The organism is Bartonella sp. CL71SXKL (assembly GCF_042194935.1).
Classification (GTDB): domain Bacteria; phylum Pseudomonadota; class Alphaproteobacteria; order Rhizobiales; family Rhizobiaceae; genus Bartonella.
The window spans coordinates 128,331-178,583 of record NZ_JBHINI010000004.1 but is presented as its reverse complement, the minus strand read 5'-3'; the positions used below and the strand labels follow the sequence as shown (position 1 = coordinate 178,583).

Genomic DNA, 50,253 nt, shown 5'->3' with positions numbered 1-50,253 from the left:
GATCAACTTTATTGAAAAGTTGCGCGAAAACTGTAAATTTCATGAAATTCCTCTTTAACGAATTTTCAATTTTTTATATGATTTTTAAGCACTTTTCGTTGATTTTTTTAGGATGGAATTAAATTTCGTAGACCTTTTCAGTTTATGAGAGATAACTGAATATTATGCATTAACTTTTGCTTTTTACGAGCATACAAGAAAAATAATATACAAAATATTGTTACAAAAAGCTTTATCTAATAAATCTTATGGTAGGCATTTTCGTGTTTTTACTATTTAAAATTTTTATGTTATGTTTGTCCTTCTGCTGTTTGATAAGTGCATGTTCAGCGTTGCGTAAATGTGCGACCATTTGTAGTTTTGCTGTTTCATTTTGTAGCTTAGCGAGCATTCCAATTATATATGCTTGTAACTCAGCAATACTTTTTAGATCTGTTGTTGTCTTGATTTCATTTAATAGTTCTTCAATTTGCTGAAAACGATTATTTGCTTCTTCAAAAGTCTTTAAACTTACGGCTTTATCAGTGATAGCTGCATATTGGATACGATCGTTGATAAAACTGCTAGATTCATGGATAGAAATAGGAATTTCTTCTTCTTTTAAAATCTTTTTAAGTGATGTAGATAGCGCTGAAGATTCATTTCTATTGTAGAGCGTTTCTGGATTTTTGAGAAAAAAACTGCTGTGATCTGTTTGTGCACTTTTAAGTTTTTTAGTGTCGAATTTTTGGCTTCCCGTTATAGATTCGTGTATCTTTTTTGTTTCCTCAAGTTGTTTTTTTAGCATATCGAGAAGTGGGGCATCAGGTGGCACTTTCTTTTGTTGTGGAGGTGTTTTCTTTGATGTTTTTGAGCTCCCAAAAAAATTGGGCCACGTCGTTGGAATTGATGCTCCCAAATCCGCCGCTCCAGCGCCCCAAACCCAGGCCATTGCTGGGTTTGAAATCCCTAAAGTTATTACAACTGCTATTGAAATGACCTTTTTTTTCATGTTTCCCTCCTGTCATTTTTTGCGTGCTGTAAGAAAATTGGTAACCATATTGCTGGATCATCACCAACTTCCGCGATAATGCTTTCGGCTAATTCTGCGTTATCAGGTGTACCTGATAATACCAAGAGCTCGTCACTAAAGTCGTGTTCGATGGTTTTTCCATCGCGTGTCAGATGGAATTTACCAAGATTCAGTTCTGCAAGTGCAGATTGATCGCCCTGCTTAATGAGGAATTGGCGACTAAACTCACCAAGTCCTTTAACGAGTTCAAATTCGGTATCTGTTAGTTTAAAGCCTTTTGTATAATCTTCATAGTTTGCTTTGGGGTTGGCTAGAAAAATGTAAGTTGCACACTGTTGAATGAGTGTTTTAGCAATATTACTTTCCAAGGCATCGCTAGGCTCTTGTGTTGCATAAACAAAAATACCATTTTGTTTACGGATAGTCTTTTGTTTATTTTTCGCTAAATCTTCAAAGTACGGATCTTGCAAAGGCTTCCAAAACTCATCAAAGATATACATAAATCGCTGTCCGCTAATCATGCCTTCTGTGCGGTAAAGCAAATACATCATCACTGGAGTGCGAGTTTCAAAATTATCTAAAAATTCCGTGATATCAAAGCCGTAGATTTGATGTGTTGAGAGATCAAGAGCATCATGGGGATTATCAAATAACCATCCATAATCACCACCTTCACACCATTTTAGTAAGCGAGCATGAACAGAAGGATGAGCATTATAATCACTTAAACGCGGATTTGGTAAAAATTGTACCAGAAAGGACAAACGACGGAGTGATTGGTCAATGTTACTGCTCATAACAGACATAACCGCTTTGTTAATTTCTTCCTCGTCGTGATGCGTGACCTCACCACCAGCTTCTGCCAATTTTTTAACAAATTGTTTCAGAAAAATAAGATTTTCTTGTGTGGGTGGGAGTTGGAAAGGATTGAAACCACTTCTCCTGCCTGGCTTGAATGTTAAATATTTTCCACCCATAGCCCGAATGGCAATTTCCATGCCACGATCTTTATCAAAAACAACAGTTGTCGGCTTAAATTTTTGTGCTTGTGCTAACAAAAAGCCGAGTAACACGGTTTTACCGGAACCAGATTGTCCGATAAGTGCGGTATTACCAAGTAAACGTTTATCTGTCGAGTCCTCTTCAAGTTTGGAGGCATGAAAATTGAAATAAAGCGGTGTTTTACTGATTGTTTTAAGAATTGTGACGGCTGGTCCCCATGGGTTGCCAGTGGGTTTTCCTGACATAAAATTATGAAAAGATGAAAATGATAAAAAGTTCAATGATGTAATCGGAGCAGGACGTGGTCTCCATTTCCAATTGCCAGGAAGTTGTGCCCAATAGCCAGCTTCTATCGCTAAGTCTACAGGTTTGGGCAGTACCGCAACGTCTAGTAATGCTGCACTTGCTTTGGCCATATGGTCGCGAACTTGCTGAATTGTATCACCATAGATAGTCAATGTGCAGTGATGTTCTCCCATGACAAAATGCCCACTGATAAGCTGGTTTAGTGCTTCGTCAATTTGTTCAATTTGGCTCGTTGCCACATCTCGTGCATCAATAAGATTACGCTGATGCCGTTGTAAATAGTCTTTAGCAGCATGTCGGGAGAGCACCGAAAAGCTCTGCGTCAATACGAACTCGAAGTCACTTTCCAACAAAACATTTAATTGTCCTGGTTTGGTTGTTGCATCATATTCTTTAATTTCCAGCATTCCAAATCGACGCATTCCACTGGTTGTTCGCAGTTCACCAAGAGCACCCCATTTTGAGAAAAAAGGTCGATTGATAGACATATAGTCGGAAAAACGGTCATGGCAAATTGGCATAGGGCGATATTCGCCATTGACAAGCATTCCAAGGAACTCAAGTGCAGAAGAATAAGCATGCCCATTTTTTTCGTAAGCACCAAGAAGTTCTGCACCGTAACGATTTAAAGATTGCCCTAAAGTACGGTTGATGTCATTGAGTTCTTTGATACATGAATCTTGTCGCATCTTTTTTTGATCAAGCGTTTCACGTTCATGTTGAGAAAAGAACGACATAATTTTATCCGCTATCGGTTGAAAAATGATAGTCAGATATAAATCATTGACCATCAAATTATAACCAGTAAAGCTTTGCCGATATTTTTCATCAAGTTGATAGCAAAACATTTGATCAAATGTTGAATCAGGATATTCATAAACACGGCGGCGCACAATATGCGTCCAAAATGATAAATTAGCCGATGCAATACCCCGTAGAGTATTGTTAAGCTCTTTTATCCATTGAAAAATATCATCTTCTGAAGCACTTTGATGCGAGCGTCCGTCAATCTTCCAAATCGATAAATATTCCGCACTTTTAGTAGAGATAATCGTATCTGTAATGTGATGTGAATAAGGAAGGAACAGACTTACAGGTGTCTCTGATATAAGACGTTTGCTGCTTTCAACAGCTGTCATACTTATCTCCTTTTATTATAATTAGAGGGACTATAACTTGATGCACCCCAAAAACCTTTATTGCGATTACGAAATTTGGTATCAATCCATAACCACCAGATACGAAACGCTTTATCATCGTTTTTGGTAATTTGCGCCATAATAAACCATAATGGTGGCGCTATAATCCACAAAAAGATATTTATTGTCATAGCAATAACAGCAACCATCATAAGCATAACAATAAACGGCATCATGGGGACACCCCATATAGTTGGAACACGTGTTGCTCCCTTAAATAAGGGAAAATTTTTTTCTTGCGATTTCATGGGATGTTCTCGTCACTGGAGGTGAAATAATATGTGGCTAATATAGAAAGCTGCACCAGCAATAATGACACTAAATGCCCATCGGATAAATGTAGCTCTTGCGATGATGCGAAATATATAAATAAGCAAAAGTAATAAAAGAATGATAGCAGCAACGACAGGAATAATTATACTTAATCCATATTGCATCCCTATGAAAACATCTAAACTCTTTGTTTCCGTCTGAGCATATGCAGATTGAGTTATTAATAACATAACTGAAGTGATAACAATAGCACTAATCTTACATACTTTTGATTTGAGCGTATTTAATTGCTTCATATCTTTTATCCCCTTTTAATTAAAGTTGCTATAAATAATATTCCTTTTTTCGTAGTATGAGCGACATTATTACTGGTAAAAATCTATAATCGACGAATATTAAAAACATTACGTATTATACTAATTTATGGTTGACCTGTAAATAGCATTTTAGCAAGTTGGGTTGCTGAACCTGCGATGACAACACCGATTGCCCATCGTATAAATGTATCCCTTTCAATGTAGCGTCCTGCGTAACCAATTGCTAAACATAAAAGTATAACAGCAGCAGCAACAGGAATAATATTTTTAACAAGATCATCCTGCAGAGCATTTAAAGCGTTTTTAGCATTCTTTATTTCTGCATATGCGGGATGCGTTATAAAAAACGCAGTTATAGTTGCAGAAATTGTAATGATTCTGTTGTTATTTTTTGATTGAAGGTTGATTAGTTTTTGCATATTTTACTCTTATTATTAGATGAGTTTTTACATTAAAAACGTTTTGTATTATAACTACTTATGCATTACCTGTAAATAGCATTGTAGCAAGTTGGCTTGCTGAGCCAGCAATGACAACGCCGATTGCCCATCGTATAAATGTATCCCTTTCAATGTAGCGCCCTGCATAACCAATTGCTAAGCACAAAAGTATAACAGCAGCAGCAACAGGAATAATATCAATAAGGTCTTTTTTCAGAGCCTCTAAAGCTTTTCCAGCATGCTCTATTTTTGCATATGCAGGATGCGTTATAAAAAACGCAGTTATAGTTGCAGAAATTGCAATGATTCTGTTGTTATTTTTTGATTGGAGATTAATTAGTTTTTGCATACTGTACTCTTATTAAATTTTTATGAATGCTTTGTATTTCTATCATAGACGGAATAGAATTTTGCTATGTTAATAATTATTAGATGAGTTTTTACATTAAAAACGTTTTGTATTATAATTACTTATGGTTTACCTGTAAATAGCATTGTAGCAAGTTGGCTTGCTGAGCCAGCAATGATAACACCGACTGCCCATCGTATAAATGTATCCCTTTCAATGTAGCGTCCTGCATAACCAATTGCTAAGCACAAAAGTATAACAGCAGCAGCAACAGGAATAATATTGGTAGTAAGGTCTGTTTGCAGAGCCTGTAAAGCTTTACTAGCATTCTCTATTTTTGCATATGTAGGATGCGTTATAAAAAACGAAATTATAGTTGCAGAAATTGCAACAATTCTGTTATTACTATTTGATTTAAGGCTAATTAATTTTCGCATATTTCTCTCATTAAGATTATAAATAACATTTTGTATTATAGTTGTCATCTTTAATTTTAATTAACTGCACCTGTGAATAACAGCTTAGCAAGCTGGGTTGCTGATCCAGCGATGACAACGCCAATTGCCCACCGTATAAATGTATCTCTTCCGATGTAGCGCCCTGCGTAACCAATCGCTAAGCACAAAAGTATAACAGCAGCAGCAACAGGAATAATATTTTTAACAAGATCATCCTGCAGAGCATCTAAAGCAGTTTTTGCATTTTGTAATTTTACTTGAGCATACACAGGATTGCTAATAAAAAATGCAGTTATAGCCGCAGAAATTGTGATAATTTGATTATTATTTTTCTGGAAATTAGTTAATTTTCTCATATTTAGTTTCATTGATTTATCATAAATATTTTTCTACGAAATAAGAAACAATTTCATTGATGCGTAATGAAGGCATTGAAATCCAAAGTTTCTTTTACAAAAAATATTTCATATTCCAAAAGATTTATACAGGTTTAAATAATAAATTGGCAAGTTCAGCTGCTGAACCTGCGATAACAACACCGATTGCCCACCGTACGAATGTATCTTTTCCGATGTAGCGTCCTGCATAACCAATTGCTAAGCATAAAAGTATAACAGCAGCAGCGATAGGGATAATCACCTTCAAGTCTGTTTGGAGTGCCTCTAAAGCAGTTTTTGCAGGAGTTAAAACTACTGCTTGGGCTAACACAGGATTGGACATAAAAAATACAGTTAAGGCTGCAGAGGTTTTAGTAATTTTATTTCGAATTATTGTTTGAAGAATTTTTGATTGTTTCATACTGTTTATCTCAATTTAGATTTCTCTTTAGAATAAAAAGACATTTTATACTGCATGACTTTAATAGTCATTTTCATGGGCTTTGGAACAACATTTTAGCAAGTTCAGCTGCTGAACCAGCGATAACGACCCCGATTGCCCACCGTACAAATGTATCTTTTCCGATGTAGCGCCCTGCATAACCAATTGCTAAGCACAAAAGTATCACAGCAGCAGCAATAGGGATAAGTAGCTTTAAGTCATCTCGGAGTTTTTCTAAAGCACCTTTTGCAGTTGTTAATTGTTGAGCATATACAGGATTGGCCATAAAAAATACAGTTAAAGCTGCAGAGATTGCCGTAATTTTATTATTATCGTTCAATTGAAAATTGATTAATTTTTTCATATTGTTCAACCTTATCACATTGTATTAGGCGTAAGTAGTTTTCCCATAAAATTAAGGAATAATTTTATTGATGTGCAATAAAAGTATTAAAGTCTAAAATTCTTTTTTCACAAATAAACATTTCGTATTTAATATATTTATCAGTTCGGTTTAAATAATAAACCAGCAAGTTCAGCTGCTGAACCAGCGATAACGACACCAATTGCCCACCGTACAAATGTGTCTTTTCCGATGTAGCGCCCTGCATAACCAATTGCTAAGCACAAAAGTATAACGGCAGCAGCAATGGGGATAATATCTTTCAAGTCTTTTTGGAGCGCTTTTAAAGCGTTGTCTGCAGGAGTTAAAACTACTGCTTGGGCTAACACAGGATTGGCCATAAAAAATACAGTTAAAGCTGCAGAGACTTTAGTAGTTTTATTTCTAATTATTGTTTGAAGGGTATTTGATTGTTTCATATTGTTTATCTCAATTTAGATTACAGTTAGTATAAATAATTTCTTTTTTCGATATAGTTTTTATTGTGCTAAATAAAAACACAGAAATCTAATCTTCTTATTTCCTAAAAGAAATATTTTATGTCTAAAATATTTATCAGTTTGGTTTAAATAATAAATTGGCAAGTTCAGCTGCTGAACCAGCGATAACGACCCCGATTGCCCATCGTACGAATGTATCTTTTCCGATATAGCGCCCTGCATAAGCAATTGCTAAGCACAAAAGTATTACGGCAGCAGCAAGAGGGATAATCGCTTTTAAATCTTTTTGGAGTTCCTCTAAAGCTTTTTTTGCAGTACTTAAACCTGCTGCTTGGACACATGTAGGATTTGTCATAAAAAACACAGTTAAAGCTGCAGAAAATGCAGCAATTTTATTACGAGCTGTTGTGTGAAGAATATTTAATTGTTTCATGTTCTTTACCCTGATTAAGATTAAAACTCCCACAAATGACCCCTCGTTCATGAAGAAACTTAAAAAGATATTTTGGATCAGCCCAAGTTCTTAGTTTTCCTCTTTGTGTAAGTAACGTATATTTATTTGGCTTTCCGGTGATTGGATCGTCGGAAATAAACGTGAAATACCATTCTCTTTCTGAAAGCATCACGACTGTAATCTCACGTGCTGCTTTTTGACTAAATGCTATATCAACGCTGTTTTGTTCTATCATTTTCATTATCTTTGCCCTCAATTAGAAGAGATTTTGTTCAATCTTACTAATTAGAGCTTTAACATTTTCTTATCTACCTTTCATTATAATATCCTATCAAATTTCTGGAGTTTCGTGAAAATATCAGTCTTCACTCTGCGATCTTCTCGATGAAGAAAAATCTTCAGCTGAAAAAGCATCGCGGGCGCTACTTTCTTTATGTGTAAATGCATCTTCTTCTCCTTTTGAAGAGAGAGAAAGAGAATCTACTTTAGTTGTCTGTTCTGGTTCTTCTTTTTTAAGCTTTACAGGCTCCTGCAAGTCTTCATTTCCTCGTACAGCAGCTTTTACTCCAACATATGAAGTAATTTTTTGCATACGGGTGTGGCTTGAGTTTTCTGTATTGTAAAAATTCAGCACAGACTGCAAAGTCGCTTTTTCAAAGACGCACTTTGATGTTGTTTGTTCATAGCAGTAAGTTAAAGCGCTTTGTGCAGCTGTAAGATTTCTGCAAAAATCAAATGCATCAAAAAGAGAAAACAATTTCACATTTCCAACACCAATTTGCCCTAAAATTATGTTAAAATTATGTTCACTCTGTTCAGCTGTTGCGATTGTTTCCTTAAGCTGAGATGATTGATAGAAGAAGTTATCTTTATCATCTGTTACATAGACATTGTCCCGCTCTTCTTGTTTGGCGATAACTGAAAATGCTATGGGGGGCGTATTGGATATGTATGCAGCAGCAAAAAATGTGAAATCTGGAACAATCATTAGCAATACACCTTATTACGAAGAATTTTATTAATACAAATGCTAATTCTTTGTGGTGCTTTTTCTCGTTGTCTTTTGATTGTATAAATTTGCAGAATGAGATTGTTTAGCTTAGAATATTCTTTGTGATTATTGCTTTGTTTTCTTCTAAGAAGATTTCTAATATATGCGAATATCCAACCAACAAGATACAAGTGTTGAATAAAATAGAGCACATTACGCCAACCAATATTATTGGAATCACGAAAAAAGGCGCTGCTTTTAAAAAATAATAATCTTTGATACTGTATTGAAGCTGCTTGTTTTATATAATTCTCTAGTTGCAAAAATTTTTTCAAAAAAAATTTATACGAAGTAAAAAGCCGTTGTGTGTAAGGGGAGGTTTTACTGTTATAATGAACTACACTATCATTATACAGAGAGGGCTTGTTCTTTGTTGCGTATTGCCATAATTTATAGAGTGACGATTTATATTTACTTTTGACTACTGATTCATGAGAGTCAGAGAGGTGTGATGGTGTTTGAGCACTGCATTTAGTAGTTCCAGTAATTGAACTGAAAAAAGATGCAGTGGTGGTGGTTGATATACCAATAAACAGTTCTTTGTGGCTCAAAGCACATCTCCGTCAAAGTGATATATGTATCGTAATTTTAATTTCGATAATAAATGGACAAAAATTGTCTATAATTGTGTTTAAAATATGGCAAAAAGAAATTCTTTTTTGCAAGGGGAGTAATTAAGGTGAATGATCTCAAGAATATGAATTTTGATGAGCTACAAGAGATGCGTACACAAATCGATGTGGAATTAAAAAAACGGCAAGCAAAGGAAAAGCAAAATGCGCGACGAAAAATTCTTGAAATTGCTAATGCCCATGGAATTGATATCGCTGATCTTGTGAGCAAAGAGCGCCATTATAGAAATCCCAATAACCAATGGGAATTATGGAATGGGCGTGGACGTAGACCTAAGTGGATTAAAGAGTGGTTGGAGAATGGGTATACACTTGATGAACTCGAAGTAACGTAACACGTGTGCGATATTCACAAGATAAGGGAATACTAAGGAATGTAAATGCAAGAAGTATGCTCTTTTGGGTAATTTGATTGTATAAACATACTGAACAAATATATTGAAGTATTGAGTTACCAAATACAACAATAGGGAGCGTGAACAATTTATTTAAATGCAAAGGTCTTGTTGTCATAATCTGGCAAGCATAATGATGATGCCAGGTTGAAATATTGTAATTGCTTTTGGCATTTGAGAGAGGGGGGTATTTTACTTCTTTTTATCGTTTCATTAACGTTGCTCTTTTTAGTCTATGTAAATAAAGAGTTTTATTGATTATTTACAAAAATGGTCGAAATGAGAATAATTTATTGCATAGGGATTTTAACTCAATATGTAAAATGATAATTTTATCAATTAATATGTTAATAAATTAGCATACTTATATTTTTGAAATACTGTTCTGTAGAACAAGCCTGATGTTATAGATTTTGTTTGGGCTTTTTTCTGTAAGATTATATATGAGGCATTTACTTTATTTATCGTTAGTTGAGATGAGTGAGTGTGTAGAAAATGGAAAATTTCTATGGCTGTTATGGGTTTTATAGAATTTATGACATATTTCTGAGCGTTTGTGATTAAAATTCATTTATGGGCGTTTATGAATAATGAATAAAGAGTGTATTTGAAAATAAAAGGATTGGATCATTTCTATTGCGGTTTATTTTCTTTTATGGTGTGAAATAGGGGAGGTATGCAGGTTTACAATTGTGTGTGATGGTATAGAGTACAGAACACTTTGTTATATATCAGAATATTTTTTTCTAAAATCGTGTGGTATTCCACAATAAGTTGTTAGATGGTTAGTCTGAGAAACAGAATGCCCCAAATGGAATACATTTGTGTTTCCAATTTACGCGCTTTTTTAAAAGAAAAGTTTTTCAATGCAACTAAGCTTATTTTATGGTGCTTCTCGTGAATAGTATAACGTAAAAGCCCCTATGATCATATAAAATTCATTGTACACCACCATTTTTACTTCAATAAAAAGTATAAGCCGGCATCCTTATACACTTTACTCGCCTCCAATATTGCTAAAGTCCTTAGTTCTTGAGAGAGGGAGGCTTTTGTCGCTTTGTTTAATTGTTTTTATTTATACGACACTTTCGCTTGTGATGTGCAAGCGAATGATTTTGATTGCTTCAACATGTAGAGAGATTTGAAATAAGGGTATTTTATGATCTTTAGATTTCTCACTCAATATGAGAACAATGAACTTATTATTATAAATAAAAGTGTTGTGTGCTAAAAAATCTTGTTTATTTTATTATGCCGTGAAATGGCTTCTTTTAAAGTGTGGTGATATAAAGCAACAACCTCTTTGAGACATTAAACGTTTTTTTCAGTGCGTAGTGAATATTCTCATAATGTAGCTTGCTTGTCGAGTCTTATGTTGAGTGAAATATGGGAGGAGGAAGTCAAGAAAAAATTACTCGACAGGAATCCGGTTTGTAAACAGATTGGATGAGATAGGAATTTTTTGTTCTTTGAAGGAGGAAGGCAAAGGTTGTAAAATAGTATGAATTTTTTCTTAAAGTGGGAAGCCGTGTAGAAGACGTGGGGCATTTGGAGTGAGTCCGGCAGCTTCTTGAATGAAGTATTTTTTTATTTTTGGCGCTTGATTAATGATTCCAAGGCCGGTATCGCGGAGCATCCGTAAAAGAAGGCTATCATTAGAAAAGAGTTTATTAAGCCAATCATTGCTTAAAGCCATACGGACAATTTCAAAACGTCTCCAGCTTTGATAGCGCTCTAAAGCCGTGAGGGAGCCAATGTCAAGACCTAGTCGTGCTGTTTCAATAATCACTTCAGCGAGGGCAGCGCTATCGCGTAATCCTAAATTGAGTCCTTGTCCTGCAATGGGGTGGATGGTATGGGCGGCATCGCCAACGAGAGCAAAACGTGGTTTAACGCATTGACGTGTTAAAGAAAGACTCAAAGGAAAAGCTTGACGTTCGCCATCCCAAGAGAGTTTGCCTAACCGATGGCCAATGCGTCTTTCGAGTTCTGTTTCAAAAATAAGTGCATCAGCTTTGAGATAATATTGCGCAGTTTTATGATCTTCATTCCACACAATGGCGGATCGGTTGCCTTTGAGAGGGAGAAGAGCAAAAGGACCGGCAGGTAAAAAATGTTGAATTGCTTGACCATTATGGGGTTTTTCATGTTCAACTGTGCAGATGATTGCTGTTTGTTTATAGGGATGAGAAAAATTTTTCAGACCAGCTTTTTGGCGTAATTTCGAATGGGCTCCGTCAGCTGCAATAAGCAATTTTGTTTGCCAAACCTCTTCATTATTTAAAGTGACGGTTGTATGTTGGTGTTCTTGATGAAAATCAATGACACGCGTGTTTGTAATAACAGGGATATTGAGATCTTTGACACGTTTTTTTAAAGTGTTGATGAGTTCTCTATGCTCTACCATAGCAGCAAAGGGCTCACCAGGGGTAATGTCGCCTTCAAAGGTTAAAAGGGTGGGTTTGACAGGATCACTAGTGCTTGCATCTGTGATGATCATTGAATGAATGGGTTGTGCATAGGGTTTTATAGGTTCCCAACATTGTAATTGTTTTAACATACGAATAGAAGCAGCAGCAAGGGCAATGGTTCGTATGTTAGAAGCAGGGGTATCTCCTTGTGGAGCAGCATCAACGATTTTTATTTTCAGAGTAGGGGCTGTTTGCTTGAGTGCTATCGCTAGGGTTAAACCGACAGCTGCCCCCCCTGCAATGAGAAGATCACATTGTTTAGTTTTATGAGATTTAATTTTTTTATTGGGTTGTACGTCTTTATTGCGATTAGAACACACAATACTTCTTCCATTGTTTATAGTTTGCTTTCTTTTAAAAAGAATATCTTTTTACATTGCCTAAAATAACTTAACTTTTACTTTTCTCTCTCTCTTTTTATAAAAATGAGGTTCCTTTTTAGTGCCAATCTTATGGTAGATTAATTTTTCAGAGTTTTTCTGCTTAATCATTTATGTGATTCATTTTACAGATTTATCGGATAAGCTTTTTTTTGAATATCATCTTCAATTCTTTTTACACTTGGTTGATAAAAAAGAAAACTAAAAATAAACAAAGATGGTCATGTATTTTTTAAGTTGTGTGAGTTACTTCAGTATGCCTGTCCTGAAGGGGGACATTTCGTTAGTATGGTAGATAAAAAATTGTGGTCATTCGTGATGGTTAAAACAGTATTCATATTTTGCCGTTATCATGATGTAGCGTAAAAAACATCATCTGTTTAGGAAGGTGTCTATAGGATCCATGTAACACTTTACACATGAGGTGTTTTTTGGTTGATCGTGTGATAAATATTCAGGGAGAGCTTTTTATGCGCCTTATGAAGGATTGTTTCTTAGGGTGGTGGTATATGAATGATATGAAGTGGTTAGAAGGTAGAACGCGCTAGATAAGAAGTCGGATTGTTTACAGGCTATTTGTTTACAAATCGGCACAGAGTTTAAGCTTCATGCTTTTTTAAGAGAGAGAGGGAGTTATAACTCTTTAAAATATGAAATTTTTGTATTTGGAATTGATAGATGCACCGAAGTTCTTCTCCTTATGATTCATTAGAAGTGCGAAATTCTCAAGGTTCGCGTCTTATTGAGATGTTTTTACGTCAGATAGGGGTATTTATTGGGCTTGGGCTTTTGGGCTTTATTATTTTTTGTGTGTTTGCTTTGGCGACGTGGAATGTTGCGGATCCATCTTTAACCCATGCAAGTACAAATGAGGTTACAAACCTTATGGGGTGGATGGGGGCAATTTTTTCAGATTTTATTATGCAGTTTTTTGGCTTGGCAAGTCTTTCTGTTTTGTTGCCACCGTTATTTTGGTCTTTTCTCTTGTTGGCGCAAAAGAATATCTACAATTTGACTTTGCGCTTTTTTTTATGGGTGCTATCAACGATTTGTTTTTTAATTGCTTTTGCCCTTATGTCACCTGTTGCTTCTTTTACTTATTGGCCATTGCCAATGGGATTGGGAGGGGTTTTAGGAGATAAAGTTTTAAGTGTTGCTTCTTCAGTCTTTCCTCTTTTTCTTTCTCCTCCTTACACGGTGTTTTTCAGTGTTGTTTTTATTCTTTTAGGTTTTTTCACCGCTGCTTTTGCTGGTAATGTGATATGGCGGCGTCGAACAAAGAAAAGAAAAGAAAAAAGCATTCCAAAAGACGAAATCGTTAATCCAGTCTTTGAGTTGGAAGAAGATACGGAATATGCCGCAGAGGAGGATCGTGAAAATCATGGTTTTTTTGCGACAACTTGTGGCGCTCTTTTGCATCTTTTTTATTTTTTACAAGCGCGTTTTTTTCGTTTATTTTGTTTCAAAAGGCGTTTTCAGAGTAAAGGGCAAGGAAAGCCATTTGATCGGATTGAGCCAACTTTTTTGGGTGAAAAAGTAAAGTGTGAGAAAAATCAAAATAAAGCCTATGTTTCTCCTGTTAAAAATCGAAAGTCTTTAACAGCTTCTTCAAATGGTGGTTTTGTTCTTCCTCTTGTAGATTATCTTTCGGTTCCACCACCGTCTGTTAGGGATGCAAAACTTTCTCCTGCTGTTTTAAGAGCAAATTCTCAGGAACTTGAAGGGGTTTTGTTAGATTTTGGGGTCAAAGGAAAAATTATAGATGCTTGTCCTGGACCGGTAGTAACTTTGTATGAATTTGAACCGGCTGCAGGCATTAAGTCCTCCCGTATTATTGGTTTGGCAGATGATATTGCACGCTCGATGCGTGCGATTTCAGCGCGTGTTGCGGTGGTTCCAGGGCGCAATGTGATTGGAATAGAATTGCCTAATGCAAAGCGTGAGATGGTTTATTTACGAGAAATGTTGCAGGCGCAAGAATTTATTGACAGCAAAGCAAAGCTAGGACTTGCTTTGGGTAAGACAATCGGAGGAGAAGCTGTTGTTGCAGATTTAGCAAAAATGCCCCATCTTTTGGTTGCTGGTACAACAGGATCAGGAAAGTCTGTTGCTATCAATACAATGATTTTATCATTGCTTTATCGTATGACACCTGAACAATGTCGTCTCATTATGGTGGACCCGAAAATGCTTGAGCTTTCGGTTTATGATGGCATTCCCCATTTATTAACACCCGTGGTGACAGATCCTAAAAAAGCCGTGATTGCTTTAAAGTGGGCTGTTCGTGAAATGGAAGAGCGCTATAGTAAAATGTCAAAACTAGGCGTTCGTAATATTGATGGGTTTAATGCACGTCTTAGGGAAGCTGCAAGTCAGGGAGAGACAATGGTGCGGACAATTCAAGTTGGATTTGATCGCGAGACCGGTGAGCCTCTTTATGAAACGGAAACACTTGATTTTAGTCCTATGCCCTATATTGTTGTCATTATTGATGAAATGGCTGATTTGATGATGGTTGCTGGGAAAGATATTGAAGGAGCGGTTCAACGTTTAGCACAAATGGCACGTGCTGCCGGTATCCATGTAATTATGGCGACACAGCGTCCTTCCGTCGATGTTATTACTGGGACGATCAAAGCCAATTTTCCTACACGCATTTCTTTTTCTGTGAGTTCCAAAATTGATAGCCGAACAATTTTAGGCGAACAGGGGGCCGAGCAATTATTGGGACAAGGAGATATGCTCTTTATGATGGGAGGAGGACGTATTCAGCGTGTGCATGGGCCTTTTGTTGCGGATGATGAAGTGGAGCAGGTTGTTGCGCATCTCAAAGAGCAAGCACGACCTGATTATTTAGAAACAATTACGCAAGAAGTTGAAGAGGATGGTGCTGATGTTTCTTTGTCTTCTCCTTCAGAAGATGATCCCTATAGTCAAGCTGTTGCTATTGTGCTTCGTGATCGTAAGGCTTCAACCTCTTATATTCAACGCCGTTTAGGCATTGGTTATAACCGCGCTGCGACATTGATTGAGAGGATGGAAGAAGAAGGTATTATTAGTCCAGCAAATCACGCAGGGAAACGAGAAATTTTAGTGCCGGCTGAAGAAGAACGCTTTTGAAAAATATTTATAGTTGTTTTTTATAATACCTTGTAAAACAAGTGTTTATCCTATTGTATCGTAGAAAGTCTGCATTTTCATATACCAGCTCTCAATTTGCGATAGCTCCTTGGTACTTGAGACTCCTTATAAGGGGATTCTTTATCTTATATAACTTTTATCCATACACCAACCTTGCTTGTAACGTGCAAGCAAATGATTTGAATTGATTCAATATGAGAGAGTATGTGATGAGAGAATCTTATTGTATTTGGCGTTATGATTTAAGTTAAAAAGATAAATTATTATAAATCAATATCTTGGTATAAAATAATGTCATTGCGAGTGTAGAGGGGGGGTAAAAGCATGTAAGGTTTGGTATTTAAGTGTCTTTTTAAGTGCGCTCTAAATATTTAGGGCAAGGCTGATCTGTCGAGTCTTAATATAAATGAATTATATGGGGTGGGAAGCTAAGTGAAATTTGCTAAACTCCAAACTGTTTACAGAGTGGTTCGGATGAAGATTTTTATTCTTTTGGGTGGGAAGGAAGTCAAAAAAGCATTTTTGACACTTAAAAGAGCTTTCAGGTTCGCGAGTAATATGTTTAGTCCTTAATCCATTATGTATTGACTATAATTTATGTTGCTTCATAGATTAGGGGTGGGAAAGAATATATTATGCGTTTAGAAAATCAGCAGAAAAGCAGGAAAATTTGATGATTTCGGAAACATAAACGCAGACTGGTTATTTGGAAACGATACCGAAAGAGATCGCAAGAAATAAAGAGGGATGTTTCTTTAGCAGATGATTCCTATTGTCAAGCTGTTGCTATTGTGCTTCGTGATCGTAAGGCTTCGACTTCTTATATTCAATGTCGTTTAGGCATTGGTTATAACTGTGCTACAACATTGATTGAAAGGATGGAAGAAGAAGGCATCATTAGTCCAGTAAATGATATGGGTAAGCAAAAAGTTTTGGAGACTGTCGAAGAAGAATACTCTTGAAAATCTTTTGATATTTTTTTCAAACAATATCTTTATCTTATAAAGATAGGTATTTATTCGTCGTTGATCACTTAAGTTATGAATTATAAAGTTAATTAAGTATTGCTTGGGAGCATTTTTTATGAAAACGTCTTTTTTACCGCAAAGAAGAATCTTTGGGTTGGTGGGAATTATTATCTTTTGGTGTTTAACTTTTCCTGTTTTTTCGCAAGTATCTAATAAAGTGATAAAGGCGCAAAATGTTGTGAATCACTTTGCGGCAATCAAAACAATGACAGGTGATTTTATTCAGTTTAGTCCAAAGGGAAAAATGTCTCAGGGGACATTTTATTTAGAGCGTCCAGGGAAAATTCGTTTCATTTACAAAAAAATGCCTTTACAAATTATTGCAGATGGCCAATTTGTGGGTATTAACAATCGGGCTTTGAATACTTGGAACTTTTCACAACTTTCGCAAACGCCAATGAAGTTTTTGTTGGATGATAAAATTGATGTATCTTCTGGGCGCTTGTTGGCATTTCGCGAAGATCCAGGGGCTGTGACGATTGTTCTGCGTGATAAAACGATTGGGGCAGGGCAAATAAGGATGGTTTTTGATTCTAAAGGCTCTGCTTTGCGGCAGTGGACAATTGTTGACCAACAAAATTTGGAAACTACTGTGCAGGTTATGAATGTGCGGACAGACGTCCGGTTCGCTAATGGGATGTTCACGCTTCCTTCGAAGAAATGAAGAAAGAGTGTTACGTTATTTGGATTAAAACAAATGTTCTTTCGTATTGCGACTTGGAATATTAATTCTATTCGTTTGCGTCTTGCACAGGTTTTTCAGTATTTGGAACTCTTTTCCGCAGATGTTTTGTGTCTACAGGAAACAAAATGTCCAGATGCTTTATTTCCAGTGGAGGCTTTTGAAGCAGCGGGTTATAAGCATATCGCATTGAGTGGACAAAAATCTTATAACGGGGTGGCTATTGTTTCTCGTTTGCCTTTTAAAAAGGTAGAAAAACGTTTTTTTTGTCAAAACCAAGATTGCCGGTATATCTCAGTTATTGTGGAAGCCCATGGGAGAAGCTTGCGGATTCATAATTTTTATGTTCCTGCTGGGGGAGATATCCCTGATGCTGATGTGAATGAAAAATTTCGTCATAAGCTTGATTTTTTAGAAGAAATGTCTTCCATTCGTGCGGATCACGGCGATGGTCTTTCTTCTCTTTTGGTGGGAGATTTAAATATTGCTCCTTTGGCAGAGGATGTTTGGTCTCATCAGCAATTGTTGAAGGTTGTAAGCCATACTCCCATTGAAACCGAGCGTTTACAGGATTTGTGTTGTCAAGGTGGATGGGTTGATCTGATGCGGTTGCATATTCCTGTTCCTACCAAGCTTTACACATGGTGGAGTTATCGTGCTCGCGATTGGGCATTTACCGATTATGGGCGGCGGCTTGATCATGTTTGGTCTTCTCAAGATTTAGCACCTTTTGTTGTAGATCTTTCTATTTTTCGTGATGCGCGCGGATGGGAACATCCTTCAGATCATATTCCTGTGCAAACTGTATTTGATTTTTCACGTCAAGTTTGAAATAAGAGGTAAATAAAGTATTAATATTAAATAATGATTCTGAAAGAATGCGGGAGACTGGATGTATATCAGAAATCTCAAATGGGGCGCTTCTCGTGGATTATTTTCTAGTGTCTTGTTGTGTTTGCTTTTGTCAGGATGTATGGTTGGTCCTAATTACCAGAAAACATCTTTTCGTGTTCCAGCAGTTTGGGGAGAAAAATCTGCACAGACTGCAGGGCAGTCCGTTGCGCTTGCCGGATGGTGGCGGCATTTGAATGACCCTGTTCTAGATGCGTTAATGGATTATGCTATTTCTGGAAATAATAATGTTGCTGTTGCCAAAGCTCGGGTACGTGAGGCGCGTGCAGGTTTAGGGCAGGTTGTGGGAACTCTTTTGCCAAATGTGTCCAATTCAATTTCAGGAACCCGTAGTCGTTCTGGACAGTCTGATGCATTGTTAAACCAGTATAGTAGTGGTTTTGATGCAAGCTGGGAGCTGGATTTTTTTGGTGGGCATAAACGTGCGGTTGAAGCAGCGCGTTATGGCCTTGATGCGGCTGTGGAAGATATGCGTGCTACCATGGTGACATTACTAGGAGATGTGGCAACAAATTATGTGCAAATGCGTGGTTGGCAACAAAAGTTGTTTATTGTGCGGCAAATTGCTGTCTCACAACGTAAAACTTATGAACTGATGCGCGCTAGATTAACAGCTGGTGATGTTTCTGAGCTTGATGTTTCAAATGCGCAAGCGCAGATGGCAAATACAGAGGCAGATATATCACAGATGGAAGCGAATGTAGCAATGAGCGTTCATCGCCTCTCTGTCTTAACTGGTCGTGTGCCTACGGCATTGAAGGATCTTTTACAAAAAAATGCTAAGCATGCAAAGATTCCACAACCACGCTGGCCGATACCAGCAGGAATTCCAGCTGATATTTTGTTAACACGTCCGGATTTACGACGGGCAGAGCGTCAATATGCGCAAGCGACAGCACGGATTGGTCAACGTGAAGCAGATCGTTATCCATCACTTACTTTAACAGGTAATATTTCAACAGCAGCAACGGCAATTGATCAATTATGGAAAAATTCAACGATTGGCTGGTCTTTTGGACCTGGTCTTCGTTTTCCTCTTTTTAATGGAGGTCAGGTCGAGGCTTCTATTGCGGTAGCGCGCGCGCAGCGTGATCAAGCTTTTATTACTTATCGAGCTGCTGTGTTGGAAGCTTTAGAAGATGTAGAAAATGCGCTTGTAAGATTAACGAAGGAACATCAACGCTTAGAAAAGCTAATCGTTGCGAATAAAGCTTCTCTTCATTCCTTAAAACTTTCACGGAGCCTTTTTGAGAATGGAAATACTAGTTTTCTTGAATTGTTAAATGCTGATCGCTCTTATTATTCTGCACAAATGGCGCTTAAAGATAGCCGTGTTTCTTTGGTTACGCAATATATCACGTTGATGAAAGCATTGGGGGGAGGCTGGGATGGCGTTGTTGATGTATCGCGTCCAGAAGTCGTTGATAATGCACCTCGTTCGCGTGCAAAGGTAGGGAAATGAAAAAAAACTTACTCAAAAATTTCATTACAAAACATAAAAAACTTTCCTTCTTTTTAACTGCTATATTTCTCATTCTCTTGTTGTTATGGTTACGTTCTGTTTTTTTTGGAACATCTACTCCAACTTATATAACAGCGGTGGTGAAGCGTGGGGATATTGAGGAAAGTGTTTTAGCTTCTGGTCTTGTACGTCCTTACCGGTTGGTGGCTGTTGGTGCGCGTGCAACAGGGCGTGTGGTGTCAATGCGTGTTTCCCCTGGGAGTGTTGTGAAAGAAGGCGATCTCTTGGCAGAAATTGATCCTACAGATCAGGAAAATGATTTAAAAAGAAAAAAAGCAGCATTATCGCATTATTATGCGAATTTGGTAGAACAAGAAGCCTATCTTTCTCTTGCACAGAAAAATTTAGAGCGTCAGAAAAAAATGATCGAAACACGTGCGATTTCACGGGCGAACCTCGATGAGGCTGCGACACAGGTGAAAATACGCGAGGCGCAAATTGAACAACTTCGTCAGCAGATTGTGCAAGCACAAATTGATGTGGAGAGTGCAGAGGTTAATTTAGGTTATACACGCATCACTGCCCCTTCAGCGGGAACGGTTTTGGCAACAGTTGTGGAAGAAGGGCAGAATGTGAATGCGGTTCAGTCGGCGCCAACAATTGTTATTTTGGGTGATTTATCAAAGATGACGATCAAGGCGCAAATCTCAGAAGCAGATATTCTTAAAGTCCGAGCTGGACAACCACTTTATTTTACAGTTTTAGGTAATTCACAGCGTCGTTATGAAGGCGTTTTAGAAAAAGTAGAGCCGGCTCCTGAAGCAATTCGTGCTGATGTGAGTATTAATCCTGGTATGGTGAGTGGTTCTAGTGCTTTAATATCATCGGCTATCTATTACAATGGAATTCTACATGTTGATAATGCGGACAATTTTTTGCGAACCTATATGACTGCTCAAGTTCATATTATCTTAGGGCGCGCGCAGAATGTCTTGTTGGTTCCAAGTGATGCTTTACGCGATGAGACAAGAGAGCGTAAAGCATGGGTTTCTGTTTTGGTGGGGGAAAATAAGGTGGTTACTAAACAGGTGAGTGTTGGGTTGAATAATAAGGTTATGGCAGAGATTATTTCAGGACTTAACGAGGGTGATGTCGTCATCACCAGTTCGTCTGATGGAGTGATGCCAGAGTCTTCTAACATGCATAGCGAAGACGAGAGTTAAAGCATGAGCACAAATCAAGCAGATGCTGTCTTCGTCTTGGAAAATATTGTGCGCAAATTTCCTGCGGGCGAAACGTTTGTTACCGTTTTGAAAAACATCAATCTTACCATTAAACGTGGTGAAATGGTGGCAATTGTAGGTGCTTCCGGTTCAGGTAAATCTACCTTGATGAATATTTTAGGCTGTCTTGATCGTCCAACTTCTGGCCGTTATTGGATCTCTGGTAAAGAAACAGCTTCTCTTTCTGCGGATGAATTGTCGGCTTTACGACGTAATCATTTTGGTTTTATTTTTCAGCGCTACCATTTGTTGAATGAATTGACAGCTCTTGGTAATGTTGAAATTCCGGCTATTTATGCGGGATGTGCCGTGGAAGCAAGAAAAAAGCGTGCACAGGATCTTTTAACGCGTTTGGGCATGGGTGATCGGATAAATCATCGTCCAAATCAGCTTTCCGGTGGTCAGCAACAACGTGTTTCTATTGCTCGGGCGCTCATGAATAATGCGGAGGTCATTCTTGCAGATGAACCAACTGGTGCATTGGACAAAAAGAGTGGGCAAGAAGTATTGCATATTTTGGATGAACTTCATCAAGAAGGGCGTACTATTATCATTGTAACCCATGATATGCAGGTGGCTGAAAGAGCAGAGCGTATTATCGAAATCAGTGATGGGGAAATTATTGCTGATAAGCGGTCAAGGGTTGCAAAAACAAAAGTTGGTAGAAAATCTCTTCAGGAACAACAAAATCTAAAAGGCCAACAAAAACTGGGCTTTTTTCGTTCTTTTTTTGAGCGATTCCGTGAGGCGTTTGTGATGGCTCTGTTGGCAATGAATGCACATCGTATGCGGACTTTTCTAACAATGCTTGGGGTGATTATCGGTATTGGGGCGATTATTGCTATGGTGGCTTTAGGGAATGGTACACGAGAGAAAATTCTGGAAAATTTTAAAAGTTTGGGTACTAATACATTAACCATTTTTCCTGGTAAAAGTTTTTCTGATCCACAAGCAGAAAAAATAACCAGTTTGGTTGAAGCTGATGCAGAAGCCTTGTCTGGATTACCTTATGTTTCTGGTGTAACACCACAGATTTCAGCAAGCTCGAAAGTGCGTTTTGGTGCAGTTGAAGTCAATGCCGTCATTGCGGGGGTGGGAGAACAATTTTTTCAGACACAGGGGCTCAAAGTTTTCAAAGGACAGTTTTTTGATCAAAAAAGTGTCCTTGATCGGGCGGTTGATCTCGTGATCGAGAAAGAAGCATTGTCTGTTCTTTTCCCCCATAGCTATGAAAGCCCCCTTGGAAAGGTGGTGCATGTGGGGAATGTTCCAGCGCGTATTATTGGTGTTGTTGATTCGCAAAATAATGCAAGTGGAGATACATCAAATACGTTACAGCTTTATTTGCCCTATACAACAGTGCAGACACGTTTTCTTGGCACAACAGAAGTTCGTGCAATTACTGTTAGAATTGCTGATGATATTGATTCACATTTAGCGGAGACCATGATAAAACGTTTTCTCATTATGCGGCATGGTGGGGAGGACTTTTTCATTAGAAATTCTGAATTCTTCCGTGAACGTGTTATGGAGAGTACAAATATTTTAACACTTTTAATTTCTTCAATTGCAGCTATTTCCCTGATTGTGGGGGGTATTGGGGTGATGAATATTATGTTGGTCACTGTTTCTGAGCGGATCAATGAAATCGGCGTGCGTATGGCAGTTGGTGCACGGCAAAGTGATATTTTACAGCAATTTCTCATTGAAGCGATTTTGGTTTGTGTGATTGGTGGTGGTTTGGGGATCTTGCTTGGGCTTTCTATCGGTGGCTTATTTCTTCTGTTTAAGGCGCCTATCCATTTGGTTTATACTATTGAATCGATCATTATGTCTCTTACTTTTTCAACACTCATTGGAATATGTTTTGGCTTTTCTCCAGCGCGGCAAGCTTCACGGCTTGACCCTGTTGTCGCTCTTTCACGCGATTAAGCTTTATCAATTGGGTCATGTTTGTTCGTGATGCTTTCCACTTGGATGAAGCGTTTATGAAGCGAAACATGAATGGGAAAAGTTTGGCATTATTTGCTGCTCTATTTTAGAAAACGCTTTGTTTATTAAGTGGAGCATACCACTAGAGGTGAACGTTTCTTATAGCACACCACATCATGTGAGATATGATAGGCATATAAGCCTTCTTGAGGCATTGAATGTTTTGAGAATGCATAATGAATATTTTTAAATCTTTCTTGTCGAGTCTTATGGAAGTAAATCCTATTAAGGAGAAGTTAAATGGAACCCGTTAGAATGAGATTGCTTGCAGACTGAATTTTGTTAAAAATCTTCGTCTTCTGAGATATGAAGAGGAGAACAAATGAAATAGATTGCGCGACGGTTCTTAAGATTTAATTTAAAAAGAGGCGGGGAAGTGAATAGTATATCTGCTAACAAACAAAAGAACAAAAAAGAAGGTTGATGCCAAAAACAGCTTAAACCTCCATTCTTCCAAAAAAATGAACTGGTATCGAGATAGCTGAGAAGTTTAAGAGGTTTCGTTTAGTATTTTTAAGATTTTCGGAAAAGAGGTTATGAGTATTTCTCACTTTTGGTTTTGCAGAGGGTGGTGCAAATTATAGGTGTTTAGGTTTATGCAAATAAATTATGATCGTGCTCAAGTTTTAAAATGTGACCTAAGACACAGCCATTTTCTGTTCCTTTATGCGAGTAACTTAGCTTTCTTTAGAATATTTTGTTTAAGGCATCGCTTTTTTCTGCCTTATCTCATGATTTTGGAGCTGAAGGATAAACAAGCCATTTGAGTTTCTAGGGTAAGGATGCCGTCAGATACTCGGTAGGGGGGCGTGATCTTAAGAACTAATACCGTGAAACGCGGGTTTGATTTAATGGTTTTGGTGAGGAAGACAAAAAGTTTGAGAGGCGGATAGCTTCTTATTTTGAATGATGTATGAATGAAAAGGGCTTTCATTTATTGAAAAAGAATAAGCTCATATTCAGCAGGTGTGAGGTGAAGTAAGAGAACATCGTAATACCAAGCTGCAGTTATGCTGCTAAAGAACATAATGGCGCTAGTGATGAGCAATGGTATGTCTAGTTGGTATGGTGGTTATTCTTCCTCCTGCTACAAGTCCGATACAGGGCGCCATTGGTTTGCACATTCACGGGCTTGTTTTAAAGAGACATCTCTTAAGGCACCCAATCCCATTCACGACGGCGCTCGTGAATGGTACAACGGTAAATCCATTGAGCACCTCCATCTTTACGCTTATGAAGTAACAAGCCGGCACCATCATTATATTTGCCAGCTCGTGGGTGTTGCGATAGACCTTGCATTAAGACGGTTCATAAGAGCCATTTTTAGTCATTTCTTGTACAGTTTTTATCCACACACTCATCCCGCTTGTGATGTGCAAGTAAGTGGTTTTAGTTGATTCAACATAAACAGATTTGAAATGAGAGAATCTGATGATATTGAGAGCTCTCATTCAAGTTGTAGCGTAATAAAATTTCATTATAAATCAATATGTTGTATGTAATAAAGCACCTTAGGCAGTGAGGTCGTTAAAATTATGACGCATGAGCTTTAGCGGCAGTGATGAATATTCTCAGGCAGGGGTTTTCTTGTCGAGCTTTATGTGAGTAAACCATATAAATGGGGAAGCTGAGAGGAACCTGTCCAGAGAAAGTGAACTGTTTACAAATCGTTGCTGATAGGAATCATCGTCCTTTGAGATGTTGAGAGGAAATCACAATTCTTATGAAATCTGTCTTTTGAGGTGTTCTGATATTGAAGTGAGCAGGTGGAACGCGTTAGACAAGAAGCTGAGTTATTATTGTTTACAGATCAATAGAGTTTAAAAATTTTCGTTCTTTTTTGGGGAGGAAACCAGACAAAAAGTGATCTTAGAGAGCAAAATGATTTCAAAAAAGATTGCGATAAAAAACGTGAGGTATTTGTAGCGGTGTGCGTTTTTAGCTTATTCCTATCTGTGATCTAAAATGCTCTTAAGAAGATGCTTTTTAGAATAAGAGATTGTTACTAATATATTGACTTATAATGATAGTTTAACATTCTCTCTGTTGAATGAGAAATCTAACTATTATAAATTTTCTTATTTTAAATCTATTAAAATTATTTTTTTGCATGTCATACGAGGTTGGTATGTTCGTGTTTAAGAAAGGCGTAATGCATGCCTCTTACCAATCATCCCAAGAGGCTTGAGCTATCGTAATACTTGGGGGCGGCAAAATATAGGGTGGGGCGGTTTGCATTTTTATGAAGCGTAAAGACGGTGGTATAAATAGATCTCTATAACAAGTCTGAAGATCTTATAGTTGTCTGGGGGCTCTATTTACAAGAGCTTATATATTGAGATGGCATGTACAGATCCCGTGCTGTGAGATATGTTTGGGATGTAAGAGATGTTTTGGGTGAATGTGCAATACAGTGATACATGTATTGTGGGGTGTTCTGTGTTGTATGAAGGTAGCTCTGTCGAGCTTTTATAGAAGCAACCTCTTGTGGAAGAGTATGAGAGAAAGGTATGAAGAGGTCAGAAGATGGCAAGGTTTTTAAAAAGTCAGAAGGATAAAGATTAGAATGCGGTTCTGATATAGACTTGGAGCGTTTTAATATATTGGAATATAAGAATGCGGATTTGATTGATCTGTTGTATTGCGCTTTCAGCATTGTTCTTTTTAACAGGATAGGCAATGAAATGGATATCAGGCATTAAATATTTAAGTTCTCGCATCGAGCGCCACACATGGTAATCATGGGTGACGATATAAAGGGTTTTATAGTGGTGTTTTTTGATCCAATCGGCGCTTTCTTTAGCATTTCCTCTGGTGTTAATCGCTTGATGCCCGATGTCAATACAACAGGAGATAAGCCGTCGGGTAATATGCATGTTATGCATGAGACTTTTCAGGTTGGTTGTGGTATTTACACCACTGATGAGGAGACGTGAACCAAGCCCCCTTTGTAAGAGATTAAGTCCTGTCTCTATTCGGTTTTCTCCGCCTGTCAGCACAATGATGGCATCAGCTTTGGGGAGAGGCTGTGGGGGAGAAAGTCGTTCAGTTTTTTCAGAAAAAATGATAAAACCGCTCCAGAAAATGAAAACAATGATTGAAAGAGTAAGGGTTGTCGGTGGAAAATAGCGAAATAAAAAGCGGGGAGACCAACTATAGTGGAGCCGTTTTGGAAGAGGACGTTCTAAATTGTTTTGCGTCAATGAGTTGTAAGTGTTGTGAGTCATAAAATTAAAATAAACCGTTTTCACATTGATCGATTTTTTTCAGTTGTGTTAAAATAGTCATGCGGTTTGTAAGGGTGGTAAGAAAAGAAACGAAAATAATAAGAAAAATGATTTTTCCGTAGGGGATGGAACTTATGGAAAGATGTCCAAACAAAGCTGTTATTTGGCTAGCTTCCACTCTTCCCAAGTTATAATTCGTCCAGAGACAAAAGGCTGAAAACAGAAATATGCTTGTAAGACCACCATATAAAGAACCACGCAGCGCGGTTTTAAAAAAATGCCAGTCAAATTGGCGGGCAATGAAAAGAGTTTCAGTACCAAGGAAATATAAGACATTGATAATATGTGTATTTTCTGCCAATGCATTGCGGGTGGCAAAAATGATGGTGAGGATAAGAGAGCCTAGAACCAATGCTAAAATTGAAAAACCAATGAAAACAGTGGTGTGTGCCATGGTCGCAAAACGATGAACCCAAACACGGTGATCATCAAATTGACCTCCTGGAATTTGGGTTTTAATGGCGTGATTAATGGCTGCAAAATTGATTTTTTCATCCCCATTCAGGGTCACAATGATGAGGCGGGGAAGGGGTAGTTCATTGACATTGAAGCCTGTTCCAAGCCATGGCTCCAGTAACTTTTCTGTAGCTTTTTGGTCAACAATTTTTGCATCTTGTACACCAGAAAATGTTTTAACCAATTGTACGGCATCACGGAGTGCTTTGTTGATATCAACATTGTCAATGGGGCGTATTTGTATTGTTGCTTCATAGCTAATCTGATTACTCCAATTTTGGGCGGCATGTTGGACTAAATCAACACCGATTAAGGTGAGGCTTGAAAGAAATGTCATAATAGCAATTACGGCAACCAATGCTTTTCCAGAAATATTACCACTGGGAATAATCGCTGTTGTATTTTTTTTATTGCTTGTAAAAATGGGGAAAGACTTATTCATGAATCGTCATCCGTCCGTTATGGAGAAGCATACGCCGTGCTGCAACTTGTTCCATTAAGGCAATATCATGGGTGGCAATGATAACAGCCGTTCCAAAACGGTTTAATTCAATAAACAAACGGAGGAGGCGTTTTGCCAAGGGCGGATCGACATTTCCAGTGGGTTCATCGGCAAGTAGAATTTCAGGTTGATCAATGAGTGCGCGTGCAATGGCTACCCTTTGTTTTTCCCCACCGGAAAGAACCGGTGGTAAAACATGAATATGATCTCCAAGACCTACCCAACAGAGAAGATCTTCCACTTCACTGCGATAGGTTGCTTCTTCTTGTCCTTTAATGCGTAAAGGTAAGGAGACATTTTCATAAGTGGTCATGTGGTCGAGTAAACGAAAATCTTGAAAAACCACACCGATACGTTGTCGCAGCGCAGGGAGCTCTTGTCGTTTGAGTAATGCTGTGTCTGTTCCAAAGAGATCAATATGACCGCGGGTGGGTTTGAGTGCCAAAAACATAAGACGCATCAGCGACGTTTTCCCTGCTCCAGAGGCACCTGTGAGAAATTGAAATGATCCAGGAGGAATATGAAAGCTAATATCACGAAGGACCTCAGGGCCCATTCCATAGCGTAGGCCGACATTTTCAAAATGAATCACTTTTTATTATTACTCCTGATTTTATATTGCATCATTTATTCTAAAAACTCTTACTTTCATTGCTTTAGATTTTTGTTGTAAGCTTGTTTATTTTAGATTTCATGGTTTTCAATATTTTTTATACACCCTCGTTATAGATAAATATTTTTGCTCAAGAATATTATCACTTATACTTTCTTTTTTTAGCTTTATTTATGATTTTAGCAGGAATTTCAAAGGGATTCTAGCATAAACATCAGAACTATTTTTCCTTCTTACTCAGAGGCTTTTTTTGCATTGAGTGGACATTGGGTGATTTTAAAAAGCTATGTTGCTCTTTTTATCTTACTTTCTTATTCTTGTTCGCATCCCAATCTTGAGGTTTTTGCTTAAATTATTTCTTACCTGTTATGAAAAAAAGCGTTTGTTGTTAGAATGATTGAGCTTCTCATGCATTGTTTTGTTTTTTATTCTCCTTGGTGGTTTTCGTAATAATGCTGAGATAATTTTAGCAAAAAAAACAAAAACCACCGTATGTTGTATTGCGTCGTGTTTTTTAGTTTTGTCGGTTGGCAATCAGATCTTCAACAACTTGTGGTTCGGCAAGGGTTGAAATATCTCCGAGAGTATCAAAATCGTTTTCAGCGATTTTTCGTAAAATACGTCTCATAATTTTCCCTGATCGTGTTTTGGGAAGCTGCGGAGCAAACTGAATTTTATCCAATATGGCAATAGAGCCTATTTCTTGTCTCACATGCTTGATAAGGTCTTTTTGCAATTCTTCACTTGGCTCTGTTCCTTCCATGAGAGTCACAAAACTATAAATTCCTTGTCCTTTAATGGGATGCGGGTAACCCACAATAGCTGCTTCTGATACAGCGGGATGAGAAACAAGAGCTGATTCAATTTCAGCAGTTCCTAACCTGTGCCCCGAGACATTGAGAATGTCATCAACTCGTCCTGTGATCCAATAATAACCGTCGCTATCGCGCCTACAGCTATCGCCTGAAAAATATTTTCCTTTATAGGAGGAAAAATAAGTTTGAATAAAGCGTTCATGATCCTTATAAAGTGTGCGCATTTGTCCGGGCCATGAATCACTGATACAAAGATTGCCTTCTGCTTCACCTTCTAAAACATTGCCTTGGGCATCAACAATTTGGGGTTGAACACCAAAAAAAGGACGTGTGGCCGATCCTGCTTTGAGGGGTGTTGCACCGGGCAAGGGCGTGATCATATGCCCTCCTGTTTCCGTTTGCCACCATGTATCGAGAATCGGACAACGGTCATTTCCAATTATATGATAAAACCATTCCCATGCTTCTGGATTAATCGGTTCTCCTACCGTGCCTAAGAGACGCAACGATGTTCTGTTTGAGTGTTCAACAAACGAATTTCCTGCTCCCATTAAGGCGCGGATAGCTGTTGGTGCTGTATAGAGCGTATTGACTTGGTGTTTGTCGACAATTTCCCAGAATCTGCCTTTGTCAGGAAAGGTTGGTGTGCCTTCAAACATTAAAGTGGTCGCACCATTGCATAAAGGTCCATAAACCAAGTAAGAATGACCGGTTATCCAACCAATGTCAGCCGTGCACCAGTAAACTTCATTGGGGTGGTAATCAAAAACATATTGGTGAGTCATCGAGGCAAAAACAAGATAGCCCGCTGTGGTATGCAAAACACCTTTAGGTTTGCCTGTTGAGCCTGAAGTATAAAGAATAAAAAGTGGATCTTCAGCATTCATTGGTTCTGGTGGACAAGCTGTTTTGGCATGAGCTATCTCTTCGTGGTACCAAAAATCACGCCCCTCTACCCATTGAATGGGTCCACAAGTTCGCCGTATAACCATGACTTGGTCCACCTGCACGTTTTGGCGCGCGGCTATCTCAATGGCATGATCAACATTGTCTTTTAAGTTGATCCGTTTGCTGCCACGCAAGCCTTGATCAGCGGTAATAATGAAGGTTGATTCACAATCGACAAGGCGTCCTGCTATTGCCTCAGCAGAAAATCCAGCAAAAATAACCGAATGAATAGCTCCAATGCGAGCACAAGCAAGCATGGCATAGGCTGCTTCGGGTACCATGGGGAGATAAATGGTTACTTTATCGCCTTTCTTAATGCCACGGCTTTTCAAAAGATTAGCAAAACGACAAACATGTTCATAAAGCTCGTTATAGGTTATTTTTTTATCATGATAAGGATTATCTCCTTCCCAAATGAGCGCGATTTTGTCTCCATGGATTTTCAGGTGGCGATCAATGCAATTATAGGTAACATTTGTTATCCCATCTTCGTACCATTGAATGGAGACATCTCCGTTAAAAGAAGTGTTTTTTACTTTTGTAAAAGGTTTAAACCATTCAATGCGTTGACCATGTTTTGCCCAGAAGCTTTCTGGATCATCGATGCTTTCTCGATACCATTGTTGATAAGTTTCCTCATCGAGTAAAGTATTTTTTTTGATCTCTTCTGATACTGGATAGATTTTTTCAGTCATGTTTCCCTCTTTTTATTGTTTTGAAAATCTGCCTCTGTATTTTTGTATGGTTATATTTGTGGCAGAGTTTTCCCAAAAGCTTTTCATTGTGAGGTTAGACTAAATGACAAAGATTAGAATAGTCAATTTTTAAATCTGATACGTTTTTCTTAAAAAGGTATTTTATGCTTTTAGGATATTTAAATGTGGCAAAGTCTATTGCGGTATAGAGCCTTTTATAAACGCACAAAGGCATTAAAAAATATCATATAAAAAGGGAGATGAAGGTGCTTTATTGATTATCGCTTTAAATGTTTTTTATTTTGTATTCCCTTATTCAAATAAGAATAAGTTCATTAATAATTAATTAAACCAAAATATCAAAAATAATGAAAAGAATTACTGTATATAAAGTTTATTTTATAGTTACTTTCCAAATGTAACTACCATTTTTAAAAACCAATAGCATATATAGGGATAAAGACAATGAGAATACAAAACATTCTTACGATTTCATAACAAATATTCATTATAAAAAAATTCTGATTATAAGATGTGATCCACAATAGATATCTCTGAAAATTATTTTATCCACAGATGTAGATATTTAATTTGGTATATTCTTACAAATATACTTACAAAATTATTTAACTTCAGAGATATCTTTGTCGCTATATGACCGAATGTGCTGCATGAACCAAAAATATTAATTCTCCTTAATTATCTACATTAAAAGTAGTATCATAATGATATATTTCAAATGTCTATCATGTATTTTTAGAAAAATGTCAAAGATAAATTTTAAAAATAACAATAAAAATACTGTATAAATAATATCTATACTATGTATACATGAAATCTTCTTCTTAAGAAGATAATAATATTATTTGCAATATTTTAAAATATAAGAAATATCCCCTGTTTTTCCTTAATTAAAGTTTAAAATTAGAAAAATTAGGCATATGAAAAGTTGAAGTTTTTCTCTTTGTTTACGAGATCGACAAAGGAATAATGATAAAGGAATATCGTTATTGAAATCGTTCTCATTTCCATTGTTTTGCGTGCATGTATTATGCGCATATGCACGGGATTAGTTCTTTTATTTTTCAGGCGGATATTGACTGTATTTTACGCTTTGTAGAGCATAGAAAGGCTCTATGCTATCGTTGACCTTATAGATTGCTATCATGTTGTTTAGCGCGGTTCTTGGTGCTCTATTGAGCATTTGAGATGTTTATTTTGCTCAAGTGACTTACATGAAAGAGTTTTGTTACTGTATTATGTAACCATAAGCCTCTTTTTGTCTGCTTTATGCCATTGGCATGTGGGGAAATTGTTTACGCGTGTTGGAGAAGTTAAGAGAATTCATGATTTTCAATGGAAATCATTGCGATGATCTTATTCAATATTCTTTTGTAATTATTTATTTCGCGACAGTTTTTTCATTCATGCGCAACGCCCCTCTTATCATTTTGCCTTTATATAAGGATTTATTTTTTATGTTGCTTTTGCTGGAGAGGCGGTCAGAGGGGAGTAAAGTAGAGCCAATATGCGAGAATATGAGAGCCAAATTGCAATGCTATCTTGAAGCTATTGTACGTGTTGTGGATGTGCCGGTGAGAAATTTGAGAAACCAGCTTTTTTGCTTATCCTGCTAACAGGATGAAAGAGGGACTGGAATCTTTTTTGCTAGAATTGCTCTTTTATTGATATTGAAGGAAATATTTTTTCTCATTTCTGCTGTTTTTGGTTTGTTCGTAGAATTTTCAATGGGAATTTATATGAAGGGGGAATTGCTTTACACAGGGCGTTTTCCAAATAAAGCAGAGCCAATGCGAAGGACGTTAGAGCCAAACTGTAGAGCGGTTTTGAAGTCACTGGACATGCCCATGGAAAGCTTTGGAAGACCTGCTTGTTTTGCTAATTTTGCTAACAGTGCGAAATAGGGGCCGGGGTTTTCATCGACAGGGGGAATGCCCATAAGTCCGATGATATCAAGTCCATAGTTGTTTTTGCATTGGTTGACAAAAGATGTAGCTTCTTGTGGTGCGATACCACTTTTTTGCGGTTCTAAGCCAATGTTAACCTGAACATAGCAAGGAAGATGCCTTTTTTGTTTTTCCATTTCTTCAGCTAAGCTTTTGGCTATTTTTTCACGGTCAACCGTTTGAATAACATCAAAAAGTTTGATCGCCTCTGCTGTTTTATTTGATTGTAGGGGACCGATGAGATGAAGTTTAATATTTTCAAATTGTTGACGTAAAGCAGGCCATTTTTGTGCTGCTTCTTGTACGCGGTTTTCTGCAAACAAAGATTGGCCTGCTTGCAAAAGGGGTCGTATATCAATAGCAGAAACAGTTTTTGAAACAGCGATAAGTTCAATTTCTTCTACGGGGCGTTGTAGCTCTTGGCATATTGCTGCAATGTCTTTTTGAAGGTTTTTCCATGCTTCAACGGAAGGGGCATCGAGGGGCGTTTGTGTATTCATATTTTTGTGCTTTACCTTTTTTGTTCAAGAGTTGGTCGTTTTTTTAAAAGTTTTATAAAATACTTAGGGAAATATTTCACGAAAATGTTGACGATGAGGTTAATCCATGGTCAAGCATAATAAAACAAGTTTTTGGTTCTGTTTTATTAAAAGAGTATAATGGGAATGACAATTGGACATTATAATATAGGCGAACGCTATAATCCACGTGCGAGAGAAAAAAAATGGCAAGAAATTTGGGATGAAAAGAAAATTTTTCAGACTCTTCAAGAAGATGCTCGTGAAAAATATTATGTTTTAGAAATGTTTCCTTATCCTTCTGGCCGTATTCACATGGGGCATGTGCGCAATTATGCCATGGGGGATGTGGTGGCACGCTATAAAAGGGCAAAGGGTTTTAATGTGCTTCATCCCATGGGGTGGGATGCTTTTGGTATGCCAGCTGAAAATGCTGCTCTGCAAAGTAAAGTGCATCCTAAAACTTGGACCTATCAAAATATTGCGGTCATGCGCGGGCAATTAAAACAATTAGGACTCTCACTCGATTGGGCGCGTGAATTTGCAACTTGTGATGTGGAATATTACCACCGCCAACAAATGTTGTTCCTTGATTTCTATCAAAAGGGGTTGGTAGCACGTAAAGTGGCTAAGGTGAATTGGGACCCTGTTGATCATACTGTTTTGGCCAATGAACAGGTTGTTGATGGGCGGGGATGGCGTTCTGGTGCGTTGGTGGAACAACGTGAGTTGACGCAGTGGTTTTTCAAAATTAGCGACTTTAGTGAAGATCTCTTGGCAGGGCTTGAAGAGCTGAACCAATGGCCGGAAAAAGTTCGCACCATGCAAAAAAACTGGATTGGAAAATCACAAGGTTTGCTGATTCGTTGGGCTTTAAAGTCGGCGGGTGATGCTGATGATGTTTGTGAGAAATTTGATGAGGTTGTTTGTTATTCAACGCGTCCTGATACACTGTTTGGCGCTTCCTTTTTGGCTCTGTCTGTTGATCATCCTATTGCACAAGCTTTGGCAAAGAAAGATAAAGCGTTGAGTGCTTTTATTGAAAATTGTCGGTGTGGTGGAACGACAACAGCAGCACTTGAAACAGCTGAAAAACAAGGGTTTCTCACGCCCCTTTTGGCTGTTCATCCTTTCGATTCAACAGTACATATTCCCGTTTATATCGCGAATTTTGTGCTTATGGACTATGGAACAGGGGTTGTTTTTGGTTGTCCGGCTCATGATCAGAGAGATTTCGATTTTGCGCGTAAATATGATCTTCCAATAAAACCCGTGGTTTTACCAAAAGGAGAGCAAGCAGAAGATTTTGTTATTACTGAAACAGCTTATATGGGTGATGGGGTGATGATCAATTCCAGTTTTTTGGATGGTTTAACACCCCAACAAGCTTTTGAAGAAGCTGCTAAAAAGCTTGAAAAACAAATGCTCAATGGGCAACCGCAAGGGAAGAAAACAGTGCAATTTCGTTTGCGTGATTGGGGGATTTCACGTCAACGTTATTGGGGGTGCCCCATTCCGATGATCCATTGTACAACTTGTGGGGTTGTTCCTGTTCCACGTGCCAATTTACCGGTTGTGTTGCCTGATGATGTTACTTTTGATCAACCAGGAAATCCTCTTGCACGACATGAAAGGTGGCAGAATGTTACTTGTCCTTCCTGTGGTCAACCTGCCAAACGCGAAACCGATACCATGGACACATTTGTTGACTCTTCTTGGTATTATGCACGCTTTACGGCTCCTTTTGCACAGGAACCTGTTGACAAACAAGCAACAGCTGAATGGTTGCCTGTGCAACAATATATTGGTGGAATTGAGCATGCCATTTTGCATCTTCTTTATGCGCGCTTTTTTATGCGTGCTATGAAATTGGTCGGTCATGTGACGGTAGATGAGCCTTTTAAGGGGCTTTTTACCCAAGGGATGGTGGTGCATGAAACCTATCGGGATGATCAAGGGTGGGTTTCTCCAGCAGAAATTTCGATTGTTGAAAAAGATGGAAAGCGGTGTGCTTATAAATTAACCGATCAAAGTGAAGTGACGATTGGTTTGATTGAGAAAATGTCAAAATCAAAAAAGAATGTCGTTGATCCTGATGATATTATTGCATCTTATGGCGCTGATACTGTGCGTTGGTTTGTGTTGTCAGATTCTCCTCCCGAGCGGGATGTCATTTGGACAGAATCTGGTGTTGAAGGTGCACATCGCTTTGTACAGCGTGTTTGGCGCCATGTGGCTGTGAGTGCTTCTATTTTAAAGGATGTGGCGCCTTGTGCAGGGCATCAGGGGGCGGCTTTGGAACTCTCAAAGGTCGCACATTGCACGCTTTGCGCTGTAGAAGATGATTTGGAAAAATTCGCTTTTAATCGGGCTATTGCACGCCTTTATGAATTCTTGAATATTATGGCACCGTTGTTAAATAGGATAGAAAGTGTTGACGATGAAATGAAAGCTTCTTTACGTCAAGCTATGGATTTTTTTCTTGCCATGATTGCACCCATGATGCCCCATTTAGCAGAAGAATGTCATGCTGCTTTAGGAGGAAAAACTTTAATGTCTGCGCTTGCTTGGCCTGTTTATGATCGTGCGTTAACCGTTGCGGAATGCTATACTTTGCCAGTACAAATTAATGGTAAAAAACGCGGTGAGGTGAGCGTTGCAGCAACTGCTGATGAGGTGATGATTAAAGAAGCGGTTTTGGCGTTAGATTTTGTAAAGGCGCAACTGGTTGAAAAGCCTGTGAAAAAAATCATTGTTGTTCCACAAAGGATTGTGAATGTCGTTTTTTAGAAGTTCTATTCTTGTCATTTTAGCTGGTGTATTCACACTGTTGTGTGGATGCAAAGTTGAACCGCTTTACCGTCAAGAGTTGCAGAGTGCAATGACAATGGATTCTGCTTCTTATGGGAATCCTGCTTCTGGACACCCTTCTGGACAAGCTTCTTTGGGGTTAGCGCAAAAGCTTGCTTCTATTGTTGTAGAAGAACCTTCGGATCGTTTTGGTCAAATGGTGCGCAATCATCTGCTTTTTCTTTTGTATGGAAATGGTGCTAAACCTTCTCTACCTGCTTATAAATTGGCATTGCAGATATCCGTCTTTACAAGAGAATCTATGCAGATAGAGGTTGATTTCGAGAAAAAGAGAAAGGGACGACCTTCTGTTGGAACTGTTATGAGCAGAGCTTCTTATACTTTGCAGGATATGAAAAATACTCTTGTTGCAAAAGGAACAGCAATGATGAATGCATCTTTTGAGCAACTTCGTCAAGAATATGCAACGCTGCAAGCAGAAGAAGATGCAAAAAAACGTGTTGCGGAAGAGTTGGCTGAACAGATCTTTTTGTTACTTTCAAAAGATCTTTCCAATAAAATTTCTAGACATTAAGCAATATTTTGTCCTGTTTTTTTCCAGTCGTCGAGGAATATTTGCAACCCTTTGTCGGTGAGAGGATGTTTGACTAGTGCTTTTAAGATTGCTGGTGGAACTGTTGCAACGTCAGCACCGCTTAGTGCTGCTTCTTTGACATGATTAACGGTGCGGATTGAAGCGGCCAAGATTTGTGTTTCAAAGTTATAGTTATCATAAATTGTGCGAATTTCATGAAGCAGTTCACTTCCATCATTTCCACAATCATCAAGTCTACCAATAAAAGGTGAAACGAATGTTGCGCCTGCTTTGGCGGCTAATAAGGCTTGATTGGCAGAAAAACAAAGTGTGAGATTTGTTTTTAGTCCTGCTGCTGTGAGGGCTTTACAGGCTTTTAATCCATCGAGTGTTAAAGGAAGCTTGATACAAATATTGTCGGCAACCTTTGCTAAAACAGCTGCTTCTTTCATGATGCTTTCAAATTCCGTTGCTGCAACTTCAGCAGAAACAGGTCCGCTAACGAGAGCACAAATTTCTTTTGTAACATCAAGAATATTGCGTCCTGATTTTAGGATAAGAGAGGGATTGGTGGTAACACCATCAACAAGGCTTAAATTCTGTAACTCTTGAATTTCTTCAATATTGGCGCTATCCACAAAAAATTTCATCTCTAACCTCTTTTTTTTAGCTTTATCCTATTTTTTGTTATGCGCTATTGTTGACTGCAAAAGCAAGAGAAAGAATTAATATCTGTGTAAAGAACAAGAATGCTATGGTGTTAATCATGTATCCGTTTTCGGTAAAGAAATATGATTTATCGTTTCCACACCCATTTCATAGTGTTGCTCGTGATAAGGCATAGAATTCATTGCGTACCAACATTTTTGCGTATTGGCATCTTTGCGTAGCGGTGTTTTTATATTTATGGAAATAAGCTAGCATTATCAAACACTTTGCTCATTTCCTATTTGCGATTGCTCTTGATATTTGAGAGTGCATCATAAGATACCTTCCTTTTTTAGGGGGTATGTTTAACTTTGTTTTTGATGAAAGCGGATGGATTTATTTTGTCGTAAAACACTGTTGAAGAACGCCTGTAAAATTTTACGCATGAAGGGTTTTTTTATGGTCAATTACATTGATTTATTCTGTTTTCCCATTCTTCAAAAATACGCTTTTGTGCTGCTTGTATTGTTGCTTGATTTTCAATCAAGCTGAAAGATGTATACACGTGTTTTCACTTTTTGGCACAAAGCCAAGGTGAATATTGTAACGGCTCCATTTGCAATATTATTCTCCTTATAATTAAAATCATGGGATACTTTTTCATCAATAAGGATTTACAAATGTTCCTCGATGGGTTTGAAATGAAAAAAAATCATCGTATTGAGGGTTTTTATTACAATAGGTAAAATGATGATTATATCTTTATAAATCAGTTTGTTGAAGATAAATTGAGATATGAGTCGGTAAAAAAATAAACGTGTGCGTTGGGAAGAGGTCATACTATGGGATCGCTTTGTTGAAGGATGCACTTAACCGATAGCATGTTGAATGCTTAATAGTGATGCGTTTTATTTACACAGAAGAATAGTGCTGTTTTTTTGCTATAGAGTTTTTTGTTATAGACGATGAGATTGGTTCTTTATATTGGCACTTTGGTGAGGGAATGCGTGTTAAAAAGAATTTTTGTTAGAAAAGTGTTGTGATCGGGGGGGATTGAATCCTGCAATGAATTTTATAAGAGTGTTTAAAGATAAGGTGTAGACTTGTTGATGCTCAATAGGTCGTAGATTGGTTTACAAGATGAATTCAAGCATGATAGAGGAAAAGATTGTATCCGTATTGGTTCCTCTTCCTGTTGCTCACGCTTATAGTTATAAAGTTCCATCTTCTATGGAGGTGAACATTGGTTCCTTTGTTCGGGTTCCGTTGATGGGGCGTGAGCTTTGCGGTTTTGTTGTAGATGTTGGAGAGCAGACAGCCGATGGGCACAAGTCTGCTTCGGTGGCGCGTGAAAAATTACGCTTTCTGCTTCATGTTTTTGATTGCCCCCCATTAAAAGCAGAAATGATCACATTTTTGCGTTTTGTTAGTCGCTATACAATGGCACCTTTTGGTCTTGTCGCACGATTGGTTTTGTCGGTACCGGCTGCTTTAGAGCCGGAAGCGCAGATGCTGGGTTTGCGATATTGTGGTGGAAATGTAGAACGTCTCACACCAGCGCGATCACGGATTTTGGAATTGGTGCGTAATGAGAAGATATGGACACGTTCTGGTCTGGCACATGCGGCTGGAACTTCGGTTTCTGTTGTTGAAGGTTTAAAAGCGCTAGGAATTTTTGAAGATGTTAAGGTTCCTGCTCCTGATCTTGTGGCAATGCCTGATCCTGATTTTTGTCTCCCTCAGTTGCAGGGAGCGCAAAGTGAAGCAGCAACATTATTGCGGGAAGGTGTTTTATCTTCTCAGTTTCAAGTTTTTTTGCTTGATGGTGTTACGGGTTCAGGAAAGACAGAGGTTTATTTTGAAGCGGTTTCTCAAGCCTTTAAAGAGGGCAAGCAGGTTTTAATTTTATTGCCGGAAATTGCTTTAACACAGCAGTTTTTAGATCGTTTTTATGCACGTTTTGGCGCTGCGGCAGCAGAATGGCATTCTGATTTGACGCCACGTCGTAGAGAACGCGTCTGGCGACAAGTTGCAGAAGGGCGGGTGCGTGTCGTTGCGGGGGCTCGTTCAGCGCTTTTTCTTCCCTTTCATGAGCTTGGCTTGATTGTTGTCGATGAAGAGCACGATAGCGCTTATAAACAAGAAGAGCGCATTTTTTATCATGCGCGTGATATGGCTGTTGCACGGGGCTCTTTTGAGCATTTTCCTGTTATTTTATCTTCAGCCACACCGTCGATTGAAAGCCAAGCCAATGTTTTAAAAGGGCGTTATCAAAAGGTGCATTTACCTTCCCGTTTTAAAGAAGCTGCACTTCCACAGTTGCGGGTGGTTGATATGCGCCAAGGAGGGGTGCAAAAGGGGCGCTTTATTTCCTTTGCTCTTGAAAGGGCTTTAAAACAAACGCTTGATAAGGGCGAACAAGCTCTTCTTTTTCTTAATCGTCGTGGTTATGCACCTTTAACTTTATGCCGAATTTGCGGACATCGTTTTCATTGTACCGATTGTTCAAGTTGGTTGGTCGAACATCGTGCGCAAGGGCAACTGAAATGTCATCATTGTGGATATCATGAACCACTTCCTCAAGCCTGTCCTGAATGCGGGACATTAGATCATCTCGTGGCTTGTGGACCGGGTGTGGAAAGAATTGCCGAAGAAACACAAATGCTTTTTCCTCAAGCGCGATCATTGATCCTTTCAACAGATCTCAAAGGAGGGATTGGGAAGTTGCGAAGCGAATTACAAGCCATTGCAAATGGCGATGTGGACATTATTATTGGAACACAGTTAGTCGCTAAAGGACATCATTTTCCCAAGCTCTCTCTGGTTGGCGTTATTGATGCTGATCTTGGTCTTGCCAATGGCGATTTACGCGCAAGTGAACGTACCTATCAGCTGCTTTCTCAAGTTACCGGAAGAGCAGGGCGTGTGGGATTGAAAAGTTTAGGATTATTGCAAACTTATCAACCAGATCATCCGGTTATCAAAGCCTTACTTGCATGCCAGCCAGAAGATTTTTACACACGTGAGATTGCAGCGCGTCAGCATTATCATTTGCCTCCCTATGGGCGGCTTGCCTCTTTGATCGTGTCTGCACAACAGCGCCAAGCAGCAGAACATTATGCGCGCGCATTGCGTCAAGCAGCGCCACGGGAAAAAAATATCTCGGTTATGGGACCAGCAGAAGCGCCTTTGGCTTTGGTTCGGGGGCGTTATCGTTTTCGGCTTTTGCTGCAAGGACAGCGTTCTTTTGATATACAAGGGTTTATACGTGCAATGCTTAGCGGTACACCCAAAATGCCCAGTTCCGTTCGGGTTCAAATTGATATTGATCCGCAAAGTTTTTTCTAAAACCAGTATCGCATAAAGTGAAGGTCTCTTTGCTTAAGATGCTTTACTTGAACTCTTATATTATTCAGAATAAGCATCCAGGCAGCAAAATATGATACATGTACATTGCATTAAGTAGAGCTACGGGAAAAAATATCTTTGTTATAAAACCAGCAGAAGCGCCTCTCTTCTTCGAGGGCACTATCATTTCGGTTTTTACTCCTTTTTTGTATGAGGGACAGTATTCTTTTGATAGGCGGATTCTTTTTATAAGGGCTTAAAATGCTTAGCTGTACACCCAAAATGCCCAGTTCCGTTCGCGTTCAAATTGATATTGATCTATGCTTTTTCTAAATCAGTGCAATATAGTGTCATATAAAGTGACGCTATGTGGGCTTAATGAGGGACGTGTTTTTGATGTTATTTGACCTTAAAGCCTTATGAAGCAGCGTTCATAAGATGTATCAGCGCTGTACGAGTCGTACCTGCGTTTGTGTGCTAGATTAGGGCGAGAATATTGCATATATCTATTTTATTTATCTTTGACGAGAACACAGACTCATTTTGGAACGTGAAGGTCAAAATGAGCATTCATCGTTGTCATCCTTATTCATTCGGCTCTAGAATTTTCAAAAGCATCCATAATAATAATTTTTATAAATAATAAATATTGATTTATAGTGATAATATGCCGTTATTCATATTATAGCCTCAACTATCGTAGGATTCTCTTATTTAAAATCTATTTATATTGATCAATCAAAACCATTCGTTTGCATGTTACAGATGGGGGAGCCTGTGTCGCGTAAAACTATACAAGAGAGGACCAAAATACCTAATCATCTCAAGAATTAAGGGCTGTCGTAAAATTGGGAGATGGCAAAGTGTGTGATGGTGCCGGCTTGTTCTTTCATAAGTGTAAAGATGGGGCTGCTCAATGGGGTTACCATTATAGCATTCATAGGCGTTGTCGTGAAATGGAGATTATCCATTGTTTCATGCTTTTATTACTTTCGTTCTCTAATGGGGGCACATTTTTCATGTAAAGCAGAACGCCCAAAGCGGAATATTACAGAACATCTATTGTATTACTACATTCATATGCTTGTTTAAGCAAATGTTTCTCAGCATACTCGAATTCATTTTACGATGTTTTTCGAGTGTAGAATATCAAAGCTTTCATGAATGAAAAAACCACGTTAAGGCTCCCCATCTTTATTTCATAAAGGTATAAAATGGCGCCATTTATTATTTAGCTTTGAGTATTACGAAAACTCTTAGTACTTGAGAGCGTTTATAAGAGGTGTTGTTTTCTTTGATCATTTCCTTTTTTGTTTGTGATGAAGCAAGGGAGTGATTTTGATAAAAAAATTTGAAAAGAGAGAATCTTTCGATATTTGAAGCTCATCCGGTATGAAAAATGATATATTATCATTATAAATCAATGTTCTGTATATTAAAAGAATGTGCTTACAAGAAAATATTACTTGGTAAAATTTTTTAAAAGGAGTGGGTATTTGAAGAAAAAAGATCAATTTTTAGGAGGATATTCATTGTTTTTTCTTTCTTATCATTTTGAAATAATAGACTTTTTCAGTCGCCGTCGTCTTTCGTTAAAGGTTTTGTGGTGATAAAAGGAATGTTTTGTTATGGTGACAAGAGCGTTTGGTGACAAGAGCGTTTGAAGAAAAATCAAAGAGAGTGAAAAAATCGCTCAGAGAATGTCAAAAAGAGGCATAAAAAAACTGTGATGCCATCCTGTATATCTAAAAAAATGCTTTTCAAAAATATTTTGAATATTTTATTAAAATTTTTGAAAAGCAGCGATTTGTGGTGTTGCGAGTCGGCTATGTCTATGCTAGAAACCAAGTGATTTTTGTTCTAGGTTTTAAGAAGAAGATTCTTAAGATTGAGAATGTCTGTTTCATTTCATCTGATAACTATCAGAGAGTCGCTCAAGGGAAAGAGGCGGTATTTCGTGTCGGATTCATTTTCTCTCATACCGCTGCCGTTGGTAGATCAACGCTATGCGCAAGCGCTTTTTGATTGCGTTCAAGAAGCCGGAAACGTCGAAAAGGTTGAAAAGGCAGTAGAGGATCTTTTGCTTGTTTTGGAGAATAAGGATTTAAAATTCTTTGTGCTCAGTCCATTCTTTTCAGTTAAAGAGCAAATTAAGGTGATGCAATCTGTTTGTGCAAACATCAAATTTGCTGATAAAAACGCAGGGCAGGTCATTGGTAATTTTTTACGCGTTATTGTAATAAACCGTAGGCTTAGTGCCGTATTTGGTATTTTACATGCTTTCCAGCGTTGTGTTGCACGCGCTCGTAGGCAGGTTACTGCGCAAATTGTTTCTGCGCGCCCCTTAAGTTCTCAACAAAGACAAGAGTTGTGTGAGGCTTTGGAAGGTGTTGTTGGAGGAAAAGTCTTGCTGCACATCATTGTGGATCCAACAATTCTTGGTGGATTAATCGTTCGTGTGGGGTCGTCTCAAATTGATACGTCTCTTCTCACAAAATTGTCTTCGCTTAAGCTTGCATTGAAAAAAGAGGTCAGCTGATGGATATTAGACCATCTGAAATTTCAAAAATTCTAAAAGAGCAAATCAAAAACTTTGACCAAAAGGCTGAGGTTTCAGAAATTGGTTGGGTTCTCTCTGTGGGAGATGGTATTGCTCGCGTTTATGGTTTGGATAATGTCCAAGCAGGGGAAATGGTCGCCTTTCCAAACGGTGTGCGCGGTATGGCACTCAATTTGGAAGTTGATAATGTTGGTGTGGTCATTTTTGGCTCAGATCGTGATATTCGTGAAGGTGATTGTGTAAAGCGGTTAGGCGCTATCGTCGATGTTCCTGTGGGCCCCGCTTTGCTTGGGCGTGTGGTTGATGCGTTGGGAAACCCTATAGATGGTAAGGGGCCCATTAAAGCAACAGAGCGTCGTCGTGTCGATGTTAAGGCTCCTGGAATTATTCCGCGTCAGTCTGTCCATGAACCGATGTCGACCGGATTGAAAGCGATTGACGCACTCATCCCTATTGGACGGGGGCAGCGTGAATTGGTGATTGGTGATCGCCAAACAGGAAAAACAGCAATTTTGCTCGATACATTTTTAAACCAAAAACCTTTTCATGAAAAAGGGGCTGGACGAGAGCAAGATAAAGTTTATTGTATTTATGTGGCTATCGGTCAAAAACGTTCGACGGTGGCACAATTCGTTAAAGTTTTAGAAGAACGTGGAGCGCTGGAATATTCTATTATTGTTGCAGCGACTGCTTCTGATCCAGCACCACTGCAATTTATTGCACCTCTTGCTGGATGTGCTATGGGTGAGTATTTCCGTGATAATGGGCAACATGCTTTGATCGGTTATGATGACTTGTCAAAACAGGCGGTAGCGTATCGTCAAATGTCTCTTTTATTGCGTCGTCCTCCAGGTCGTGAAGCTTATCCGGGAGATGTTTTCTATCTGCATTCGCGTCTTTTAGAGCGGGCTGCAAAGTTGAATGCGGAAAATGGATCTGGGTCGTTGACAGCTTTGCCAGTTATTGAAACGCAAGCAAATGATGTTTCTGCCTATATTCCTACAAATGTGATTTCGATTACTGATGGACAAATTTTTCTAGAGACTAATTTGTTTTATCAAGGAATTCGTCCTGCTGTAAATGTTGGTCTTTCTGTATCGCGTGTTGGTTCTGCCGCACAAATTAAGGCGATGAAGCAAGTTGCTGGCTCGATTAAAGGTGAATTGGCGCAATATCGTGAAATGGCAGCTTTTGCGCAGTTTGGCTCTGATTTGGATGCGTCAACCCAGCGTTTGTTAAATCGGGGTGCGCGCTTGACAGAGTTGTTGAAGCAGCCACAATTTTCTCCACTCAAAACAGAAGAACAGGTGGTGGTTATTTTCGCGGGTGTGAATGGCTATCTTGATGCTTTGGCGGTTTCTGATGTTGCGCGGTTTGAGCAGGGACTTTTGGTGCTTTTGCGTAGTGATTATCAAGATCTCTTAAAGGCAATTGCTGAGCAAAAGCAAATAACAGATGAGCTGAAAGATAAGTTGATAACTGTTCTTGATACTTATGCGAAAAATTTCTCGTGATGAATTGATGGAATGCTTGAATGGCTTCACTAAAAGATCTTAGAGACCGTATCGCTTCGGTTAAAGCAACACAAAAGATTACCAAAGCTATGCAAATGGTTGCAGCGGCAAGGTTGCATCGTGCTCAAGAGGCAGCGCAGTTTGCACGCCCTTATGCGAAGAAAATGGCTGATATTTTGACCAGTGTTGCTGCTGATGTAGATGGTGTTGATGCGCCTGCTCTTATGCGTGGTACGGGGCGCGATGATGTGCATCTTTTGGTGGTGTGTACTGCTGAGCGCGGTTTGTGTGGTGCTTTTAATGTGCAAATTGCTCGTCGTGCACGTGAACAGATTAAGGCATTGTTGGCGGCTGATAAAATAGTAAAAATTATCACTGTGGGTAAAAAGGGCGCGGATATTTTATCGCGTGATTACAAAGGCTTGATAATTGACCATATCGATTTGCATGCTGTAAAGCGAATTGGTTTTGCAGAGGCAGTGATGATTAGTCAACGGATTGTTGATTTATTCAATGAAGGCGCTTTCGATGTCTGTACGCTGTTTTATTCTGAATTTGTTTCCGTAATTAATCAGCGTCCAACAGCTTTGGATTTGATTCCAATGGTTGCTCCAAAAGCAGCTGTTGGGGCAATAGATGTTGTGGAGCAAACCGATCATAACACAGGTTCACAATCGATTGTTTATGAATATGAGCCTGATGCTGCGTCTCTTTTAGAGGCCCTTGTACCACGTAATCTTTCGGTGCAAATCTTTCGGGCTTTGCTGGAAAATGTTGCTGGTGAGATGGGCGCCAAGATGACAGCTATGGATAATGCATCGCGCAATGCGGGTGAAATGATTAGTAAATTGACGGTGGCTTATAATCGTCAACGTCAAGCACAGATTACGACAGAATTGATCGAAATTATTGCGGGCGCTGAAGCGCTTTAAATGGAGAAGGTAAGGATTGATGGTAAAAGCAGTAACCTCAAGCAAAGGAACAGAAAAAGGTGAAAAAAAGAAACCAGCTGCTCGTTCCAGCGTGAAAAAAGCCGCTTCGAAATCTCAAGTGGATGTAAAGGCTTCCTCTGTACCTGCGCGTGATGCAGCTAAAGATACACCTGTAAAAAAAGATACATCCGCAAAAAAAGAAGAGCGTGCAAAAGGCGCTGTTGGTGAAATCAAGCAGATTATTGGTGCTGTCGTTGATGTGCAATTTGAAGGTGCATTGCCAAATATTCTCAACGCTTTGGAAACAGAGAATTTAGGTAATCGCTTGGTATTAGAAGTTGCGCAGCATTTGGGTGAAAATACCGTGCGTACGATTGCTATGGATACGACTGATGGTTTGATGCGGGGCCAAAAGGTTGTGGATACAGGCACACAAATTAGCGTTCCTGTAGGAGAAGCAACGTTGGGACGTATTATGAATGTGATTGGGGAACCGGTGGATAATGTGGGACCAATCGCTTCAACCAAAACACGTTCTATTCACCAAGAGGCACCTGAATATGTTGAGCAATCGACTGTTTCGGAAATTCTCGTCACCGGTATTAAAGTCGTGGATTTGTTAGCCCCTTATTCTAAAGGGGGTAAAATTGGCTTGTTTGGTGGTGCTGGTGTTGGAAAAACCGTTCTCATTATGGAGCTTATAAACAATATTGCAAAGGCACATGGTGGCTATTCTGTATTTGCTGGTGTGGGAGAACGTACACGTGAAGGAAATGATCTTTATTATGAAATGATCGAAAGCCGCGTGAATGTGAATCCAAAAGAGAATAATGGTTCAACGGAAGGGTCAAAGTGTGCCCTTGTTTACGGGCAAATGAATGAACCACCAGGAGCACGTGCGCGTGTGGCTCTTTCAGGATTGACAATTGCAGAAAGTTTCCGTGATGAAGGACAAGATGTTCTCTTCTTTGTGGATAATATTTTCCGTTTCACGCAAGCAGGAGCTGAGGTATCTGCTCTTTTAGGGCGTATTCCTTCTGCTGTTGGGTATCAGCCTACCTTGGCAACGGATATGGGGGCGTTGCAAGAACGTATTACCAGTACAAAAACAGGCTCTATTACTTCCGTTCAGGCAATTTATGTTCCGGCAGATGACTTGACGGATCCGGCGCCTGCAGCGTCTTTTGCTCATTTGGATGCAACAACTGTGCTTTCGCGCTCTATTGCGGAAAAGGGAATTTATCCGGCGGTTGATCCGCTTGACTCTTTTTCACGTATGTTGGATCCATTGATTGTGGGGGAAGAGCATTACACAGTTGCTTGTCAAGTACAAACCATTTTACAACGTTATAGAGCGCTTCAGGATATTATTGCTATTCTTGGAATGGATGAACTTTCTGAAGATGACAAGTTGCTGGTGGGGCGGGCGCGTAAAATTGAACGTTTCCTTTCACAACCTTTCCATGTTGCGGAAGCCTTTACTGGTTCGCCGGGGAAACTCGTTCCTTTAGAAGAGACAATCAAAGGCTTTAAAGGTCTTTGTGCTGGCGATTATGATGATTTGCCAGAAGCTGCTTTTTATATGGTTGGTTCGATTGATGAAGCACTTGAAAAAGGAAAGCGTCTCATGGCAGAGGCTTCTTAGTAAGAAGCTTCTTATTCAAGAAAAAACTGTCATGGGTATTTTTCGTTAAAAAGGACGCATCGTTGAAGAAAACAGAGAGTCCTTATATCGGGTATTGTGGAGACTTTTGTGGAAAACAATAGAGAAGAGCATTTTTTATTTGAGCTTGTATCGCCTGAAAAAATTGTGTTTTCAGAGCAGGTAGTGTCTGTTGTTCTTCCTTCAGCCTCAGGTTATTTGACAGTTATGGCGCATCATGCGCCATTGGTGGCAAGTATTGTGTTGGGTAGTGTTCGTGTTCGCACCTCTTTGGGTGAAAAATTATTTGCTGTATGCGGGGGCGTTGCAAATATTACCTTTTCGGGCTGCTCTTTATTGGTAGAGCACGTTGTGGCTGTAGAGAATCTTTCTTTTGATGCATTAGAACAGCAGATTTTGCAGATTCAAGCGACGTTAGAAGGAGGGACAAGTGATGAGGACAATCATAAAATAGAGTCTTTTTTCCAGCAGTTGTCAGCTGATGGTGCTGTATTGATAGAAGCGTAGCAGAGTATACAGGAAAAGGTGACATGAGCGGAAAAAAGAGTACGGTTGTGTCTGCTAAAAGGAGCGCAAAACCCTTTCCTCGTCCTGGTCGTGTCTTTGCGGGACCTTTGCCAAAGTGCTTTGTTTATATTTTGGCTTCTCTTATTTTGCAATGGGCTTATGGTTTAGGGGCTAATATTGTTCAGTCTAATATTGTCCATCTTACGGGTGATTTTCATGCAACTTTGGCCGAGACGACATGGCTGGTAGCGGCCTATATGGCGCCAAATGTGAGTGTAGCGATTATGTTGATCAAAATCCGCTATCAATTTGGGCTACGCGCTTTTGCTGAATTATCAATTCTTGGCTTTGTTTTGGTTTGCGTGTTGCAGCTCTTTGTTACGGATTTGCGTTCTGCATTGATTATTCGCTTTTTTGCTGGGATTGCTGCTGCTCCTTTGGCTTCGCTTGCGCTGCTTTATATGATGGAGGCTTTTGCTCCAGCAAAGAAGTTTACTATTGGTCTTAGTTTGAATTATATGAATGCGGCTTTAGCGGCACCTTTATCACGTTTGATTTCTCCTGATTTGCTGGAAAATGGTGGTTTTTCCAGTCTTTCCGCTCTGGAAATGGGGTTGGTTCTTATCAGCTTGGTCTGTATCTATACTTTGCCTCTTACTCCTGTTGTGCGTAGTAAGGTTATTCAAAAATTAGATTGGATAAGCTATGGTTTGATTGCTCTTGGTCTTGGATTAAATGCTGTGATCATGTCTGTTGGCATATTGTATTGGTGGTATGAAGCACCATGGATTGGTTGGGGGCTCGCACTTGCTATTTTCTCGTTGGCTATTGCTATTATTATTGAGCTTAATAGAGAAAAACCGTTGATTGATTTACGTTGGATTTTCAGTAAAGAAATGATCCAATCTGTTTTTATTTTATTGATCTTTCATGTTTTTTTATTGGAGCGGTCAAATTTGCCCGTAGGGTTTTTTAATCTTTTTGGTTTGCTCAATCGTGAGATGGCGCCCATGTATCTTGCGGTGACATTAGGGATTCTGTTAGGGGGGGCTGTTTGTGTCTTTTTTTTACGGGCGGGGCGTGAGGATTATTTTTATTTGTTATCTTTAGGTTGTTTGGCGTTGGGAGCTTATTTAGACAGTCATGTAAACTATTTAACGCGTCCGAAAGATATGATGTTGAGCCAAGGGTTGGTGAGTTTTAGTTATGCACTTTTTTTGCCTCCTGCTCTTTTCAAAGGGTTTGTGATCGCTGGTGAGCGAGGACCGCGTTACGTTTTAAGTTTTATTGCTGTTTTTTTGTTAACGCAAGTGACAGGGGGATTGATGGGGTCGGCTTTTTTTGGCAGCCTACAGTTTTATTTTGCCCATAAAAACTTTGAGTCCTTAACACAAAATATTATTATTACTGATCCACTTATTTCTGGTGAGATGAATACTTTATTTTCGCCTTCTTATGGTATTTCTGTTCCCAATGGCTTGAGAAGTGAGCAAGGTACTTCTATGTTGATAGAGAAGTTTAAGTTAACAGCAAATATTTTTGCTTATGATGACGTTTTTCGGCTTTATTTTTATATTTCAATGGTTGTATTCGTTATTTTTCTTGTCACAATGATTGTTAAGTCATGCTCTTTGCGCGCATTAGAAAAGTAGAGTAATGTCATAGAAAGAGGGGTGCAAAAAAATGATAAAAAAATTACGGTCAAAAGCTACGATTGTTGCATTCCTATCGGGTATTACGGGTGTTTTGCTGATTTTGTGGGCTTGGAGACTTCCTCCTTTTGTGAGTAACATTCAAATAACCGATAATGCTTCCATTAAGGGCAATGTTACTCTGGTTAGTTCACAGATCTCTGGGGTGATTGCACGGATTTATGTGCAAGATTATCAACGCGTTGAAAAGGGAATGCTGCTCTTTGAGCTCGATGATTCTCTTTTTCGCCAGCAGCTTGCACGGGCACAGGCTGTTCTCGATTCAAAAAATGCAAAACTGGCAAGTATTGAATTACAAGCACAGCTTTTGCAGGGCGAGATTAATACAGCAGAGGTGGAGTTGGCGCGTTCACGAGCATTTTCCAATGTTGTTCCAGATAGTAAAAAGTTAGGTTTTGGTGATGCGGCAAGTTCTGTTTCTCGTCCTCTTTCACAACTCTTGACAGCTCTCGAAACAAAACGCCAATTGCAAAAACAATTGGATCTTGAACGGCAAAGTTTACAGTCAGAAATTTCTGGAGCGAAGGTGAGTGTTGAGTTGGCAAAACTTAATCTCGATCATACAAAGATTTTATCTCCTCGAACAGGCTATATTGGATTAGTTGGAGCGCGGGTAGGGCAATATGTTATGCCGGGGACACAATTGGTCTCTGTTATTTCTGATGATATTTGGATTATTGCTAATTATAAGGAAACGCAACTTTCTCAGATGCGTGTGGGACAACCGGTTGTTTTTTCTGTTGATGCATTGAACAACAAAAAGTTAACAGGGCGTGTGGTTCGTTTTGCACCTGCTACAGGCTCAGAGTTTTCATTGTTAAAAACGGATACGACAATTGGTAATTTTATCAAAATTGCGCAACGTATTTCAGTACGGATTGCTTTAGATCCTGGACAGGAAGGGATTGAAAAACTCATTCCTGGCATGTCCGTGGTTACCTATGTAGATACTTCGCAGCGAGTCGATTCTGGAGGATAAAATTTTGGGTTTTTTCAGTTTAATTTTTGCGTCATTTACTTATAGCAAATGGATATTCACGTTAGAAGATTTCGTTTGGTTTGCTATACTACATCTTTTAAAGCTCTTAAGCTTCTTATTATTCTATTTCATGATGTAAAATAATGTGCCTTAGAATATTAAAGCGCATGCATCTTTACTTACTTCCATTTCTTTTGAAATAACTCTGTAGGGGGGGATGGAGTATTGGAAGCTTTGCCTGTCGTTTCTAGCAACATCATCTTTTGAGGTGTGGAAAGGAGGCTCTTCTTTTTATCTGAGTGT

At 38.8% G+C, this 50,253-nt stretch carries 39 protein-coding genes and 2 pseudogenes; 18 read left to right on the top strand and 23 right to left on the bottom strand.

Annotated features, from left to right (window positions below; genetic code table 11):
• Positions 1 to 232 precede the first annotated feature (232 nt).
• From ACFILA_RS03740 to ACFILA_RS03670, 15 genes are all read right to left on the bottom strand, one after another.
• Complete coding sequence (locus ACFILA_RS03740; RefSeq protein WP_375660684.1) at positions 233 to 991, bottom strand: type IV secretion system protein; 759 nt, start codon at positions 989 to 991, stop codon at positions 233 to 235.
• Positions 988 to 3,459, bottom strand: a complete 2,472-nt coding sequence (locus ACFILA_RS03735) for a VirB4 family type IV secretion/conjugal transfer ATPase (RefSeq protein WP_375660683.1) — start codon at positions 3,457 to 3,459, stop codon at positions 988 to 990. Before ACFILA_RS03735 ends, ACFILA_RS03740 begins: the two co-directional genes overlap by 4 nt.
• 2 nt (positions 3,460 to 3,461) lie before the next feature.
• Positions 3,462 to 3,767, bottom strand: a complete 306-nt coding sequence (locus ACFILA_RS03730; RefSeq protein WP_273790547.1) for a type IV secretion system protein VirB3 — start codon at positions 3,765 to 3,767, stop codon at positions 3,462 to 3,464.
• A 12-nt stretch (positions 3,768 to 3,779) separates the two neighbouring features.
• The gene (locus ACFILA_RS03725; RefSeq protein WP_375657492.1) at positions 3,780 to 4,088 is read right to left on the bottom strand and encodes a conjugal transfer protein; all 309 of its coding nucleotides are present in this window, start codon (positions 4,086 to 4,088) and stop codon (positions 3,780 to 3,782) included.
• A 125-nt stretch (positions 4,089 to 4,213) separates the two neighbouring features.
• Positions 4,214 to 4,528, bottom strand: coding sequence for a VirB2 family type IV secretion system major pilin TrwL (gene trwL, locus ACFILA_RS03720; RefSeq protein WP_375660682.1), 315 nt, complete (start codon positions 4,526 to 4,528; stop codon positions 4,214 to 4,216).
• 58 nt (positions 4,529 to 4,586) lie between these two features.
• Positions 4,587 to 4,898, bottom strand: coding sequence for a VirB2 family type IV secretion system major pilin TrwL (gene trwL, locus ACFILA_RS03715; protein WP_375660681.1), 312 nt, complete (start codon positions 4,896 to 4,898; stop codon positions 4,587 to 4,589).
• 122 nt (positions 4,899 to 5,020) lie between these two features.
• Positions 5,021 to 5,335, bottom strand: a complete 315-nt coding sequence (trwL, locus tag ACFILA_RS03710; RefSeq protein ID WP_375660680.1) for a VirB2 family type IV secretion system major pilin TrwL — start codon at positions 5,333 to 5,335, stop codon at positions 5,021 to 5,023.
• A gap of 56 nt (positions 5,336 to 5,391) precedes the next feature.
• A complete protein-coding gene (gene trwL, locus ACFILA_RS03705) occupies positions 5,392 to 5,712 on the bottom strand; it encodes a VirB2 family type IV secretion system major pilin TrwL (RefSeq protein ID WP_375660679.1) in 321 nt (106 codons plus the stop codon).
• Between the two features lie 124 nt (positions 5,713 to 5,836).
• Complete coding sequence (gene trwL / locus ACFILA_RS03700) at positions 5,837 to 6,154, bottom strand: VirB2 family type IV secretion system major pilin TrwL (protein WP_375660678.1); 318 nt, start codon at positions 6,152 to 6,154, stop codon at positions 5,837 to 5,839.
• 73 nt (positions 6,155 to 6,227) lie between these two features.
• Positions 6,228 to 6,539, bottom strand: a complete 312-nt coding sequence (gene trwL / locus ACFILA_RS03695) for a VirB2 family type IV secretion system major pilin TrwL (protein ID WP_375654617.1) — start codon at positions 6,537 to 6,539, stop codon at positions 6,228 to 6,230.
• 140 nt (positions 6,540 to 6,679) lie between these two features.
• Positions 6,680 to 6,997 carry a VirB2 family type IV secretion system major pilin TrwL gene (trwL, locus tag ACFILA_RS03690; protein WP_273790538.1) on the bottom strand — a complete coding sequence of 106 codons (318 nt, stop codon included), beginning with the start codon at positions 6,995 to 6,997 and terminating at the stop codon, positions 6,680 to 6,682.
• A gap of 136 nt (positions 6,998 to 7,133) precedes the next feature.
• Positions 7,134 to 7,451, bottom strand: coding sequence for a VirB2 family type IV secretion system major pilin TrwL (gene trwL, locus ACFILA_RS03685; protein ID WP_273790537.1), 318 nt, complete (start codon positions 7,449 to 7,451; stop codon positions 7,134 to 7,136).
• On the bottom strand, positions 7,414 to 7,713 hold the full coding sequence (gene korA, locus ACFILA_RS03680; protein WP_375660677.1) for a KorA family transcriptional regulator: 300 nt from the start codon (positions 7,711 to 7,713) through the stop codon (positions 7,414 to 7,416). Before korA ends, trwL (ACFILA_RS03685) begins: the two co-directional genes overlap by 38 nt.
• A 117-nt stretch (positions 7,714 to 7,830) precedes the next feature.
• Positions 7,831 to 8,460 carry a TrwN protein gene (locus ACFILA_RS03675; protein WP_375660676.1) on the bottom strand — a complete coding sequence of 210 codons (630 nt, stop codon included), beginning with the start codon at positions 8,458 to 8,460 and terminating at the stop codon, positions 7,831 to 7,833.
• Complete coding sequence (locus ACFILA_RS03670; protein WP_375660675.1) at positions 8,460 to 9,074, bottom strand: hypothetical protein; 615 nt, start codon at positions 9,072 to 9,074, stop codon at positions 8,460 to 8,462. Before ACFILA_RS03670 ends, ACFILA_RS03675 begins: the two co-directional genes overlap by 1 nt.
• Positions 9,075 to 9,202: 128 nt before the next feature.
• Between ACFILA_RS03670 and ACFILA_RS03665 the strand changes: the two genes are divergently transcribed.
• Positions 9,203 to 9,490: an H-NS family nucleoid-associated regulatory protein gene (locus ACFILA_RS03665; protein WP_015857007.1), complete on the top strand. Its 288-nt coding sequence runs from the start codon at positions 9,203 to 9,205 to the stop codon at positions 9,488 to 9,490.
• Between the two features lie 1,573 nt (positions 9,491 to 11,063).
• Here the strand turns inward: ACFILA_RS03665 and ACFILA_RS03660 are convergent.
• Complete coding sequence (locus ACFILA_RS03660) at positions 11,064 to 12,341, bottom strand: ubiquinone biosynthesis hydroxylase (protein ID WP_375658026.1); 1,278 nt, start codon at positions 12,339 to 12,341, stop codon at positions 11,064 to 11,066.
• 738 nt (positions 12,342 to 13,079) lie between these two features.
• Between ACFILA_RS03660 and ACFILA_RS03655 the strand changes: the two genes are divergently transcribed.
• From ACFILA_RS03655 to ACFILA_RS03625, 7 genes and pseudogenes are all read left to right on the top strand, one after another.
• Positions 13,080 to 15,521, top strand: a complete 2,442-nt coding sequence (locus tag ACFILA_RS03655; protein WP_375643239.1) for a DNA translocase FtsK 4TM domain-containing protein — start codon at positions 13,080 to 13,082, stop codon at positions 15,519 to 15,521.
• A 724-nt stretch (positions 15,522 to 16,245) separates the two neighbouring features.
• Positions 16,246 to 16,504 (top strand): annotated as a pseudogene (locus ACFILA_RS03650) (DNA translocase FtsK); the annotation flags it as partial.
• A 121-nt stretch (positions 16,505 to 16,625) separates the two neighbouring features.
• On the top strand, positions 16,626 to 17,234 hold the full coding sequence (locus tag ACFILA_RS03645; protein ID WP_273790530.1) for an outer-membrane lipoprotein carrier protein LolA: 609 nt from the start codon (positions 16,626 to 16,628) through the stop codon (positions 17,232 to 17,234).
• A 33-nt stretch (positions 17,235 to 17,267) separates the two neighbouring features.
• The gene (locus tag ACFILA_RS03640) at positions 17,268 to 18,083 is read left to right on the top strand and encodes an exodeoxyribonuclease III (protein WP_375660674.1); all 816 of its coding nucleotides are present in this window, start codon (positions 17,268 to 17,270) and stop codon (positions 18,081 to 18,083) included.
• A 61-nt stretch (positions 18,084 to 18,144) separates the two neighbouring features.
• Positions 18,145 to 19,626 carry an efflux transporter outer membrane subunit gene (locus ACFILA_RS03635; RefSeq protein ID WP_273790528.1) on the top strand — a complete coding sequence of 494 codons (1,482 nt, stop codon included), beginning with the start codon at positions 18,145 to 18,147 and terminating at the stop codon, positions 19,624 to 19,626.
• On the top strand, positions 19,623 to 20,849 hold the full coding sequence (locus tag ACFILA_RS03630; protein WP_273790527.1) for an efflux RND transporter periplasmic adaptor subunit: 1,227 nt from the start codon (positions 19,623 to 19,625) through the stop codon (positions 20,847 to 20,849). Before ACFILA_RS03635 ends, ACFILA_RS03630 begins: the two co-directional genes overlap by 4 nt.
• A 3-nt stretch (positions 20,850 to 20,852) precedes the next feature.
• Complete coding sequence (locus ACFILA_RS03625) at positions 20,853 to 22,841, top strand: MacB family efflux pump subunit (protein WP_375660673.1); 1,989 nt, start codon at positions 20,853 to 20,855, stop codon at positions 22,839 to 22,841.
• 1,159 nt (positions 22,842 to 24,000) lie between these two features.
• On the opposite strand, the pseudogene ACFILA_RS03620 reads toward ACFILA_RS03625, so the two are convergent.
• The 6 genes and pseudogenes from ACFILA_RS03620 to ACFILA_RS03595 all read right to left on the bottom strand — a co-directional run.
• A pseudogene (locus ACFILA_RS03620) lies at positions 24,001 to 24,222 on the bottom strand (Arm DNA-binding domain-containing protein); the annotation flags it as partial.
• Positions 24,223 to 25,462: 1,240 nt separating this feature from the next.
• A complete protein-coding gene (locus tag ACFILA_RS03615) occupies positions 25,463 to 26,128 on the bottom strand; it encodes a YdcF family protein (RefSeq protein WP_273790525.1) in 666 nt (221 codons plus the stop codon).
• A 4-nt stretch (positions 26,129 to 26,132) separates the two neighbouring features.
• A complete protein-coding gene (locus ACFILA_RS03610; RefSeq protein WP_273790524.1) occupies positions 26,133 to 27,086 on the bottom strand; it encodes an ABC transporter permease in 954 nt (317 codons plus the stop codon).
• The gene (gene ftsE / locus ACFILA_RS03605; RefSeq protein ID WP_273723097.1) at positions 27,079 to 27,738 is read right to left on the bottom strand and encodes a cell division ATP-binding protein FtsE; all 660 of its coding nucleotides are present in this window, start codon (positions 27,736 to 27,738) and stop codon (positions 27,079 to 27,081) included. Before ftsE ends, ACFILA_RS03610 begins: the two co-directional genes overlap by 8 nt.
• Positions 27,739 to 28,273: 535 nt before the next feature.
• The gene (gene acs / locus ACFILA_RS03600; protein WP_375637556.1) at positions 28,274 to 30,217 is read right to left on the bottom strand and encodes an acetate--CoA ligase; all 1,944 of its coding nucleotides are present in this window, start codon (positions 30,215 to 30,217) and stop codon (positions 28,274 to 28,276) included.
• Between the two features lie 1,777 nt (positions 30,218 to 31,994).
• Positions 31,995 to 32,684 (bottom strand): YggS family pyridoxal phosphate-dependent enzyme, encoded by a 690-nt coding sequence (locus ACFILA_RS03595; RefSeq protein ID WP_375660672.1) that lies wholly within the window; start codon positions 32,682 to 32,684, stop codon positions 31,995 to 31,997.
• Positions 32,685 to 32,849: 165 nt separating this feature from the next.
• Here ACFILA_RS03595 and leuS point away from each other — a divergent pair, with 165 nt between their 5' ends.
• On the top strand, positions 32,850 to 35,492 hold the full coding sequence (leuS, locus tag ACFILA_RS03590; RefSeq protein WP_375660685.1) for a leucine--tRNA ligase: 2,643 nt from the start codon (positions 32,850 to 32,852) through the stop codon (positions 35,490 to 35,492).
• A complete protein-coding gene (lptE, locus tag ACFILA_RS03585) occupies positions 35,479 to 36,087 on the top strand; it encodes an LPS assembly lipoprotein LptE (RefSeq protein ID WP_375659908.1) in 609 nt (202 codons plus the stop codon). The genes leuS and lptE overlap by 14 nt, the downstream gene beginning before the upstream one ends.
• On the opposite strand, the gene fsa is transcribed toward lptE, so the two are convergent.
• The gene (gene fsa, locus ACFILA_RS03580) at positions 36,084 to 36,737 is read right to left on the bottom strand and encodes a fructose-6-phosphate aldolase (protein WP_273790517.1); all 654 of its coding nucleotides are present in this window, start codon (positions 36,735 to 36,737) and stop codon (positions 36,084 to 36,086) included. The two genes, lptE and fsa, sit on opposite strands and share 4 nt — an antisense overlap.
• A 1,138-nt stretch (positions 36,738 to 37,875) precedes the next feature.
• Between fsa and ACFILA_RS03575 the strand changes: the two genes are divergently transcribed.
• The 8 genes from ACFILA_RS03575 to ACFILA_RS03540 all read left to right on the top strand — a co-directional run bounded on the left by ACFILA_RS03575 (position 37,876) and on the right by ACFILA_RS03540 (position 49,950).
• Positions 37,876 to 40,083 carry a primosomal protein N' gene (locus ACFILA_RS03575; RefSeq protein WP_375660671.1) on the top strand — a complete coding sequence of 736 codons (2,208 nt, stop codon included), beginning with the start codon at positions 37,876 to 37,878 and terminating at the stop codon, positions 40,081 to 40,083.
• Between the two features lie 1,957 nt (positions 40,084 to 42,040).
• Positions 42,041 to 42,622 (top strand): ATP synthase F1 subunit delta, encoded by a 582-nt coding sequence (gene atpH / locus ACFILA_RS03570; protein ID WP_273790514.1) that lies wholly within the window; start codon positions 42,041 to 42,043, stop codon positions 42,620 to 42,622.
• Positions 42,622 to 44,157: a F0F1 ATP synthase subunit alpha gene (gene atpA / locus ACFILA_RS03565; protein ID WP_273790513.1), complete on the top strand. Its 1,536-nt coding sequence runs from the start codon at positions 42,622 to 42,624 to the stop codon at positions 44,155 to 44,157. The genes atpH and atpA overlap by 1 nt, the downstream gene beginning before the upstream one ends.
• 20 nt (positions 44,158 to 44,177) lie before the next feature.
• Complete coding sequence (locus ACFILA_RS03560; protein WP_375637560.1) at positions 44,178 to 45,089, top strand: F0F1 ATP synthase subunit gamma; 912 nt, start codon at positions 44,178 to 44,180, stop codon at positions 45,087 to 45,089.
• Between the two features lie 19 nt (positions 45,090 to 45,108).
• Positions 45,109 to 46,734: a F0F1 ATP synthase subunit beta gene (gene atpD / locus ACFILA_RS03555; RefSeq protein ID WP_273790511.1), complete on the top strand. Its 1,626-nt coding sequence runs from the start codon at positions 45,109 to 45,111 to the stop codon at positions 46,732 to 46,734.
• A gap of 108 nt (positions 46,735 to 46,842) precedes the next feature.
• Complete coding sequence (gene atpC / locus ACFILA_RS03550) at positions 46,843 to 47,259, top strand: ATP synthase F1 subunit epsilon (RefSeq protein ID WP_273790510.1); 417 nt, start codon at positions 46,843 to 46,845, stop codon at positions 47,257 to 47,259.
• Positions 47,260 to 47,282: 23 nt separating this feature from the next.
• Positions 47,283 to 48,911, top strand: coding sequence for an MFS transporter (locus tag ACFILA_RS03545; protein ID WP_273790509.1), 1,629 nt, complete (start codon positions 47,283 to 47,285; stop codon positions 48,909 to 48,911).
• A gap of 31 nt (positions 48,912 to 48,942) precedes the next feature.
• Positions 48,943 to 49,950 carry an HlyD family secretion protein gene (locus ACFILA_RS03540; RefSeq protein WP_375630913.1) on the top strand — a complete coding sequence of 336 codons (1,008 nt, stop codon included), beginning with the start codon at positions 48,943 to 48,945 and terminating at the stop codon, positions 49,948 to 49,950.
• Positions 49,951 to 50,253: the final 303 nt, after the last annotated feature.

What these genes read in the sequence shown, in the direction of transcription:
- leuS (WP_375660685.1), top strand. Translation starts at nt 32,850, where the DNA reads ATGACAATTGGACATTATAATATAGGCGAACGCTATAATCCACGTGCG.
- trwL (WP_375660681.1), bottom strand. Translation starts at nt 4,898, where the DNA reads ATGCAAAAACTAATTAATCTCCAATCAAAAAATAACAACAGAATCATT.
- trwL (WP_375660678.1), bottom strand. Translation starts at nt 6,154, where the DNA reads ATGAAACAATCAAAAATTCTTCAAACAATAATTCGAAATAAAATTACT.
- lptE (WP_375659908.1), top strand. Translation starts at nt 35,479, where the DNA reads ATGTCGTTTTTTAGAAGTTCTATTCTTGTCATTTTAGCTGGTGTATTC.
- ACFILA_RS03560 (WP_375637560.1), top strand. Translation starts at nt 44,178, where the DNA reads ATGGCTTCACTAAAAGATCTTAGAGACCGTATCGCTTCGGTTAAAGCA.
- trwL (WP_375654617.1), bottom strand. Translation starts at nt 6,539, where the DNA reads ATGAAAAAATTAATCAATTTTCAATTGAACGATAATAATAAAATTACG.
- ACFILA_RS03540 (WP_375630913.1), top strand. Translation starts at nt 48,943, where the DNA reads ATGATAAAAAAATTACGGTCAAAAGCTACGATTGTTGCATTCCTATCG.
- ACFILA_RS03655 (WP_375643239.1), top strand. Translation starts at nt 13,080, where the DNA reads ATGCACCGAAGTTCTTCTCCTTATGATTCATTAGAAGTGCGAAATTCT.
- ACFILA_RS03725 (WP_375657492.1), bottom strand. Translation starts at nt 4,088, where the DNA reads ATGAAGCAATTAAATACGCTCAAATCAAAAGTATGTAAGATTAGTGCT.
- trwL (WP_375660682.1), bottom strand. Translation starts at nt 4,528, where the DNA reads ATGCAAAAACTAATCAACCTTCAATCAAAAAATAACAACAGAATCATT.
- ACFILA_RS03610 (WP_273790524.1), bottom strand. Translation starts at nt 27,086, where the DNA reads ATGAATAAGTCTTTCCCCATTTTTACAAGCAATAAAAAAAATACAACA.
- ACFILA_RS03735 (WP_375660683.1), bottom strand. Translation starts at nt 3,459, where the DNA reads ATGACAGCTGTTGAAAGCAGCAAACGTCTTATATCAGAGACACCTGTA.
- ACFILA_RS03675 (WP_375660676.1), bottom strand. Translation starts at nt 8,460, where the DNA reads ATGATTGTTCCAGATTTCACATTTTTTGCTGCTGCATACATATCCAAT.
- acs (WP_375637556.1), bottom strand. Translation starts at nt 30,217, where the DNA reads ATGACTGAAAAAATCTATCCAGTATCAGAAGAGATCAAAAAAAATACT.
- ACFILA_RS03575 (WP_375660671.1), top strand. Translation starts at nt 37,876, where the DNA reads ATGAATTCAAGCATGATAGAGGAAAAGATTGTATCCGTATTGGTTCCT.
- trwL (WP_273790537.1), bottom strand. Translation starts at nt 7,451, where the DNA reads ATGAAACAATTAAATATTCTTCACACAACAGCTCGTAATAAAATTGCT.
- ACFILA_RS03625 (WP_375660673.1), top strand. Translation starts at nt 20,853, where the DNA reads ATGAGCACAAATCAAGCAGATGCTGTCTTCGTCTTGGAAAATATTGTG.
- ACFILA_RS03740 (WP_375660684.1), bottom strand. Translation starts at nt 991, where the DNA reads ATGAAAAAAAAGGTCATTTCAATAGCAGTTGTAATAACTTTAGGGATT.
- ACFILA_RS03645 (WP_273790530.1), top strand. Translation starts at nt 16,626, where the DNA reads ATGAAAACGTCTTTTTTACCGCAAAGAAGAATCTTTGGGTTGGTGGGA.
- atpA (WP_273790513.1), top strand. Translation starts at nt 42,622, where the DNA reads ATGGATATTAGACCATCTGAAATTTCAAAAATTCTAAAAGAGCAAATC.
- trwL (WP_273790538.1), bottom strand. Translation starts at nt 6,997, where the DNA reads ATGAAACAATCAAATACCCTTCAAACAATAATTAGAAATAAAACTACT.
- ACFILA_RS03615 (WP_273790525.1), bottom strand. Translation starts at nt 26,128, where the DNA reads ATGACTCACAACACTTACAACTCATTGACGCAAAACAATTTAGAACGT.
- ACFILA_RS03630 (WP_273790527.1), top strand. Translation starts at nt 19,623, where the DNA reads ATGAAAAAAAACTTACTCAAAAATTTCATTACAAAACATAAAAAACTT.
- ACFILA_RS03545 (WP_273790509.1), top strand. Translation starts at nt 47,283, where the DNA reads ATGAGCGGAAAAAAGAGTACGGTTGTGTCTGCTAAAAGGAGCGCAAAA.
- ACFILA_RS03640 (WP_375660674.1), top strand. Translation starts at nt 17,268, where the DNA reads ATGTTCTTTCGTATTGCGACTTGGAATATTAATTCTATTCGTTTGCGT.
- fsa (WP_273790517.1), bottom strand. Translation starts at nt 36,737, where the DNA reads ATGAAATTTTTTGTGGATAGCGCCAATATTGAAGAAATTCAAGAGTTA.
- ACFILA_RS03595 (WP_375660672.1), bottom strand. Translation starts at nt 32,684, where the DNA reads ATGAATACACAAACGCCCCTCGATGCCCCTTCCGTTGAAGCATGGAAA.
- atpD (WP_273790511.1), top strand. Translation starts at nt 45,109, where the DNA reads ATGGTAAAAGCAGTAACCTCAAGCAAAGGAACAGAAAAAGGTGAAAAA.
- ACFILA_RS03635 (WP_273790528.1), top strand. Translation starts at nt 18,145, where the DNA reads ATGTATATCAGAAATCTCAAATGGGGCGCTTCTCGTGGATTATTTTCT.
- trwL (WP_375660680.1), bottom strand. Translation starts at nt 5,335, where the DNA reads ATGCGAAAATTAATTAGCCTTAAATCAAATAGTAATAACAGAATTGTT.
- korA (WP_375660677.1), bottom strand. Translation starts at nt 7,713, where the DNA reads ATGAAAATGATAGAACAAAACAGCGTTGATATAGCATTTAGTCAAAAA.
- ACFILA_RS03730 (WP_273790547.1), bottom strand. Translation starts at nt 3,767, where the DNA reads ATGAAATCGCAAGAAAAAAATTTTCCCTTATTTAAGGGAGCAACACGT.
- trwL (WP_375660679.1), bottom strand. Translation starts at nt 5,712, where the DNA reads ATGAGAAAATTAACTAATTTCCAGAAAAATAATAATCAAATTATCACA.